The sequence below is a fragment of the Micromonospora sp. NPDC049645 genome, assembly GCF_040675155.1.
Classification (GTDB): Bacteria; Actinomycetota; Actinomycetes; order Mycobacteriales; family Micromonosporaceae; genus Micromonospora.
In genome coordinates this window covers 343,794-400,158 of the sequence record NZ_JBFAOI010000005.1, presented here as the reverse complement: position 1 = coordinate 400,158, position 56,365 = coordinate 343,794, and the positions used below count along the sequence as shown (strand labels likewise).

The 56,365-nt window shown below is 72.7% G+C and carries 52 protein-coding genes and 1 riboswitch (2 of these 53 only partly in view); of the genes, 21 read left to right on the top strand and 31 right to left on the bottom strand.

Annotation, left to right across the window (positions count from 1 at the left end):
• From egtB to AB0J33_RS15435, 4 genes are all read right to left on the bottom strand, one after another.
• Nucleotides 1–937, bottom strand: partial view of an ergothioneine biosynthesis protein EgtB gene (egtB, locus tag AB0J33_RS15450; protein WP_363613939.1) — the 5' portion only. The gene continues 401 nt to the left of window position 1, outside the view; the window shows 937 of its 1,338 coding nt (coding positions 1–937); it begins with the start codon at nt 935–937; its stop codon lies off the left edge, out of view.
• A gap of 80 nt (nt 938–1,017) precedes the next feature.
• Complete coding sequence (gene egtA / locus AB0J33_RS15445) at nt 1,018–2,256, bottom strand: ergothioneine biosynthesis glutamate--cysteine ligase EgtA (protein ID WP_363613889.1); 1,239 nt, start codon at nt 2,254–2,256, stop codon at nt 1,018–1,020.
• Between the two features lie 172 nt (nt 2,257–2,428).
• Nucleotides 2,429–3,235 carry a hypothetical protein gene (locus AB0J33_RS15440; RefSeq protein WP_363613887.1) on the bottom strand — a complete coding sequence of 269 codons (807 nt, stop codon included), beginning with the start codon at nt 3,233–3,235 and terminating at the stop codon, nt 2,429–2,431.
• A 16-nt stretch (nt 3,236–3,251) separates the two neighbouring features.
• Nucleotides 3,252–3,884, bottom strand: a complete 633-nt coding sequence (locus tag AB0J33_RS15435) for an RNA polymerase sigma factor (protein WP_363613885.1) — start codon at nt 3,882–3,884, stop codon at nt 3,252–3,254.
• Nucleotides 3,885–4,410: 526 nt separating this feature from the next.
• Between AB0J33_RS15435 and AB0J33_RS15430 the strand changes: the two genes are divergently transcribed.
• Nucleotides 4,411–5,775 (top strand): protein kinase, encoded by a 1,365-nt coding sequence (locus AB0J33_RS15430; RefSeq protein ID WP_363613883.1) that lies wholly within the window; start codon nt 4,411–4,413, stop codon nt 5,773–5,775.
• A 125-nt stretch (nt 5,776–5,900) separates the two neighbouring features.
• On the top strand, nt 5,901–7,163 hold the full coding sequence (locus AB0J33_RS15425; RefSeq protein ID WP_363613880.1) for a nucleotide sugar dehydrogenase: 1,263 nt from the start codon (nt 5,901–5,903) through the stop codon (nt 7,161–7,163).
• A gap of 108 nt (nt 7,164–7,271) precedes the next feature.
• On the opposite strand, the gene AB0J33_RS15420 is transcribed toward AB0J33_RS15425, so the two are convergent.
• The 4 genes from AB0J33_RS15420 to AB0J33_RS15405 form a co-directional block, all read right to left on the bottom strand.
• On the bottom strand, nt 7,272–9,746 hold the full coding sequence (locus AB0J33_RS15420; protein WP_363613878.1) for an FtsX-like permease family protein: 2,475 nt from the start codon (nt 9,744–9,746) through the stop codon (nt 7,272–7,274).
• 147 nt (nt 9,747–9,893) lie between these two features.
• On the bottom strand, nt 9,894–10,559 hold the full coding sequence (locus tag AB0J33_RS15415) for a response regulator transcription factor (RefSeq protein ID WP_363613876.1): 666 nt from the start codon (nt 10,557–10,559) through the stop codon (nt 9,894–9,896).
• Nucleotides 10,556–11,776: a histidine kinase gene (locus AB0J33_RS15410; protein ID WP_363613874.1), complete on the bottom strand. Its 1,221-nt coding sequence runs from the start codon at nt 11,774–11,776 to the stop codon at nt 10,556–10,558. Before AB0J33_RS15410 ends, AB0J33_RS15415 begins: the two co-directional genes overlap by 4 nt.
• Before the next feature lie 46 nt (nt 11,777–11,822).
• Nucleotides 11,823–12,533: a DUF305 domain-containing protein gene (locus tag AB0J33_RS15405; RefSeq protein ID WP_363613872.1), complete on the bottom strand. Its 711-nt coding sequence runs from the start codon at nt 12,531–12,533 to the stop codon at nt 11,823–11,825.
• A gap of 139 nt (nt 12,534–12,672) precedes the next feature.
• Between AB0J33_RS15405 and AB0J33_RS15400 the strand changes: the two genes are divergently transcribed.
• Nucleotides 12,673–14,118 carry a hypothetical protein gene (locus AB0J33_RS15400; protein WP_363613870.1) on the top strand — a complete coding sequence of 482 codons (1,446 nt, stop codon included), beginning with the start codon at nt 12,673–12,675 and terminating at the stop codon, nt 14,116–14,118.
• A gap of 155 nt (nt 14,119–14,273) precedes the next feature.
• Complete coding sequence (locus tag AB0J33_RS15395) at nt 14,274–15,485, top strand: SLC13 family permease (RefSeq protein WP_363613868.1); 1,212 nt, start codon at nt 14,274–14,276, stop codon at nt 15,483–15,485.
• Between the two features lie 5 nt (nt 15,486–15,490).
• On the opposite strand, the gene AB0J33_RS15390 is transcribed toward AB0J33_RS15395, so the two are convergent.
• The 7 genes from AB0J33_RS15390 to AB0J33_RS15360 all read right to left on the bottom strand — a co-directional run bounded on the left by AB0J33_RS15390 (nt 15,491) and on the right by AB0J33_RS15360 (nt 22,013).
• Nucleotides 15,491–15,964, bottom strand: coding sequence for a DUF1203 domain-containing protein (locus tag AB0J33_RS15390; protein WP_363613866.1), 474 nt, complete (start codon nt 15,962–15,964; stop codon nt 15,491–15,493).
• 62 nt (nt 15,965–16,026) lie between these two features.
• Nucleotides 16,027–17,616, bottom strand: coding sequence for an asparagine synthase-related protein (locus AB0J33_RS15385; protein ID WP_363613864.1), 1,590 nt, complete (start codon nt 17,614–17,616; stop codon nt 16,027–16,029).
• 2 nt (nt 17,617–17,618) lie between these two features.
• A complete protein-coding gene (locus AB0J33_RS15380; protein ID WP_363613862.1) occupies nt 17,619–18,587 on the bottom strand; it encodes a DUF5715 family protein in 969 nt (322 codons plus the stop codon).
• A gap of 136 nt (nt 18,588–18,723) precedes the next feature.
• Nucleotides 18,724–19,590, bottom strand: coding sequence for an NAD(P)-binding domain-containing protein (locus AB0J33_RS15375; protein WP_363613860.1), 867 nt, complete (start codon nt 19,588–19,590; stop codon nt 18,724–18,726).
• A gap of 71 nt (nt 19,591–19,661) precedes the next feature.
• Nucleotides 19,662–20,174, bottom strand: a complete 513-nt coding sequence (locus AB0J33_RS15370; RefSeq protein WP_363613858.1) for a 2'-5' RNA ligase family protein — start codon at nt 20,172–20,174, stop codon at nt 19,662–19,664.
• 82 nt (nt 20,175–20,256) lie between these two features.
• Nucleotides 20,257–20,862 (bottom strand): response regulator transcription factor, encoded by a 606-nt coding sequence (locus tag AB0J33_RS15365; protein WP_363613856.1) that lies wholly within the window; start codon nt 20,860–20,862, stop codon nt 20,257–20,259.
• Complete coding sequence (locus tag AB0J33_RS15360; RefSeq protein ID WP_363613854.1) at nt 20,859–22,013, bottom strand: histidine kinase; 1,155 nt, start codon at nt 22,011–22,013, stop codon at nt 20,859–20,861. The genes AB0J33_RS15365 and AB0J33_RS15360 overlap by 4 nt, the downstream gene beginning before the upstream one ends.
• A 131-nt stretch (nt 22,014–22,144) precedes the next feature.
• Between AB0J33_RS15360 and AB0J33_RS15355 the strand changes: the two genes are divergently transcribed.
• Both AB0J33_RS15355 and AB0J33_RS15350 read left to right on the top strand, forming a co-directional pair.
• Entirely contained in the window at nt 22,145–23,011 is an 867-nt protein-coding gene (locus AB0J33_RS15355) for a hypothetical protein (RefSeq protein ID WP_363613852.1), read from the top strand.
• 104 nt (nt 23,012–23,115) lie between these two features.
• On the top strand, nt 23,116–24,849 hold the full coding sequence (locus AB0J33_RS15350; protein ID WP_363613850.1) for a DEAD/DEAH box helicase: 1,734 nt from the start codon (nt 23,116–23,118) through the stop codon (nt 24,847–24,849).
• Between the two features lie 119 nt (nt 24,850–24,968).
• Here the strand turns inward: AB0J33_RS15350 and AB0J33_RS15345 are convergent, their stop codons facing one another.
• The 5 genes from AB0J33_RS15345 to AB0J33_RS15325 form a co-directional block, all read right to left on the bottom strand.
• On the bottom strand, nt 24,969–26,105 hold the full coding sequence (locus AB0J33_RS15345) for a right-handed parallel beta-helix repeat-containing protein (RefSeq protein ID WP_363613848.1): 1,137 nt from the start codon (nt 26,103–26,105) through the stop codon (nt 24,969–24,971).
• Between the two features lie 228 nt (nt 26,106–26,333).
• Nucleotides 26,334–26,714 (bottom strand): DoxX family protein, encoded by a 381-nt coding sequence (locus AB0J33_RS15340; protein WP_363613846.1) that lies wholly within the window; start codon nt 26,712–26,714, stop codon nt 26,334–26,336.
• A complete protein-coding gene (gene lon / locus AB0J33_RS15335; RefSeq protein ID WP_363613844.1) occupies nt 26,689–29,019 on the bottom strand; it encodes an endopeptidase La in 2,331 nt (776 codons plus the stop codon). The genes AB0J33_RS15340 and lon overlap by 26 nt, the downstream gene beginning before the upstream one ends.
• A 166-nt stretch (nt 29,020–29,185) precedes the next feature.
• Nucleotides 29,186–30,028 (bottom strand): manganese catalase family protein, encoded by an 843-nt coding sequence (locus AB0J33_RS15330; RefSeq protein ID WP_363613842.1) that lies wholly within the window; start codon nt 30,026–30,028, stop codon nt 29,186–29,188.
• 86 nt (nt 30,029–30,114) lie between these two features.
• Entirely contained in the window at nt 30,115–30,846 is a 732-nt protein-coding gene (locus AB0J33_RS15325) for a HAMP domain-containing sensor histidine kinase (protein ID WP_363613840.1), read from the bottom strand.
• A 98-nt stretch (nt 30,847–30,944) separates the two neighbouring features.
• Between AB0J33_RS15325 and AB0J33_RS15320 the strand changes: the two genes are divergently transcribed.
• Both AB0J33_RS15320 and AB0J33_RS15315 read left to right on the top strand, forming a co-directional pair.
• The gene (locus tag AB0J33_RS15320) at nt 30,945–31,553 is read left to right on the top strand and encodes a response regulator transcription factor (RefSeq protein WP_363613838.1); all 609 of its coding nucleotides are present in this window, start codon (nt 30,945–30,947) and stop codon (nt 31,551–31,553) included.
• A 144-nt stretch (nt 31,554–31,697) separates the two neighbouring features.
• The gene (locus tag AB0J33_RS15315; protein WP_363613836.1) at nt 31,698–32,045 is read left to right on the top strand and encodes an Lsr2 family protein; all 348 of its coding nucleotides are present in this window, start codon (nt 31,698–31,700) and stop codon (nt 32,043–32,045) included.
• A 126-nt stretch (nt 32,046–32,171) separates the two neighbouring features.
• Here AB0J33_RS15315 and AB0J33_RS15310 read toward each other — a convergent pair whose 3' ends face one another.
• Nucleotides 32,172–33,437 (bottom strand): hypothetical protein, encoded by a 1,266-nt coding sequence (locus AB0J33_RS15310; protein WP_363613834.1) that lies wholly within the window; start codon nt 33,435–33,437, stop codon nt 32,172–32,174.
• Nucleotides 33,438–33,732: 295 nt separating this feature from the next.
• The gene (locus tag AB0J33_RS15305) at nt 33,733–34,614 is read right to left on the bottom strand and encodes a DUF2726 domain-containing protein (protein WP_363613832.1); all 882 of its coding nucleotides are present in this window, start codon (nt 34,612–34,614) and stop codon (nt 33,733–33,735) included.
• 164 nt (nt 34,615–34,778) lie between these two features.
• Between AB0J33_RS15305 and AB0J33_RS15300 the strand changes: the two genes are divergently transcribed.
• From AB0J33_RS15300 to AB0J33_RS15285, 4 genes are read left to right on the top strand one after another with little or no spacing between them, the layout of a single operon-like run.
• A complete protein-coding gene (locus AB0J33_RS15300; RefSeq protein WP_146754562.1) occupies nt 34,779–34,970 on the top strand; it encodes a hypothetical protein in 192 nt (63 codons plus the stop codon).
• Nucleotides 34,967–35,347, top strand: a complete 381-nt coding sequence (locus AB0J33_RS15295; protein ID WP_363613829.1) for an Asp23/Gls24 family envelope stress response protein — start codon at nt 34,967–34,969, stop codon at nt 35,345–35,347. Before AB0J33_RS15300 ends, AB0J33_RS15295 begins: the two co-directional genes overlap by 4 nt.
• Nucleotide 35,348: 1 nt before the next feature.
• On the top strand, nt 35,349–35,870 hold the full coding sequence (locus tag AB0J33_RS15290; RefSeq protein WP_363613827.1) for a DUF6286 domain-containing protein: 522 nt from the start codon (nt 35,349–35,351) through the stop codon (nt 35,868–35,870).
• Complete coding sequence (locus AB0J33_RS15285) at nt 35,867–36,427, top strand: hypothetical protein (RefSeq protein WP_363613825.1); 561 nt, start codon at nt 35,867–35,869, stop codon at nt 36,425–36,427. The genes AB0J33_RS15290 and AB0J33_RS15285 overlap by 4 nt, the downstream gene beginning before the upstream one ends.
• A 30-nt stretch (nt 36,428–36,457) precedes the next feature.
• On the opposite strand, the gene AB0J33_RS15280 is transcribed toward AB0J33_RS15285, so the two are convergent.
• Entirely contained in the window at nt 36,458–37,405 is a 948-nt protein-coding gene (locus tag AB0J33_RS15280; protein ID WP_363613822.1) for a TerC/Alx family metal homeostasis membrane protein, read from the bottom strand.
• A gap of 203 nt (nt 37,406–37,608) precedes the next feature.
• On the opposite strand from AB0J33_RS15280, the gene AB0J33_RS15275 reads away from it, so the two are divergent.
• The gene (locus tag AB0J33_RS15275) at nt 37,609–38,001 is read left to right on the top strand and encodes an FKBP-type peptidyl-prolyl cis-trans isomerase (RefSeq protein WP_363613820.1); all 393 of its coding nucleotides are present in this window, start codon (nt 37,609–37,611) and stop codon (nt 37,999–38,001) included.
• A 72-nt stretch (nt 38,002–38,073) separates the two neighbouring features.
• Here AB0J33_RS15275 and AB0J33_RS15270 read toward each other — a convergent pair whose 3' ends face one another.
• The gene (locus tag AB0J33_RS15270) at nt 38,074–38,460 is read right to left on the bottom strand and encodes an STAS domain-containing protein (protein WP_363613818.1); all 387 of its coding nucleotides are present in this window, start codon (nt 38,458–38,460) and stop codon (nt 38,074–38,076) included.
• A 262-nt stretch (nt 38,461–38,722) separates the two neighbouring features.
• Here AB0J33_RS15270 and AB0J33_RS15265 point away from each other — a divergent pair, with 262 nt between their 5' ends.
• On the top strand, nt 38,723–39,739 hold the full coding sequence (locus AB0J33_RS15265) for an SMP-30/gluconolactonase/LRE family protein (protein WP_363613816.1): 1,017 nt from the start codon (nt 38,723–38,725) through the stop codon (nt 39,737–39,739).
• Between the two features lie 191 nt (nt 39,740–39,930).
• Here the strand turns inward: AB0J33_RS15265 and AB0J33_RS15260 are convergent, their stop codons facing one another.
• Nucleotides 39,931–41,199, bottom strand: coding sequence for an Ig-like domain-containing protein (locus AB0J33_RS15260; protein WP_363613814.1), 1,269 nt, complete (start codon nt 41,197–41,199; stop codon nt 39,931–39,933).
• Nucleotides 41,200–42,013: 814 nt separating this feature from the next.
• On the opposite strand from AB0J33_RS15260, the gene AB0J33_RS15255 reads away from it, so the two are divergent.
• Both AB0J33_RS15255 and AB0J33_RS15250 read left to right on the top strand, forming a co-directional pair.
• The gene (locus AB0J33_RS15255; RefSeq protein WP_363613812.1) at nt 42,014–42,970 is read left to right on the top strand and encodes a sugar phosphate isomerase/epimerase; all 957 of its coding nucleotides are present in this window, start codon (nt 42,014–42,016) and stop codon (nt 42,968–42,970) included.
• A gap of 22 nt (nt 42,971–42,992) precedes the next feature.
• Complete coding sequence (locus tag AB0J33_RS15250; protein ID WP_363613810.1) at nt 42,993–45,092, top strand: PQQ-dependent sugar dehydrogenase; 2,100 nt, start codon at nt 42,993–42,995, stop codon at nt 45,090–45,092.
• Nucleotides 45,093–45,178: 86 nt separating this feature from the next.
• Here AB0J33_RS15250 and AB0J33_RS15245 read toward each other — a convergent pair whose 3' ends face one another.
• From AB0J33_RS15245 to pdhA, 4 genes are all read right to left on the bottom strand, one after another.
• Complete coding sequence (locus AB0J33_RS15245) at nt 45,179–46,858, bottom strand: right-handed parallel beta-helix repeat-containing protein (RefSeq protein ID WP_363613808.1); 1,680 nt, start codon at nt 46,856–46,858, stop codon at nt 45,179–45,181.
• 129 nt (nt 46,859–46,987) lie between these two features.
• The gene (locus tag AB0J33_RS15240; protein WP_363613937.1) at nt 46,988–48,361 is read right to left on the bottom strand and encodes a dihydrolipoamide acetyltransferase family protein; all 1,374 of its coding nucleotides are present in this window, start codon (nt 48,359–48,361) and stop codon (nt 46,988–46,990) included.
• The gene (locus AB0J33_RS15235) at nt 48,346–49,350 is read right to left on the bottom strand and encodes a transketolase C-terminal domain-containing protein (RefSeq protein WP_363613935.1); all 1,005 of its coding nucleotides are present in this window, start codon (nt 49,348–49,350) and stop codon (nt 48,346–48,348) included. The genes AB0J33_RS15240 and AB0J33_RS15235 overlap by 16 nt, the downstream gene beginning before the upstream one ends.
• The gene (pdhA, locus tag AB0J33_RS15230; protein ID WP_363613933.1) at nt 49,347–50,546 is read right to left on the bottom strand and encodes a pyruvate dehydrogenase (acetyl-transferring) E1 component subunit alpha; all 1,200 of its coding nucleotides are present in this window, start codon (nt 50,544–50,546) and stop codon (nt 49,347–49,349) included. The genes AB0J33_RS15235 and pdhA overlap by 4 nt, the downstream gene beginning before the upstream one ends.
• A 135-nt stretch (nt 50,547–50,681) precedes the next feature.
• Here pdhA and AB0J33_RS15225 point away from each other — a divergent pair, with 135 nt between their 5' ends.
• A complete protein-coding gene (locus AB0J33_RS15225) occupies nt 50,682–51,125 on the top strand; it encodes an Lrp/AsnC family transcriptional regulator (protein WP_247669675.1) in 444 nt (147 codons plus the stop codon).
• 10 nt (nt 51,126–51,135) lie between these two features.
• On the opposite strand, the gene AB0J33_RS15220 is transcribed toward AB0J33_RS15225, so the two are convergent.
• The gene (locus tag AB0J33_RS15220; protein WP_363613806.1) at nt 51,136–52,158 is read right to left on the bottom strand and encodes a DNA primase small subunit domain-containing protein; all 1,023 of its coding nucleotides are present in this window, start codon (nt 52,156–52,158) and stop codon (nt 51,136–51,138) included.
• 58 nt (nt 52,159–52,216) lie between these two features.
• Here AB0J33_RS15220 and AB0J33_RS15215 point away from each other — a divergent pair, with 58 nt between their 5' ends.
• The 3 genes from AB0J33_RS15215 (at nt 52,217) to AB0J33_RS15205 (ending at nt 54,381) form a co-directional block, all read left to right on the top strand.
• Entirely contained in the window at nt 52,217–52,948 is a 732-nt protein-coding gene (locus tag AB0J33_RS15215; RefSeq protein WP_363613804.1) for a histidine phosphatase family protein, read from the top strand.
• Complete coding sequence (locus AB0J33_RS15210) at nt 52,932–53,801, top strand: NAD(P)H-hydrate dehydratase (RefSeq protein WP_363613802.1); 870 nt, start codon at nt 52,932–52,934, stop codon at nt 53,799–53,801. Before AB0J33_RS15215 ends, AB0J33_RS15210 begins: the two co-directional genes overlap by 17 nt.
• 79 nt (nt 53,802–53,880) lie before the next feature.
• Entirely contained in the window at nt 53,881–54,381 is a 501-nt protein-coding gene (locus AB0J33_RS15205) for a hemerythrin domain-containing protein (protein ID WP_363613800.1), read from the top strand.
• A gap of 60 nt (nt 54,382–54,441) precedes the next feature.
• Here the strand turns inward: AB0J33_RS15205 and AB0J33_RS15200 are convergent, their stop codons facing one another.
• Nucleotides 54,442–55,248 carry an SDR family NAD(P)-dependent oxidoreductase gene (locus tag AB0J33_RS15200; protein ID WP_363613798.1) on the bottom strand — a complete coding sequence of 269 codons (807 nt, stop codon included), beginning with the start codon at nt 55,246–55,248 and terminating at the stop codon, nt 54,442–54,444.
• A 149-nt stretch (nt 55,249–55,397) separates the two neighbouring features.
• Nucleotides 55,398–55,487, top strand: a riboswitch (ZMP/ZTP riboswitch).
• A 19-nt stretch (nt 55,488–55,506) separates the two neighbouring features.
• Here AB0J33_RS15200 and AB0J33_RS15195 point away from each other — a divergent pair.
• On the top strand, nt 55,507–56,365 hold the 5' portion of the coding sequence (locus tag AB0J33_RS15195; RefSeq protein ID WP_363613796.1) for a glycine hydroxymethyltransferase. The gene runs 578 nt beyond the window's last position; the window shows 859 of its 1,437 coding nt (coding positions 1–859); the start codon lies at nt 55,507–55,509; its stop codon lies off the right edge, out of view.

Sequence of the window (56,365 nt, the reverse complement as noted above, 5' to 3'; positions counted from 1 at the left end):
GGGCCGCCTTCTCCCACTCCGCCTCGGTCGGCAGCCGCCTGCCAGCCCACGCCGCGTACGCCTGCGCCTCGTACCAGCACACATGCACCACCGGCTCGTCGGCGCGGACCCGATCCCACTGGCCGAAACGCCGATACGACCACCCGTCGCCGTCCCGACGCCAGTGCATCGGCGCGCTCAGCTGCTCCGCGATCCGGTGGGCCCAGCCAGCCGGACTCCACCACCGCTGCTCGGTGTAGCCGCCGTCGGCGATGAAGGCCGCGTACTGGCCGTTGGTCACCGGGGCGGCGTCGATGAAGTACGCCGGGAGGTCGACGCGGTGCGCGGGGCGTTCGTTGTCCAGCGCCCACGGGTCGGTGTCGGTGCCCATCGTGAACTCGCCGGCCGGCACCAGCACCTCCGCACCAACCCGCACCGACGGCTCCGGCGGCGCGGGGGTGTGCAGCACCGTCGGACCCGAACGCAGCTGGTGGGTGGCCAGCATGGTCTCGTCGTGCTGCTGCTCGTGCTGCACGATCATGCCGAACGCGAACCCGTCGGCGACCAACGGGCGCTCGGTGAACGCCACCGCATCGAGCAGATCGAACACCTTGTCCCGGACGGTACCCAGATAGGCGCGCGCCTCCGCCGGCGGTAACAGGGGCAGCGCCGGACGGTCCCGGCGTGGCTGCTTGAACGCGTCGTACAGCTCGTCGATGTCACACCGAACCGGCTCCCGGCCCCCGACGTCACGGACCAACCACAACTCCTCCTGGTTGCCCACATGGGCGAGATCCCAGACCAGCGGCGACATCAGTGGCGAGTGCTGGCGCATCAGGTCCGCGTCGTCGACCACCTCGGTCAGCAACGTCGTACGCGCCCGGGCCCGCGCCAACTCCACCGCGATGCGGTCGCGCAACTGCTCCCCGTCAACCCGACCCGACTGCGGGGCTCGCAACCCCGGCTCACTCCTCGCGCTCACCGAGCCCCCCGCCGCTCCCGACTGCGGGGCTCGCAACCCCGGCTCACTCCTCGCGCTCACCGGTCTCTCCTCTCCGTGGCGGCGGTCAACCGCCGCAGTACGCCCCGCTGGATGTCGTCGTGGACGCCGACCGGCAGATCCAGGCGGGGCAGGGTGGTCAGGGCCAGGTCGAGCAGGGACGCCGCGGCCGCGGCCAGCGCCGGATCGGCCAGGCCGTGTCGGGCGGCGGCCGACCACCGGTGCGCCTGCGGCGCGGCGATCGCGTACGCGTCGCGCACGGTGCCCGGATCGTCGAACAGGGCGGTCAGCACCGCCAGCGGCAACCGCCAGTCCCGACCCGGTTGGGTGTCCAGGTAACGCAACTCCAGGTAGCCGCGTGGCCGCACCGGTGGGAAGAGGGTGCTGACGTGGTAGTCGAGGTCGTCGGTGGTGGGTGGTTGGGGCAGCGCGCCGTCGAGCCAGTCGGCGAAGGTCACACCGGGTGGCGCGGCCCAGTCGGCGTTGTCCCGGCGCAGGCAGAGCAGCGGCGCGGCGAGCACGTAGCGGATCCAGGTGGTGGTCGGGTCGTCCTCGGCGTGGCCGGGCGACCAGACCGGGCGGGTGCGGGCCGGGTCGATGGCCAGCCAGGCCGCCATCCGGGCGGACGCCCAACCGGTGCGCCGCCCGGCGTGTCGGGCGGCGGTAGCGAACGCCGCGAGTAACGGGGGGCCGACCGCGTGGGCCGCCGCCCACCGGTCGGCGACCTGATCCGGCTCGCCGGCATCGAGGCAGACCTGCAGGCCGGCGGTGCTGTACATCATGGTGCGGCCGTCCGGGCCGCGCCGGTCGAAGGCTGCGCGCATCGCGCGGTAGCGGGGGGTCTCCACCACCGGGCCGGGCCGACGGTGGGGATCGATGCCGCTGCGGCCCAGGATCAGCCCGGCGGCGGCCAGCAGGTCGGTGACCTGGGCGATGTCTGCCTCGGTGGCGCGGATCAACGCGGCGACCGACAGGCGGGGCGGGGTGGATATCTCCAACTGGCCGCCCGGCTCCAGGGTGACCACGCCGCCGTGTCGTAGCGGCTCGGCCGGGCTGGTGGCATCCAGCGTGGCGGGGCTGTGCCGCCCCAGCGCCGCGCGCAGCCGACTCGCGTCGACCAGACGGGCGGGATCGGCGGCGTCGTGCACGGTCCATTCCAGTTCGACGCCGGTGTGCGTCGGTGGGCCGGTCTTGAAGCAGATCCGGGCGAGATGCCGGACTGCGGCTGCGGACTCGCGCAGGATCGCGCTGCGGTCCAGGTCGGGTGACGTCACCAAGGGTCGAGCCCCCTCTCCATGCGCCGACTCCGGCACACTGTGCCACCGTAAACCCACCCACCGACACCTTCGGGGGCGTGCACGGCGACACCAGTCTCTGTCTAACAGACGAATTTCCGGTGCAGGGGCGGAACAAACCGCTCCAGCCGCCGACCGTTCAGTCGCCGACCGCTCAGTCGCCGACCGTTTCGCCGTCGACGGGATGCCTCGCCGGCGGCGGCAACGGTGGGCCCTTCGCCGACGAGGACGGTTTGGCCTTCGCGGACTCGGAGGGCTTCACCTTCACGGACTCGGAGGGCTTCACCTCGGGCACCAGCCGCTGGCAGTACGCCTCCACCCCGGCGGGGCCTCCGGCGGCGGTCACCAGCCTCTGGAAGGCATCCGTACGCAACGCCTTCTCCCGCTGGTCGGGCTTCTTGGCCCGCCAGGCGCGGCACAGACCGTGCAGCTGCTCGGCGGGGGCGGGGCTGGCCGGCGGCGTGGCGGTGACGGGTGACGGCGCGCCAGGCGACAGAGCACCGGGGGGCGCCGCCCGGCTGGGTTCGAGCGATCGGGGTGCGCCCTGGTGGGGCGAGGGTGACGGGCGCGACGGCGCCGGCGCGACCGGATCCGGCGCCCGGTCCCGGGTGACCGCGGCGAAGGCGGCGCCCGCGGTGGCGGTGGCCGCCACCGCGCCGACCCAGGCCACCGCCCCGGTGGTCACCCGGCGACGGCGTGGCCGGTGCGGCACGGCCGGCGCCGGGTTGGCCCGGGCGGCCCGGAACGCGGCCAACGCGGCCTCCTCACCGGCCAACTCTCCGGGGCGGACCGGGCCGGCGGCTGCCGCGAGCAGCGCGGCCACCCGGTCGGTCGTGGGCTCGCTCGGGGCGGCCAGGTGCGCCTGCGGTGGCGTCGCGGGTCGGCCCTGGTCCACCGTGGTCCGGGCCGAGTCGAGCAGCCGGTCGGTGTCGGCGTGGTCGGGCCGCCGGAACGGGTTCATCGGAAGTCCCCTCACGTCAGCCATCCGCCGGTTCGGCGTGCGGCGCCCGCAGGGTTGGACCACTCTCCGTGCGCGGCTGCGGCACCGCCTCGGCCCCGACCGGCGTCCCGGCCGGGTTCTGTCGCTCCAGCAAAACCGCGAGCCGTCGTAGACCTCGGTGCGCGGCGGTGCGCACGGCGCCGGCACGGCGGCCCAGCACCCGGCCCGCGGCTCCCGCGTCCAGCCCGATCACTGCCCGCAGCAGGACCGCCTCGGCCTCCCGGGGCGGCAGGGTCGCGATCAGCGCGAGAGCAGCCTCGGTGCCGATCGTCTCGTTGGCCCGCTCGGCGGTGTCCGCGTCGCTGGCCAGCTCGACGAGCGCCTGCACCGGAACCGGGAGTGAGGGTCGGCGGCGCATCCGACGCAGGTGGTCCATGGCGCGGTTGCGGGCGATGGTGACCGTCCAGGCCCGGAACTCGCCCCCGGTGAAGGCGGGCAGGTCACGGGATATCTGAAGCCAGGTCTCCGAGGCGACGTCCTCGGCGTCGGCGCCGACGAGGGCGGTCAGATAGCGCAACAGCCCTGGCTGGAGGCTGCGGTAGAGGAAGCGGAACGCGTCCTCGTTCCCGGCCTGCGCGGCGCTGACCAACTCCGACAGGTCGGCGTTCATCCGCGGCCCACGCGTCGTCCGGGGCGTCCCGGCCCGATCCGCCGCGAGGCTGGCCACGCGAGACGAATCGTCCGCCCGATGAGCACCCGCACCGCCCCTCCGCCAATCTGATTGTGCCGCGACAACGATTGTCGGGGCGACGGGTCCGCGGGGCAAACGGCGGGGGCGCTCGGGCGCTACCACCGCAGTGGCGGGACGGGCCCGAGCCGGGCTAACGCTAGAAGGTGGCTCAGGACGCGACAAGTCGGCGTCGTGTCACGGAAGAGTGACAATTATCAACCCTGCCGGACGGCGCGTCGCCGTAACGGTCGGTGACCAGGAGACGCCAACCGTGTCTAACGGCGGTTTCTTGCCGCCACGGAGGATCCGTACGACGAAAATTGTCGCTTTTCGTGACACCACGCTTTCGCAGTGTCACCGAAGCGGAACGTCCACACAGGTCAGGCCGGATCAGCCGGTCTGAACCAGCCGCCCGGCGGCCCTGCCGCGGCGCGCCGCCCCGCGGCACTCTAGGTACGGTAATGCGGTGCTGTCATCGGAGGTCGTACTCAGCGGTCGCTACCGCTTGGACGAACGTGTCGCCACCGGCGGCATGGGCGACGTCTGGCGTGCCTCCGACCTGATCCTCGGCCGGCAGGTCGCGGTCAAGGTGCTGCTGCCGGCGCTGGTCTCCGATCCCGACTTCATCGCCCGGTTCCGCGCCGAGGCCCGGATCATGGCGGCGCTGCGGCACCCCGGCATCGTGCAGGTCTTCGACTGCGGCGCGGACGACCTCCCCGACGGCGCCCGGGCGGACTACCTCGTCATGGAGTTCGTCGCTGGCGAGCCGTTGTCCAAGCGGATCGAGGCGGCCGGACGGCTCGACGTGGCCGAGACGATGTCGATCGTGGCCCAGGCGGCCGCGGCGCTCAACGCGGCGCATCGCGGTGGCATCGTGCACCGCGACGTCAAGCCCAGCAATCTGCTGGTGCAGGAGGACGGCACCGTCGTCCTGGTCGACTTCGGCGTGGCCCGCTCCACCGACATCACCAGCATCACCAGCACCAACGCGGTGCCCGGCACCGCCCTCTACATGGCTCCGGAGCAGGCCGCCGGCCGGCCGGTCAGTGGCGCCACCGACATCTACGCCCTGGGCGCGGTCACCTACTGCTGCCTCACCGGCAGTCCGCCGTTCACCGGTGACAACCCGCTCCAGGTCGCCGTCCGGCACCTGGACGACGAGCCGCCGGAGTTGCCGCACGACATTCCGGAGGCGGTCCGTGCCCTGGTGTCGCGGGCGTTGGCCAAGGATCCGCTGGAGCGCTTCAGCACCGGGGCGGCGATGGCCGAGGCCGCCCGGACCGCGGTCACCGGCGGCGAGCCGCCGACGGCGATGGCGTCGCCGGTCGCGCTGCGCGACGCCGGGCCGGACACCCGCACGGACGTACCGGCCGGCGCGGCGGTGGCGGACGGGCGTCCGCGACGGCGGGGGCCGCTGGTCGGCGCGGCGGCGGCGGTGCTGGTCGCGCTGGTCGGGCTCGGTGCGGCGCTGGGCGCGGCACGCAACGCCGGCGACGACCCGGCGGTCCAGCTGCCGACCAACTCGCCGACGGTGGCACCGACCGGTCCGCAGGACCTGCCGGCGGCGAACGAGCAGGTCACCAGCGTCGACCCGGGTAGGACCAACCGGCCGCACGCCCCCGGCAACTCGCCGTCGGCCTCCCTCTCCTCGACGCCCAGCACGCAGCCGAGCCAGTCGGCGAACTCGCCGACGCCGACCACGGCCGTCACCACGGGGCCACCGACCGGCGCGCCGACGACCGGCGCGCCGACGAGTGATCCTCCGCCGACCAGTGATCCCACCCCCACCACGGGCGCTCCGGTCGATCCCGAGGTGCCGGCGGGCGGCTGAGCCGGCCGTCCACGGTGTGCCCCGGCAGTCCCACCAGCACCGATATCCTCAAAACGGACTTACGTCGCCGAAGACGCCTCTAGGCTCTCAGCAGGCCATTTACACCATCTGCTGCGGGAGCCTGGGTGAGCGCTGAAAAGCTGGTCGTCATCGGTCAGGGGTACGTCGGACTGCCGCTGGCCATGCGGGCCGTCGAGGCGGGGCTCGACGTGGTCGGCCTCGACGTCGACGCCGACCGGGTGAAGCGTCTCGCCTCCGGCGAGTCGTTCGTCGAGGACATCCCGACCGACCGGCTGGGCCGGGCGCTGGGCAGCGGCCGCTATCACCCCAGCACGGAGTACGCCGATGCCGACGGGTTCGACATCTGCGTCATCACCGTGCCGACCCCGCTGCGCGACGGCACCCCGGACCTGAGCTTCGTCGAGCAGGCCGGCATCGGCATCGGCCCGTACGTCCGCGCGGGTTGCACGGTGATCCTGGAATCGACCACGTACCCCGGCACCACCGAGGAGCTGCTGCGCCCGCTGTTGGAGTCGGCCAGTGGGCTGACCAGTCCCGGTGACTTCCACCTCGGATACAGCCCGGAGCGGATCGACCCGGGTAACCCGACCTGGCGACTGGAGAACACCCCGAAGGTGGTCTCCGGCGTGGACCCGGCGTCGCTGGCCCGGGTGGACGAGTTCTACCAGCGTCTGGTGGAACGCACCGTGCCGGTGGACTCCACCCGCGTCGCCGAGCTGACCAAGCTGATCGAGAACACCTTCCGCCAGGTCAACATCGCGCTGATCAACGAGCTGACCATGCTCTCGCACCACCTCGACATCGACGTCTGGCAGGCGATCGACGCCGCCTCGACCAAACCGTTCGGCTTCCTGCCGTTCCGGCCCGGGCCCGGCGTTGGCGGGCACTGCCTGCCGATCGACCCGTGCTACCTGTCGTGGCAGGTCAAGCGCCGCCTCGGCCGGCAGTTCCGGTTCATCGAGTTGGCCAACGACGTCAACCACGAGATGCCCGAACACGTCGCGCAACGGATCATGGCGGGGTTGAACCGGGACGGCCGGGCCGTCAGTGGCGCCCGACTGCTGCTGCTCGGTCTGGCGTACAAGAAGAACACCGGCGACATGCGGGACTCCCCCGCGGTCGACGTGGCGCGCCGGTTGCAGGCGCTCGGCGCCGAGGTGCACGCGGTCGAGCCGTACGCGGAGGCGCATCAGATCCCCGCCGGGGTCACCGTGGTGGGGCTCACCGAGCGGGAGGTGCGCGCGGCCGACGCGGTGGTGGTGGTCACCGACCACGACACCTTCGACTACGACCTGGTGGTCCGGCACGCCCGCTACGTCTTCGACACCCGGAACCGGTGCGCCGGCCCGATGGTCGAGCGCCTGTAGACCCGGCACCGCTGGCCGGTCCCGCCGCCGGGGAAGATGGCGGGACCGGCCGGCGGATGTCCGTCCGGTCGCCGGGTGAAGACCCGGCCGCCCCGGACCGGGACCGGGTCACTGGTCGGCGAGCGCCTCGACGACCGGCCGGGACAGCGCCCGGCGGGCCGGCAGCACCGAGGCGAGCAGGGCGGCCAGCACCGCGACGCCGAGGATCAGCCCGAGTTGGCCGAGCGGCAGCACCACGTGGAAGTCGCCGCCGAGGCGGTCCAGCAGGGCCATCGCGGACGCGCTGACACCGGCGCCCAGCCCCACCCCCAGCACCGCGCCGACGAGCGCCATCAGCACCGCCTCGACGGCGAGTACCGCCCGCAGCCGGGCCCGGGTGAGCCCGACCGCCCGCAGCACGGCGTTCTCCCTGGTCCGCTCGACCACCGACAGGCTCAGCGTGTTCGCCACGCCGACCAGCGCGATCACCACCGCGAGGCCGAGCAACGCCGTGACGAAGGCGAGCAGCATGTCCACCGTGCCGGTGAGCATCTTCTTGTACGCGCCCTGGTCCATCAGGTTCACCGTCGGGTAGCCGCCCAGCACCGTCACGATCGCGTCGCGGGCCCGCTCGGGGCTCACCCCGGCGGCCGGGTCGATCTCGGCCAGGTAGCCCCGCGCAGCGGGGAAGAGCGCGGCGAAGTCCTGGTCGGACAGGTCGATGACGTGACCGGTCGGCGCCGCACCGCCGGTGGTGTCGTCGGTGACCACGGCGGCCACCCGGAACGGGCGCCCGCCGACGGTCACCGGAGAGCCGACCTGCCAGCCGCGTGCGCGGGCCAACTCGCGGTGTACCAGTACCTGCCCCGGCCCCAGCCGATCGACGTCGCCGGCGAGCACGCCGCTCAGCGTCCGCCCGACCAGCGCCGGGTGGGCCGCGCGGATCTCGACGTCGGCGACGACGGTGCTGCGCTGCTCGTGCACGACACCCAGTTCGGGGCGGGCGGCAAGCGCTCCGACGAGGGTGGCCGGCAGGTCCTGACCGATTCCGATGACCACGAAGTCGGTCCCGATCTGGTCGTCCACGCTGCGTTCGATGCCGTCCTTGGTGCTGCGCGCGCCGACCATGAACGCGGACACGAGTCCGATCCCGATCACCAGGGCGGTGGCGGTCGAAGCGACCCGCCGCGGGTTGCGCACCGTGTTGGCGACCGCCAGGTCGCCGGTCGCACCGAGCACGCGACGCACCGGCCAGCCGAAAAACCGGGCCAGCGCCGGAACGAGCACCGGCCCGAACAGCACGATCCCGAAGAAGGCGAGCACACCGCCGATCGCCACCAGCAGCACCTGCCCGGCGCCGGCCGCGCCGGCCAGCGCGGCCACACCGACGGCCAGGACCACCGCGCCGATACTCAGCCGCACCCGGCCGGCACCTCGACCGGGCTGCACCGCGGCGTCGGTCAGCGCGGCCACCGGGGCGACCCGGGTCCCCCGCCAGGCCGGCAGCAGCGCGGCGCACAGGGTGAGGCCGGTGCCCAGCAGCAGCCCGGTCAGCACGGTCGGACCGGTCACGGTCAGCGCGCCGGTGACCGGCACGTCCAGTCGGGGCATCAGCAGCCGCAGCCCGCCGGCGAGGGCCACCCCGAGCAGCACCCCGAGCGCCGAGGCGGCCAGCCCCAGCACCGCCGCCTCCAGCAGGGCGGACCGGAAGACCTGCCCCCGGGTGGCGCCGATCAGGCGCAGCAGCGCGGTCCGTCGGGTGCGCTGCGCCAACACGATCGCGAAGGTGTTGGCGATCACGAAGCCGGCCACCACGATCGCCACACCCACGAAGATCAACAGCAGCATCCGGAACTGGTCCACGTTGCGCACCGCCTCCTCGACGGCCTCGTCGAGGATCTGCTGGCGACTCTTCACGGTGGCCTCGGCGCCGGCCACGGCCCGTACCCGTGCGGTCAGCGCCGCGACGTCGGCGCCCGGTCGGGCCGCCACCAGGATCCGGCCGTAGCCCCGCTCGCCGGTGAGGGACAACGCGTCCGGCCCGACCAGGCCGACGAACGGGCCACCGACGTCGCGGGCGGTGCCGGCCACGTCGACCGTGCCGACCAGGGTGTACGGGCGGGCCGCCCCGCCGGTGGCGCCGACGCGTACCGCCGCGCCGAGGGCGAAGCCCTCCTCGGCCGCCGTCGGCGCGTCGAGCACCACCTCCCCGGCCCGGTCGGGCAACCGTCCGGCCACCACGTCGTACGAGCGCAGCGCGTCCTCGGTGGGGATGGCGACGAGCATGGTGAAGCCGAGCACCGGTCGACCGTCGGCACCGACGATCCCGGCGGTGTTGGTCAGCTCACCGGCTGCGGCGGCCACCCCGTCGACCGCCCGCACCCGGTCGATCAGGGCCGGCGGCAGCGCCTCGTGGCCGGCCGGGTAGACACCCAGGTCGGTGTGACGGTCGAAGCTGCCGGCCCGCTCGTACGCGCCGGACCGCATCCCGTCGACGAAGATCATGGTGCCGGCGACGAACGCGACGCCGAGCACGACAGCGAGCGCGGAGAGCAGCAGGCGCAGCGCCTCGGCGCGCAACGAGCGCAGGGTCAGGCGGATCAAGCGGGGCTCCCGGTGCAGGCGGCGGATCGGACCCCTCCGACGCTATGGCCGGCACCGGTCTGTCGATCTCCACCTGCGCGCTCGACCTGTCTGCGTCCCGGGTCGCGGTGCGCCCGTCGAGGGCTACGACCCAGGTCGTACCCGCTGTCATCCGCCCGGCCTGACCAGCCCGCTCTCGTACGCCAGGACCACCGCCTGGACCCGGTCGCGCAGCTGGAGCTTCGCCAGGATCCGCCCGACGTGGGTCTTGACCGTCGCCTCGGCCACGTGCACCCGGGCGGCGATCTCCGCGTTGGACAGCCCCTGGGCGACCAGCAGCAACACCTCCCGTTCCCGTTCGGTGAGCTGCGCGAGCCGGGGGTCGGCGCTCGGGGCGGCGCCGAGCTGCCCGGCGAACCGCTCCAGCAGGCGCCGGGTGATCGACGGGGCCACCACCGAGTCGCCCTGGGCCACCACCCGGATCGCGGCCAGCAGCTCCTCCGGGGGGACGTTCTTGAGGAGGAACCCGCTCGCCCCGGCCTGGAGGGCCGCGAACGCGTCCGCCTCGGTGTCGAAGGTGGTCAGCACGAGCACCCGGGGGCGACCCGCGGGCCGGTCGGCGCAGAGCCGCCGGGTCGCCTCCACCCCGTCCATGGTGGGCATCCGGATGTCCATCACCACGACGTCGGCCTCGGTGCGGGCGAGCACCCGCAGGGCGTCCGCACCGTCGATCGCCTCTCCGACGACCTCCAGGTCGGGCTGGGAGCCCAACACCATCCGGAACCCGGCGCGGACCAGCGCCTGGTCGTCCACGATCACCACCCGGACCGTCATGCCGCGATCACCTCCGTTGCCGGCTCCGACGGTAGCGGCAGCCGGACCTCGACCTGCCAGCCCCCGGTCGGTCGGGGACCGGCGGTGAGGCTGCCGTCGTACACCGTCACCCGCTCCCGCATGCCGAGCAGGCCGTGGCCTCCGGACGGCGTCGGGCTGACCAGCGGGCGGCCCCGACCGTCGTCGACCACCCGGACCACGACGGCCGCGGCGTCGTACGCCAGCACGACCTCGACGCCGGCACCGACGCCGGCGTGCTTGAGCGCGTTGGTCAGCGCCTCCTGCACCACCCGGTAGACGGTCAGTTCCAGGCCCGGCGGCAGGGCCGGTGGCTCGCCGGTGACGGCGCTGCGGACGCGCAGTCCGGCGTCGTCGAACCGGGCCAGCAGCTCCGGCAACTCGGCCAGGGCCAGCCGCCGGTGCTCGGGGTCCGCGGCCACCGTCAGCCCGTCGGGCCCGTCCGCGCCGGCCGGGCCGGCGTCGCGCAGGACGCCGACCAGCCGGCGCATCTCCTCAAGCGCCTGCCGGCCGGTGTCGGCGACCACCTTCACCGCGGTACGTGCCTGAGCGGGGTCACGGTCGAGCATGAACCGCGCGCCGTCCGCCTGAACGATCATGACGGCCATGCTGTGCGCGACCACGTCGTGCAGCTCACGGGCGATGCGGGTGCGTTCCTCGGCGACCGCCGCCCGGGACTCGGCCTCCCGTTCGCGTTCCAGGGTGGTGGCCCGCTCCTCCAGGCTGAGCACGTAGAGCCGGCGGGTCCGCACGTTCAGCGCGACCAGCCACACCGCGCCGGTGACCAGCGCATACCACAGCGCGGTCGCCCACCACTGGATGACGTTGGGGGTCTGCGCGGCGGCCAGCAGCACGCCGACGGCCGCGACCACGCCGGCCAGCACGCCGTCGCGCAGCCGCCGGCCGTACTTCACGATGCTGTAGAGCGCGATCAGGACGGCCACGTCGTAGATGAGTGGACCCCACCGGGCGACCACCTGGATCAGGGCGAGCGCCGCGACAGCCACGGTCACCGCGCCCGGGTGGGTACGGCGGAACAACAGCGCCACCGCCATTGCCACCCCGACCGCCGTCGCCGCCCAACCGCCCGGCTGGTTCACCGCCGCGGCCAAAGAGACGAGCACCACGACAGCGGCGACGGCCACGTCGAAGGCGACGCCACGCAGCGGACGACCGAACAGGGTGCGTGTCACGGTCACCCAGCGTACGTGCCGGGACGCTCGACCCTCCCGCCCGCGGCCGGGCTCAGCGGCCGAGGGCCTCGCGCATGCGGTCGATCTCGACGGTCTGCTCGGTGGCGACGGAGGTGGCGAACTCGTTGAGCGTCAGGTCGGAGCCGACCGTGAGCAGGTTGGTGGCCATCTCGATGGCGCCCTGGTGGTGCTCGGTCATCATCCGGACGAAGAGCTGGTCGAAGTCCGCGCCACGGGTCGCGGCGAGCTGCCGCATCGCCTCGGGCGACTGCATGCCCCGCATGGTGCCGTGGTCGTGCCCCGGCACCTCCGCCGGCAGACCACGGGTCTGTAGCCAGCCGCGCATCATGCCCATCTCCGGCCCCTGGGAGGCGCGGATGCGCTCGGCGATGGCCCGGACGTCGGGGTCGGCGGCCCGGTCGGGGGCGAGCTCCGCCATCGCCAGGGCCTGCGCGTGGTGCGGGATCATCATCCGGACGAACCAGACGTCCAGCGAGTTGTGTGGGGCGGGGCCGGCGTCGCGCACCTCGTGGGCCGCGCGGGTGGCCGCCGTCTCGCCTGGGCGGCCGGGCGCGATGACGGTCAGGTCGGTGGGGACCGGGCTGGCCGTCGGCGTGGCGGGCGCGGAGGTGGCGGGCGCGGAGGCCGGCTGCGCGGCGCCGGTGCCGGCGTCGTCACCGAGGCGGATCATGAGGAACGCCACCAGCGGCACCACGAGGGCCGCTGTGACGATCGCCAGGGTTCGTGCGCGCCGGTTGGTCATGGGCCACTCCCTGGAGTCGAGGTCACCGCGATGCTATCCATTGAAGAAGCCACCGTGATGTGAACCAGCTCACATCGACGTTCTTCGCGGAACTGTAACGTGTCAACCATCGTCTCCCCCTTGCGAAGGGCCCCCGCCGATGATCAGACTCCACAAGCCACGGTTACGACAACTGCGTGTCGTGGCTCTCGCCACGACCGGCCTCCTCGTCGCCAGCGTACTCATCTCCCCGGCGAGCAACGCCCAGGCGCTGCCGCAGGCGGCGCCTGCTCCCGCGCTCACCAACGAGATCCCCGGCGTCGACGAGATCGTGAGCAGCCCCAACCTGCGTCAGATCGCCAACGTGCCGAAGGTCGCCCCACTGGACGCGACCAACAGCGACATCGCCTTCCAGGGCAAGTACGCGTTCGCCGGCAACTACAACGGCTTCGTCATCTACGACATCTCGCGGCCCAGCGCGCCGACGGTCAAGGCCCGGGTGCTCTGCCCGGGGTCGCAGAACGACATCTCCGTCCACGGTGACCTGCTCTTCCTCTCCACCGACTCGTCGCGCAGCGACGACTCCTGCAACAGCACCGCGCAGGGAGCGGACGTGAAGGGCTCGTGGGAGGGCATCAAGGTCTTCGACATCAAGGACAAGGCCAACCCGCGCTACATCAAGTCCGTCGAGACCGCGTGCGGGTCACACACCCACACCCTGGTGCCGGGCAAGGACCGCAAGGCCGTCTACCTGTACGTCTCGTCGTACAGCCCGCGGGCCGAATTCCCGGACTGCCAGCCGCCGCACGACTCCATCTCCATCATCAAGGTCCCGGTGAAGAAGCCGACCGACGCGGCCGTGGTCGCGACGCCGAACCTCTTCCCGGACGGCGGCTTCCCCGGCAGCGGCACCGGCTCGGCGACCACCGGTTGCCACGACATCACCGCCTACCCGTCGAAGGACCTGGCCGCCGGCGCCTGCATGGGTGACGGCATCCTGCTCGACATCAAGAACCGGGAGGCGCCCCGGGTCATCAACCGAGTCCGGGACGAGGTCAACTTCGCGTTCTGGCACTCGGCCACCTTCAACAACTCCGGCACCAAGGTGATCTTCACCGACGAGCTGGGTGGTGGCGGGGCGGCGACCTGCAACGAGGCCATCGGCCCGAACCGGGGCGCGGATGCCATCTACGACGTCACCGGCCGCGGCGACGCCCGGAAGATGACCTTCCGCAGCTACTACAAGATTCCCCGGGCGAACGCCGACACCGAGAACTGCGTGGCCCACAACGGCTCGCTGATCCCGGTGCTCGGTCGGGACATCATGGTCCAGGCGTGGTACCAGGGCGGCATCTCGGTCTGGGACTTCACCGACTCGGCCAACCCGAAGGAGATCGCCTTCTGGGAGCGCGGGCCGCTCTCGGCCGACACGTTCGTCGGCGGTGGCACCTGGTCCGCGTACTACTACAACGGCCACATCTACTCCAACGACATGGTGAAGGGCCTGGACGTCCTGGAGCTGAACGACTGGCGCACCTGGACGGCCAAGCTGACCCACTACCAGGAGCTCAACGTGCAGACCCAGCCCAGCTACCTCGGCTGGTAGGCACCGCGCAGCACACCGGGCCCGACCCCCGATCTCTCGGGGTCGGGCCCGGCCCGTGTCCGGCGGCAGGCCCGCGCCCGAGCAAACCGTGGGGCCCGTCACCGGGGCGGGGGTTGCGAACCGGCTGGCCAGGGGCTGTGCCAACGTGAGCAGATGTGACAGTTGCCGCCCCACCCGAACCGACCACGCGCTGGCGGCCCCACCCGCTGGACGTGGTGGCGGCCGTCCTCGCCGTGGTGGGCGCGGCCTGCGCGCTGACCGGACTGCTCCCCCGGGCGGAGACCACCGCCACCCTGCACCGGATCCTGCCGCTGCTGCTGTTCCTCGGCACCGTGATCGTGCTCGCCGAACTGACCGCCGTGGCCGGTGTCTTCGACGTGCTGGCCAGTCGACTGGCCAGGGCCTCCCGCGGTAGTTGGGCCGCGTTGTTCCTGCTCTGCGGCGGCCTCGCCACGCTGACCACCCTGGTGCTCAACCTCGACACCACCGCCGTACTGCTCACTCCGGTGCTGCTCGCGCTGGCCCGGAACCTGCGGATCCCCGCCGCCCCGCTCGCCGTCACCACGGTCTGGCTGGCGAACACCGCGAGCCTGTTGCTGCCGGTGTCCAACCTGACCAACCTGCTCGCCGCCGGCCGGGTCGGGTTGGCGCCCCTGGCCTACGCGGCCCGGATGGCGCTGCCCCAGATCGCCGCCGTGGCGGTCACCATGGCCGTGCTCTGGATCGGGTGGTGGCGACGGGACCGGCCCGCCGGTGGGCGTTTCGTCCCGCCGGCCCGGCACGTACCGGCCGACCCGGTCCTGCACCGGACGGCGCTCGTCGGGTGCCTGATCTTCGTCGCCGGGATCCTCGCCGGCGTGGAGATCGGTCTCGCCTCCACCGTCGCGGTCGCGCTGGTGCTGGTCGGGTTCCTCGTCCGCTCCCCCGCCACGCTGCGCCCCGGGCTGGTCCCGGTGCGCCTGCTGTTCTTCGTCACCGGTTTGTTCCTGGTGGTGCAGACCCTCGGCCGGCACGGGCTCGACGAAGTGGTCGGCAACCTGCTCGGCACCGGCGGCGGCGCGCTGGGCGCCCTGCGCGCCGGTGGCACCGGAGCGCTGCTCGCCAACGCCGTGAACAACCTGCCCGCCTACCTGGCCGGCGAGTCGGTGCTGCCGACCGCCGACCACACCCGCCTGCTGGCCCTGCTGATCGGCACCAACGTCGGCCCGTTGGCCGCACCCTGGGCGTCCCTGGCCACCCTGCTGTGGTTCGAGCGCTGCCGGGCGGCCGGGGTGGCCGTGCCGGTGACCCGGTTCGTGCTGACCAGCACCCTGCTCGCGGTCACCGCGACGCTCGCCGCGGTCGGCGCGCTGCTGCTGGTGACCTGACCGCCTTACCCGGCGACCCGCCGCACGGCGAACATGAAGCAGCCGTACACCACGTTGCGGCTGTGCAACTGCCACACCGACGCGTCGGCGAACAACTCGGCGATCACCGTCTCCGGATCGGCGCCGTCGTGCAGGCGACCCCCGCAGATCCGGCCCTCCCGGTCGTACGCCCGCAGAACCTGGGGCCGCCCCCGCCACGCCGCAGGGTGACCGCCCGCCCCGTCCGGGCCCGAGCAGGCGGCGGCATGCGCGAAGACCGGGCCGATCTCCCGGTACGGGCCGGCGGTGCCCGGCGGCGCGTATCCGAAGAGCGCCAGTTCCTCCCCCTCCTCGGCGTCCCGGAGGCAGCAGCGCAGGGGTTCTCCGCCGCCGGCCACGACCGATTCGACGGCCTGGTCGGCGGCGTCGCGGCCGGTACGTCGGATCTCGTCGAGCGTCGCGGCCGCAACGGCGTGGACGCGGAAGCTGGTGTTCGTCATCCGTCCAGCCTGGCCGGCCGGCGGCGCGGGTGCTGGCGGCGATCGGACCTGACGCTGATCGGTCAGGGCCGGGCCGGGCGCGGGCCGACCAGCCGGCGGACCATCGGAGCGGCGTTCCACCTGGCCGCGCCGACCAGGTCGCGGGCGTGCTCCAGGACCGTGTAGTCGGGTCGGGTCAGCCCGTCCGCGATGGCCCGGTCCAGATCGTTGCCGCAGCGACTCAGCACGCTGTCGAAGTCCCGGCGGACCGGCTCCTGCAGGTCGTAGCCGAACGAGCGGTGCAGCCGGGCGAAGAGCGGCTTGTACAGCCGGACCCGCTCGTGCAACCCGGACGAGTACGACATCGGGTTCTTCGGCCGACGCACCACATAGTCGGGCAGCACGTCGGCGAACGCCCGCCGGACGATCCACTTCTCCTGCCCGTCGCGCAGCTTCAGATCCACCGGCAGTCGCATCGCCAGCTCCACCACGCTGAGGTCGAGGAACGGCACCCGGGCCTCCACGCCGTGGCCCATGGCGGCCCGGTCGACCCGCTGCAACTCGGTGCGGCACAGGTTGCGGATCCGGTGCAGGAACAGCCGGCGGGCCGCCACCGGCCCCACCTGGTGATACATCGGGTACCCGCCGAACAGCTCGTCGGAGCCGTCCCCGGTCAGCACCACCTTGATGCCCAGGTCACGCAGCCGCCGGAAGATCGGCACCGAGACGACGGCGTTGATGATGTCGCCGTACTCGGTCAGCTCGGAGATCCGGATGGCTTCCCGGACGTCGGCGAGCCGGATGTCGCGCGGACGCAGCTCGACCACCACGTGCGGCACGTCGAGATCGTTGGCGAGCCGCCGGGCGTACGCCACGTCGGGGCTGTCCGCCACGCCGACCGTCACCGCGACGCAGTCCGGATGGATGTCGCGCACCTGCCGCAGGGTCAGCGAGCTGTCCAGGCCGCCGGAGAGCACCACCCCGACGGTCAGGTCGGTCTCCACCCGCATCCGGATCGCGTCGCTGAGCGCGGCACGGACCAGCAGCGCGGCCTCGTCCGGGTCGTCGATGACCGGCAGGCCGTCGCCGATGGTGAAGAGGTCGACGTACGGGCTCAGGCGCACGTGCCCGTCCGCCTCGGCCCAGCCGTGGTGCCCGGGCGGCACCTCGGCGATCGGTTCGCCGTGCCCGACGAGCGCCTTGACCTCGGAGGCGAGATACAGGCAGCCGGGCCGGCGGGACCAGTACAGCGGCTTCACGCCGAGCGGATCGCGGGCCAGGTACGTCCGGCCGGTGGCCCGCTCGACGACCGCGAAGGCGTACTCACCGCGCAGCCGGGTCACCGCCGCCTCACCCCACTGCTGGAACGCGGCGAGCAGCACCTCGGTGTCGCTCTCGGTACGGAAGACCTGTCCGAGCCGGGTCAGTTGGGCCCGCAACTCCCGGTAGTTGAAGACCTCGCCGTTGAAGCAGAGCAGCCAACGCTCGTCGGTCGACGTCCACGGCTGCACCGCCCGGTCCCGGTCGACCACCCGCAGCCGGCGGGTGCCGGCGAGCAGCCCGCTCTCGGACCGGGTTTCGGTGACCTCGCCCCGGGGGGCGAGGGCGGCGAGCATCCGCCGGAAGGTCGCCGGGTCGGCCTCAGGGCCGATGCTCAACGCGATGCCGCACACCCTCAGACCCCCATCTCGGCCTCGTACGCCCGACGTAGTCGACGCCGGGCGGTGGGCGCGAGGCACAGGTGCCACGCCTGCCCCTCGTCGATCACGTTCAGCTCGCCGGCCTCCTGCCGGCTCAGCAGCAGCTCGGCCAGGGCGTCCCGCGCGCCGAAACGCTCGAACCAGGCCAGCTCGACGTCGACGGAGTAGCCGAGACAGTGCCCGCTGGGCAGCATCGCGGCGTAGCCCAGGCGACGCAGCCGGTACTGGTGCTCCGCGCTGCGGACCAGGCTGGTCACCCACAGCGGCGGGGTGTCCGGCGGGGCGAGGGCGGTGAACTCCCGCCCGATGTCGTTGAGCAGCGCCACCACCTCGCGGCGGGCGCGGCGGAAGAGGAGCCCGGCGGTACGCGGGGTGGCGTCGGGTCGCAGCCGGCGACGCAGTCCGCGCGCGGCCCGGCCCAGCATGGTGGCCGGCTGCTCCTGGTAGCAGAAGCGCAGCAGGTCACGGCGGCGCAGCCACTCCAGGTCGACCAGTTCCGGGCTGCCGTTGACCTGGTCGTCGGTGACGAACGTCGGGGCGTCCTGCCACCAGAGCACGTCGATGCGGGAGAGCAGGAAGATCCGGACCAGCGCGTTGAGGTCACTCGCCGAGGTGCGCTCGTTCGGCTGGTAGCGGGCCATCTCCAGCAGCAGCGTCTCGCGCGCGCCGATCAGCCCCTGCGGGGTGGCGTCGAGGACGGCGGCGAGCGCCGGCTCCCGCAACCGTTCGTCGATGAGCACCTGTCGGGCCCGGGTGCTCGCGGCGTCGGCCAGGGCGCCGACCTCGACCAGGAGTTCGGCGACGGCGGCCCGGTACGCGGCCAGGTCGGGCGCGGGCGCGGACGGGCGGCGAGGGGTGGCGCCGGTGGGCCGTCGGCGGGCCGGAGCGGTGGGTGACGGGGGCGAACCGGGTTGCTGTCCCGGGCTACGGCTGGGCACTCGCATGACGGGGTCCCTTCTCCGGTCACGACATCAGGTGGTTCGCCCTGTAACACACCGTAATCGCCGGGACCGGAGCGGACCGAACAATCCTCCTATCTACTCCGAAGGGAGCGAAGCGTCCGATTGGTGCGGCAGGGCGTCATCCGATCGTCGCGGTCAGGCCCTCCCCGTGCCGCCCGGCGGCGATGAGCGCCTCGATGCGGGCGACCACCTCGGGCAGACCCCCGTCGCCCAGCCGTAGCCCGGCCCGAAGCTCCAGGATCTGGCGGAGAACCGTGTGGTGCTCGACGAGGTTGGCGGGACCCGGCGGGTAGGTCGCGCCGCGCAGTTCGGAGACGGTGGCGGGGACACCGGCGACGACATGGCCGAGCTGGCTCGTCGCCGTGTCGGAGAACTCGACGACGTCGATGCCGGCCTCCCGTACGACGTCGAGGGCCCGCAGCAGGCCCAGTTGGGCGTCGTACCAGACACCGAACAGGGCGAGATCCCACACCGCGGCCGCGTCCGGTGTCTCCCCGACGAAGCGGGCCGCGCCCACCAGCCCGAGGGTGGCCCGGTGCTGCTCGAACGCCGTGGGAGAGCCGCTGTACAGGATGGTTGCCGCGCCCGCGCCGATCATGTCGGGCGAGGCCTGGAGGCCGGCGTCGAGGTACTGTCCGCCCAGGCCGGCGACCCGCGTCGCGGTCGACCGCGCATCGCCCGGCGTACCGGTGCACATCGCGACGACGGTCCGACCGGACAGGTCCTCGCCGACGGAGTCCAGGCACTGCCGCACCGCCGCGTGGTCGGTGACGGTGAGCAGGATCAGGGCGCTGGCCGAGGTCGCCTCGCCGAGGGACGCCGCCGGCACCGCGCCCAGCTCCACCATTTCGGCGGTACGGCTCGACCTGCGGTTCCACACCGTCACGTCGCGTCCAGCGGCACGCAGCCGGCGTACCACCGCACCCCCGATGGCCCCCGTACCGATCACCGCGACCCGGTCTGCTGATTCTTCGATGTCCACCATGGGGTCATCGTCGACAATCAACCCCACTTGAGGTCAAGCCGAAACTCGACCGGGTCACCGGGTCAGTGCGGTCACCGGGTCAGTGCGGTCACCGTGCGGTCCGTGCCGTCGTAGCTGCGGGCGGCGTCGAACGCACCCGTCGGGCGTTGCCCGCCGGCGACCGCTCGGGCCAGGCGCAGGTCCGCGTCGCGGAACCGCAGGGCCAGGCTCAGGTGTGGCACCCACACGTCCGGCGCGTGCCACGGGCGGTGTCCGTCGGCCCGCGCGAGGACGTCCCAGACGGCGGCGTGCAGCGCGGTCAGCGCGGGATCGGGTCGCACGAGCCACACCAACGGGGCGCTGCCGTCGAGGACGACGACGCGGTCGAGCGTCACCGGTAGCGGCAACGCGGCGTCGAACAGCTCGGTCAGGCGGCGTTCGACCCCGGCCGGGAAGTCGTCGACGGCGGCGAGGGTGAGATGCGGCCGGTTGGTCGGGTGGATGTTGCGGGCCAGACTGGGCAACCCGGCGGCCACCAGACGACCCCAGACCGCGCGGACCGCGACCTCCAGGCCGGGCGAGCAGAGCAGTTCCACCGTACGCACCCGCCTACGCTAGCGGTGGCGACCGGAGCCGCGCCCCGACGTGCCGTGGGATTCACCGCGCCCGCGGTCCGGGCACGGTGGGTCAGAGCCAGCCGTTGTCCCGGGCGGTGCGGACCGCCTCCGCGCGGTCGGCCGCGCCGAGCTTCTGCACGGCCGCGGAGAGGTGGTTGCGGACGGTGCCGGCCGACAGGTGCACGCGCCGGGCGATCACCGCGACCGGGGCGCCGACCTCGGCCAGTCGCAACGTCTCCAGCTCCCGAGGAGTCAGTGGGCACGGGGGCAGGGTCAGCGCGTCGGCGGCCAACGACGGGTCGACGTAGCGGCCCCCGGCGTGCACCCGGCGGATCACGTCGGCCAGCGCGCCACCTGGCGAACCCTTGGGCAGGAACCCTCGGGCGCCAGCGGTCAGCGCCTGGCGCAGATGCCCGGGACGGCCGTGCCCGGTCAGCACGACCACCGCGCACTCGGGTCGGGCCCGGGTCAGCTCGGCGGCCACCGCGATGCCGTCCAGGCCGGGCATCTCCAGGTCCACCACGGCCACGTCCGGGCGGTGCGCGAGGGTCGCGGTGACCGCCGCCGGCCCGTCCGCGGCCTGTGCCACCACCTTTAGGTCCGGCTCCAGGGCGAGCAGCGCGGCGACCGCGACCCGGATCAGGTCCTCGTCGTCGGCGAGCAGGACGCGGATCACGACGACACCGGGACGGTGACCTCGAGGGTGAACACGGCGTCCCGGCGGTGGACGTGCAATCCGCCCCCGGCGGCGGCGAGTCGGTCGGCCAACCCGCGCAGGCCGTGGCTGTGCGCGTCCGGGCCACGGCCGTCGGCGCCGTCGTTGGCGATCGTCATCCTGGCCATGTCCTTCTCCCGGTCGATGCGAATCCGGCACCAGTCGGCCCGGCTGTGCCGCAGCACGTTGGTGCCCGCCTCACGCAGCACCGCGGCCAGCTCGCTGGCGACGGCCGGCGGCAGGTCCGTCGGCGGCGGCAGGACCGTGCACCGCACCCCGCAGGAGCGCAGCACCCCCACCACCGCCGACAGCTGGTCGTCGAGGTCGACGGCGCGGTAGCCGTGCACGGTCTCCCGCACCTCGGTCAGCGCCGACGCGGCCAGTCGCTGCACCTCGGCGGCCTCCCGCCCGGCGCGTTCCGGGTCGACCGGGGCGAGCCGGGCGGCGAGTTCGGCCTTCAGGGCGATCACCGTGAGGCTGTGCCCCAACACGTCGTGCACGTCCCGGGCGAAGCGCAGCCGCTCCTCGGCGGCGGCCAGCCGGGCCTGGTCGGCCTGCCCCTGCCGCGCCTCGACGAGCAGACCCCAGAACCAGATCTGGAGCCCGTTGACCGCGGCGACGGCCGCGCCGATCCCACCGGTCACGGCGAGGTGACGCGCCACGGAACCATTGGTCCACCAGGCGACCGCCACCGCCACCAGCAGGACGCCGGCCGCCAACGCCAGCGCGGCCCGCCACCGCAGCAGCAGCGGCGTCATGCCGATCAGCGCCGCGCCGAGCCAGGCCCAGGTCGGCCACCGACCGGCCGCGACCGGCCCCACCAGTGGCACGGTCAGCACCGCCACCACGGCGAGACCTCCCTCGGCGCGACGCCGCCAGCGCGGGTGCAGCCAGGGTGTCACCGCCGCGTACAGCACGACGGTCTGCGCGACCACGAAGGCGAGGATGCCGACCGCGCCGAGCGCCAGTCGGCCCGGGTCGGGCTCGTGGGTCAGGCCGACCGCTGGTAGCAGGACGCTGGCCCACACTCCGGTGGCCAGCGACAACAGGGTCGCCTGCCGGGCGCGGTGGAGCCGGCGGTCCGCCCGGGGAGTCACCGCCTCGCTCGCCACACACCGATCCTAGGGCCGCCGCGCGCGGGGTCCACCCGTGCCGACTGTCACGGATGGACCGTGCGACCCGCACGGTTTTCCGGTGCGGAACGGTTCTGCCGTCCGCGCCCGGACGCCGGCAGGGTCGAGGCATGGAGAAGACACGGATGTACGCGGACAGCGCCACCGCCGTGCCGTCGACCGTGTCGCCGGCTACCGGCGGCACGCGACGGCTGCTGTGGCACCTCGGCGAGATGGCACTGGCGATGGTCGCCGGGATGCTCCTGCTCGCACCGCTGTGGGACGTGGCCGGCGACGCGTCGGGCCTCACCGGGGCGCTGGGCCGCCCGGAGGTCGCCGCGCTGGTGATGGCCACCAACATGACGGTCGGCATGACGGTGTGGATGCGCTACCGGGCGCACCAGTGGCGTGGGGTCGGCGAGATGGCCGCCGCGATGTACGTCCCGTTCCTGCTGCTGCTCGTACCGTACCGGGCTGGCCTGCTCGACGGTGACGGCCTCCTGCTCGGCGGTCACCTGCTGATGGTTCCGGCGATGGTGCTGGTGTCGGTGCGGCACCGGCACCAGACGCCGGCGGTGCCACACCGACACCCGGCCGTGGTGGCGCTCGCCCGCCGCTGGCCCACCGGGCTGGCGCTGCTGATGACCGTGGACATGTGGGCCGATCCGCGCGTGCTCAGCCCGTGGACGATGCTGGTGCTGCCCGGCGGCTACCTGCTGATCGGCGTGGCCCGCCGGACCCTGCGCGGGCCGGGCGTGCTCGCCGCCCAGCTCGCCGGCCTGGTCGCCTGGGTCGCCCTGACGGTGGTCGCGGTCGTGGTGGGTGGGCGGGCCGCCGCCTGGCTGGTGGCGTTCGGGTGGCTGGCGCACGCCGGTTGGGACCTGGCGCACCACCGCGGCGCCCGGGTGGTGCCGCGTGGTTACGCCGAGTGGTGCGGGGTGCTCGACCTGGCCCTCGCCGCGGTGATGGTGCTGGCCATCCTGAGCGCCGACGCCTGATCGAGGGCGGCACGGGGAGCGGGAACGGACGCGGCACGGGCTCGGGGACGGCTCTTGTGGCGGTCGGCGCAACGGCCCGGTCGGCGTGATGAAAGGCTTGGCACATGAGTTCCGCACCTGCACAGCACGACGCACCGATTGACGCCACCCCCACCGGCACCGACGAGGTGAGCGCCTTCACCGAGCTGGGGCTGCGCGCCGAGCTGCTGGGCGCGCTCGCCGCCCTCGGGTACGAGGAGCCGACCCCCATCCAGCGGGAGGCTATCCCACCGCTGCTGGAGGGTCGGGACCTGCTGGGTCAGGCGGCCACCGGCACCGGCAAGACGGCGGCGTTCGCGCTCCCCCTGCTGAACCTGATGACGGCACACCGGCAGGGCGGCGACCCGGTGGCGCTGGTGCTGGTGCCGACCCGGGAACTGGCGGTGCAGGTCTCCGAGGCCTTCCACCGCTACGGCAAGGACCTGGGCGCGCGGGTGCTGCCGATCTACGGTGGGCAGCCGATCGGACGGCAGCTGCGGGCACTGGACAGCGGCGTCGACGTGGTGGTGGCCACCCCGGGGCGGGCCCTCGATCACATCGCCCGGGGCACCCTGCGGCTCGGTGGGCTGGCCACGGTGGTGCTCGACGAGGCCGACGAGATGCTCGACATGGGCTTCGCCGAGGACATCGAGGCGATCCTGGAGCACGCTCCGGCGCAACGTCAGACGGTGCTCTTCTCCGCCACCATGCCGTCGCGGATCGACGGGATGGCCCGCCAGCATCTGCGGGAACCGGTCCGCATCGAGATCGGCCGGGAGCAGACCGTCGCGGGTGAGGCGCCCCGGGTGCGGCAGAGCGCGTACATCGTGACCCGGGCACACAAGCCGGCCGCGCTGGGCCGGGTGCTGGACGTGGAGTCCCCGACCGCGGCGATCGTGTTCTGCCGCAGCCGGGAGGAGGTCGACCGGCTGACCGAGACGATGAACGGCCGGGGCTACCGGTCCGAGGCGCTGCACGGTGGCATGAGCCAGGAGCAACGTGACCGGGTCATGGGCCGACTGCGGGCGGGCACCGCCGACCTGCTGGTGGCCACCGACGTGGCGGCCCGCGGGTTGGATGTCGAGCAGCTGACCCACGTCGTCAACTACGACGTGCCGTCGGCACCGGAGTCGTACGTGCACCGGATCGGTCGGGTGGGTCGGGCCGGTCGCGAGGGTGTGGCGATCACCCTCGCCGAGCCGCGTGAGCACCGGATGCTCAAGACCATCGAGCGGGTGACCGGCCAGCGGATCACCATCGACAAGATCCCCACCGTGGCCGACATGCGGACCCGCCGGCTGGAGATGACCCAGGCGGCCCTGCGCGAGAGCCTGCTGGAGGACGACCTCGACCCGTACCGGGTGATCGTGGAGACGCTGACCGACGAGTTCGACCTGATGGAGGTCGCTCTCGCCGCCGTGAAGCTGGCCCACGAGGTGACGTCGCCGGGCTCCGACGACGAGGAGGAGATCCCGCAGGTCCCGGTACGCGGCCCGCGTGAGGGTCGACCGGAGGGCGGCGGCCGGGGCGGCGATCGGCGCGGCGGGGGCCGGCCCCGTTCCGGCGGTGGCAACACCGTGCAGGTCTTCGTCGGCCTGGGCCGGCGCGCCGGGGTGCGCCCGCAGGATCTGGTCGGCGCGATCACCGGGGAGACCGGCATCCGCGGTCGGGACATCGGCTCGATCGAGATCGCCGACCGGTTCTCGCTGGTGGAGGTGCCGCAGGGGGTGGCCGACCAGGTCATCTCCGGGTTGCGGTCCAGCACCATCAAGGGCCGCAAGGCGACCGTGCGCCGGGACCGCGGGGGCGACGAGCGCTGAGCACGCCGCCGGCGGCCGGACGACGGTCGCCGGCGGCATCGCTCCGCGAGGCGGCCGGCTTCGTCGTGGCCGTGCTGCTTAGCCAGTCGGCGACGGAACGCTGGCGTCGCGCGCCGGGGCTAGCCGATGTTTCCGCTGACCACGTTGTTGGCGCCGGTCAGCGACGTGCCGCCGGAGCGGTGGTCGAAGGCCCGCATCACGTTGTTGCTGACGATCCAGTTGTCGCTGCTACCCACCGTCGCGATCGGCCGATCCTGACGGCGGGGCGTCCCGTCGTCGTAGAACTGGTTGCCGATCACCTGGCACATGGCGGAGTCACGGCCGAGGATCCCGTTTCCGCCGTTGTCGTGAATGTCGAGCCCCATGATCCGGGTACGTCCGGACGACGAGACCTCGATGCCGTTGGAGGCGTTGCGCCACAGCCGGCCGCCGATGAACTGCGTCCCCACGACCTGCCGCAGGTCCGCTCCGCTGCCGGTGCCACTCGTGCCGTTGGACTCCAGGTAGACGTTCTGGAAGATGTTGCGGTGGGCGGGTTCACGCAGCTCGACACCGTTGCCGCGACACCCCCAGACGTGCAGGTTGTCGAAGAAGCAGGCGCTGTCCAGCAGTCGTATCCCGGTCTGGCACTCACCGACCCAGACGTTGAGGAACTCGTTGTCGTACGCCACCTTGTTCACCAGGATGCCGACGCCGAGACAGTCCTCGATGTTGATGTCCGTGATCTTGTTGGCGTGCGCGCTGTTCTCCGCGTCGGTGCCGAGGAACTCGACGGCGTGGGCGCCCGAGTTGCCGAAGTGCAGGTGGTGGAAGGTCGACCGGGGGCCCCGGATGGTCAACAGCACGTTCGAGGTGCGCATGCCGAAGAAGTTCACGTTGGAGATCTGGTTGTACTTGCCGCTGGAGACGAGCCGACCGGTGTAGCCCGGGGCGGGCTGGATCATCGCCGCGCCGATGTTCTCACCGGTCCAGGTCACACCCGTCGGGAACCGGACCTCCGCTCCGAGGCCGAGGGCGCCCACCGGTTGGAAGATCTCCCCGCCGCCGGCCGGCAGCATGGACAGCGCGGTGGTGACCTTGCCCGACTCGTCCCTGCCGTCGAGCAGGCAGCCGACCCGGGGGTCCCGCAGGCTGAGCGGGGCTTCCCGCACGGTCGCGACGGGCGGCGCACCCGCCTGTTCCGCACCGGCCAGGGTGGCCACCGTGGTCGCCACCGCGGCGCCCGCGCCGCCGGCGAAGAGCACTCGCCGGCCCAACCGCCGCCCCGCTGGGTCTGACCGTGGTGGCGCTGCCGGCGGTACCGCACCAGGTGCGCTCACGATCGGTTCCATGCCTTCCCCCCGTTGGTGCCACGTCGAGCAGCGGCCAGACTCTACAGTGCGCCGTCGTCCGCCGGCGACGCCCGTGGACCGGCCCGATCCGAGCGCCGGAGCGGGCGGCGGCCCCCGCCGACGACCGGCGGGAAGGACGGTCGCTGAGGCCGATCAGAGCGCGTACGGGCCGAAGCGACCCCACGCCACCACGGCGGCGAGGACGAGCAGCATCGCGCAGACGATCGCTCCCTGGATCTCGGTACGACGCCCGTCCGGGGTGGCTTGCTGCGTGCGCGCGCGCAAGTGCACCAGGATGCCGCCGACCATGACGGTGACCACGCCGACGGCGGCGAGCGGGGTGAGCACGGTGGCGATGCCGGTGAGGCCGGGCAGCACGAGCCCGACGGCGGCCAGCGCCTCGACCGCGCCGAGCGCCTTGACCTGCGACGGCGGGACCGGGTCCTGCCCGCTGTACCGAAAGGGCCCCCGCCGTCGGAGAGACGGCGGGGGCCCGATGGTCGCGGTGTCAGGCCGCGAAGAGCGCCGGACCATCCAGCGTCTTCACGTCGGCCGGGCGCAGCGCCAGGGCGAGCACGTCGGCCACGTCGGCCAGGGTGTGCACGGTCAGCGCCTCGCGCACCTCGGTCGGCAGGTCGTCCAGGTCGGGCTCGTTGCGGGCCGGGATGATCACCTCGGTGAGGCCGGCCCGGTGCGCGGCGAGCAGCTTCTGCTTCACCCCTCCGATCGGCAGCACCCGACCGGAGAGCGTCACCTCACCGGTCATCCCGAACTCGGGGCGGACCGGGCGACCGGTGACCAGCGACGCCAGGGCCGTGACCATGGTGATGCCGGCGCTCGGGCCGTCCTTGGGCACCGCGCCCGCCGGGAAGTGGACGTGGATCCGGCGACCCGCGAGGGCGTTCGGGTCGATGCCGAACCGCCGCCCGTTGGAGCGCAGGTAGGAGAGCGCGATCTGCGCCGACTCCTTCATCACGTCACCGAGCTGACCGGTCAGGGTCAGCCCCGGCTCGCCCTCCATGCTGGTCGCCTCGATGAAGAGCACGTCCCCGCCGGCGCCCGTGACGGCCAGGCCGGTGGCCACGCCGGGCACGGCGGTGCGCTCGGCCGACTCCGGGGTGAACTTCGGCCGGCCCAGGTAGCCGGCGAGGTTGTCGGTGCCGACGCGCACCGGCGTCGGGTCCGTCGCCAGCGTCACCGCCACCTTGCGCAGGATCTTGGCCAGGGCACGCTCGAGCTGCCGAACACCGGCCTCCCGGGTGTACTCCCCCGCGATCAGCGCGAGCGCCTCGTCGGCGACGCCGACCTCGTCGACGGTCAGCCCGGCCCTCTCCCGCTGCCGGGGCAGCAGGTGGTCGCGGGCGATGGCGACCTTCTCGTCCTCGGTGTACCCGTCCAGGGTGACCAGCTCCATCCGGTCCAGCAGCGGGCCGGGGATGGACTCCACCACGTTGGCGGTGGCCAGGAAGAGCACGTCGGAGAGGTCGAGGTCGACCTCCAGGTAGTGATCCCGGAAGGTGTGGTTCTGCGCCGGGTCGAGTACCTCCAGCAGGGCGGCGGCCGGGTCACCGGCGTAGCCGGCGGCCAGCTTGTCCACCTCGTCGAGGAGCACGACCGGGTTCATCGAGCCGGCCTCGCGCAGCGCGCGGACGATCCGACCGGGCAGCGCGCCGACGTAGGTGCGCCGGTGCCCGCGGATCTCCGCCTCGTCGCGGACACCGCCGAGCGAGACCCGGACGAAGTTACGCCCGAGCGCCCGTGCCACGGACTCCCCGAGGCTGGTCTTGCCCACCCCGGGAGGACCGGCGAGGGCGAGCACCGCGCCGGAGCCGCGACCGCCGACCACACCGAGGTTGCGCTCGGCGCGCCGGTTGCGCACGGCCAGGTACTCCAGGATCCGGTCCTTCACGTCGGCCAGGCCGGCGTGGTCGGCGTCGAGCACCGCCCGGGCCGCGGCCAGGTCGGTGTTGTCCTCGGTACGCGTGCCCCACGGCATTTCGAGCACGGTGTCCAGCCAGGTGCGGATCCAACCCGCCTCCGGGGAGGCGTCACTGGCCCGCTCCAGCTTGCCGACCTCGCGCATGGCCGCCTCGCGGACCTTCTCCGGCAGCTCGGCGGACTCGACACGGGACCGGTAGTCGGCGGAGCCGTCCGGCTCGTCCTCGCCCAACTCCTTGCGGATCGCGGCGAGCTGCTGACGCAGCAGGAACTCGCGCTGGGACTTCTCCAGCCCTTCGCGGACGTCACTGTTGATCTGCTCGGTGACCTCCTGCTCGGCCAGGTAGTCCTTCACCCAGCCGACCAGCAGCTCCAGCCGGGCGGTGACGTCCGGCGCGGCGAGCAGCTCGTTCTTCTGCTCCAGGGTCAGCCAGGGCGCGTAACCGGCCGAGTCGGCCAGCTCGGAGAGGTCGGTCATCCGCTCCACCGCGTCGATGACCTGCCAGGCGCCCCGCTGTTGCAGCACGGAGGTCACCAGGGCGCGGTACTCGCGGGCGAGTTCCCGGGCCCGACCGGCGTGGGCGGGTTCGTCGAGTTCGGTCGCCTCGACCCAGAGCGCGGCGCCGGGGCCGGGCACGCCGGAGCCGATCCGGGCCCGGGAGAGGCCACGGATGACGGCGGCGGGCTCACCCTCGGGCAGCCGGCCGACCTTCTCGATGGTGGCGACCACGCCGACCGGTCCGTACTCGCCGTCGATGCGTGGCACGGCCAGCAGCTTGCGGTCGCCGGTCGCGCGAGCCGCGTCGATCGCGGCCTGGGTGGTGGGGTCGAGGGTCACCGGGATAACCATGCCGGGCAGCAGCACGGTGTCGGTCAGGGGAAGTACCGGAAGAGTTGCCATCGAACACCTGCCATCACGTTGACTTGAGCGTGTCTGACTCAAGTAACAAAGCGTTCCCCTTGTTCCGACCTGTGACCCAGACCACTCTGCCGGCCGGTCCGTCGGGTCGCCCAGACCGGCGGACGACCCGACGAGACACCTCAGGGGAGCCTGCTCCGCACCGTGTTCAGGACGAACCCGCCACCCCCGGGTTGGTGCCGTACAGACGCGGGTCACCCGGGGGCAGCACCGGCTCCGGGGCGCTCGCCCGCGGGTTGTCGTCGTACCGGAACTCCCCCTTGCCGTCCAACGAGGGCCCGGACGCCCAACGCCCCTCGGCGGCGTCGGTGCCCGAGGAGAAGCCCAGGTAGGTGTAGCCGTACTCCGCGGTGAGCTCGTCGGAGTCCGGAAACGCCTCCGGCACCGGCATCTCCTCCAGCCCGTCCTCCTTGAGCTGCTCGATCGCCGCCAGCCACATGTTCTGGTGCATGGTGTCGCGGGCCAGCAGGAAGCGCAGCATCTGCTTGACGCCCGCGTCGTCGGTCATGTGGAACAACCGGGCGACCTGGAGGCGGCCCTGCGCCTCGGCCGTGACGTTGAGGTGGAAATCGGCCAACAGGTTGCCGCTGGCGGTGATGAACGCGCCGTTCCAGGGCACGCCGTTGGAGTCGGCGGGTAGGGCGCCACCACCACCGTGGATGAAGTGCGCCGGGTTCTCGCCGGCGTAGGTCGCGGCGCCCCCGGGGTCCTCCGCGACGCCCTCGGTCAGCGACAGCGGCGCGCTGTCCAACAGCCGGGTGATCATGGTGACGATCATCTCGACGTGGCCCATCTCCTCGGTGCCGACGTCGAGCAACAGATCCTTGTACTTGCCGGGCAGCCGGCAGTTCCAACCCTGGAACAGATACTGGTTGGCGACGGTCATCTCGCCCCACTTGCCGCCCAGCACCTCCTGCAACCGGCGGGCGAACGCCGCGTCCGGGCCGTCCGGCTTGGCCTCGAACTGCAGGTCCTTGACGTGGCTGAACATCCGACCTCCTCGGTACCGGAGAAATTAGGTAACGAGGCCGTTCCCGCCCCGCTGGCCCGGACGGGCCAACCGGTGTCCCGTCCGGGTCAGCGCAGCGGACGAGCCATCGGCAGCAGCACCTCCAGCGCCACCCCGCGGGGCCGCAGCCGGTGCGCCCGCAACGCTCCCCCGTCCGCCGTGACGAGCTGCCGCGCGATCCACAGGCCCAGGCCGGACATCCCGACGGCCGGCGTCGAACGCCGCAGCGCGACCAGCAGCGCGTCGTCGACCCGCCCCTCGTCGGTGACCAGGATGCTCAGGTCGACGCCGCGCAGGGTGGCGTAGAGCCCGACCTGCCCGTCCGGCGGCCCGTGCCGCAACGCGTTCTCCACCAGGTTGACCAGCACCTGTCGAGTCCGGCCGGCCGGCACCGGCCAGGAGGCCGCCCGCCGGGTGGCCCGCGCCCGCCGACGGCCGACCGGCACCAGCGCGGCGGCCTCCCGCAGGATGCCCGCCAGCGCAATGGTCGGCTCCGGCCGCGCGGCCGGCGTCAGCACGCCCGTGCCGGCGGTCGCGTCGCGCAGCAGGCCCTGCAGGTGGACGGCCTGGTCGCGGGCCAGCTCGATGATCGCCCGCCGGTCGACGCTGGTCAGCTCGCGACGCTCGTCGGCCAACGCACGGGTCAGCGAGGTCAGGGTGCTGATCGGCGTACGGAACTCGTGGCACAGCACCCGCAGCAGCAACTCCGAATCGGCCTCCGCAGGTCGCCGCTCCCCGGGTGCCGGCTCGACGTGGCGCAACCCTCGCAACAAGTCCCGCAGACCGCGCCGTACGCGCATCCACCCGACTCCCCTCGTTCGGTGCGAACCCGCATGATCGGTACCCGCTGGGGAACGGCGCAGACATGCCGGGAGCCTCCACCTTGCGACTCGTCGTCGTGGACGATCACCCCCTCTTCGTCCGCGGCCTGGAGCTGCTGCTCCCGATCACCACCGGTGGCCGAGTCGAGGTGGTCGCCTCGACCGGTGACGCCGCCGCCGCGGCGGCACTGGTCAGCCGCTGCCGCCCCGATCTGGCCCTGGTCGACCTGCACATGCCGCCACCGGGCGGCGTCCGGGCGGTGGCCGCGATCCGGCGGACCACCCCTCGGGTACGGGTGGTCGCGATGTCCGGTTCGGTCGCCCCCGAGCCGGCGGTGGAGGCGCTGCGGGCCGGCGCCGAGGGATTCCTGCCCAAGACGAGCGAACCGGAGGAGTTGCTGCCCCCGCTGCTGGCCATCCTCGACGGCTGGGCGGTGCTGCCGGCGCAATTGCTGCGCGCCATCCTGCGCCCCGCCCGCGCCGTACCCGTCGACCTCGACGAAGAGGAACGCCGGCTGCTGCGGGCGATCGCCGTCGGTCGCAACACCGTCGACATCGCCGAAGAACTGCACGTCTCCGAACGAACGGTGAAACGGATGACCGCCGCGTTGCTGCGCAAGTTGCGGGTCTCCAACCGGGCCGAGGCGGCCGCCATCGCCGGTCACAGCGGCATCGTCGGGGAATGAGCCCCGGGCATCGTGCCGATTCACGGTTTTGCTCGGTAACGGAATCGCGACGCGCCGACGGAATGGAAGGCATATTGTTGCGGATTACCGGGGTGATAGGTCAGACTTTGAACACATCCCGCCGCACACAGGGAGTAATCGGCAATGGCGAGAAAAGTAATCACGGTCCTGACCGACGACCTCGACGGTGGGAAGGCCGACCGGACGGTCGAGTTCAGTCTCGACGGCGTGGCCTACACGATCGATGTCTCCGACGAGAATGCCGGCGTCCTGCGCAAGGCGCTCGATCCGTACATCAATGCGGGTCGGCGGATCGGGCGCGGTCCGGTGGAGAGCACCCGCTCAGTCCGGCGTCCGGGGCGACCCGCCGGCGCGGGAATGGATCGGGAGCAGAACCGGGCCATCCGGGAATGGGCCGTCAAGAACGGCTACAAGATTTCCGAGCGGGGCCGGATCCCGGTTGAGGTCGTCGAGGCGTACAAGAACCGCTGACCGACTCGACGACGGGGCCCCGCCGGGAACGGCGGGGCCCCGTCGTCGTCCGGGCACCCGGACAGCGCGGCGGCCGGCACCCCGGGGTCGTCGCCCCGGGTGGCCGGCCGCCGTTGCCACGTCGGCTCAGTTGACGTCGATGCGCACCGAGTCGAAGGCGGGGGTCTGGTTGGCCCGCTCCATCATCGGCAGTCGGTGCGAGCCGTCACCGGCCCAGACGGAGCACTGGGCGGTACCCGACTCCGGCAGGCCCGGAATCTGGATGGTCACCTCGTCGGGCTGGGCGCCACCACGGCCGTCCTCGGTCGCCACGAAGAACGCGGGCACCTCCTGCGGCTCCGGCGGAGCGGTCAGGCTGTCCAGCATCCGGCAGGCGGTGTGGAAGTGACCACGGACCAGGCCCTGGTCGTTGAGCAGCGAGCTCTCCACGTAGTAGCCACCCTGGCCGGCGGCCAGGAAGCGGTCCCGGACCAGGTTGCGGGTGCTGACCCGCAGGGTGAAGGGCTGGTTCTGGCCGACCTGCTCGGGGAACTGCGTGATCAACAGCGACGGGTTGTTGGCGGCGGCGCCGACCTCACCGAACTCGGTGCTCACGCAGCGGTTGCCGTTCTGGAAGCCGTCGTGCGGCTGGAGCCGGCTCTCGTCGCAGTCGTTGGCGAGCACGCCGAGCCCGGCGCCGGGCTCGGTGCCACCGCCGTTGTTGCCACCGTTGTTCCCGCCGTTGTTGCCACCGGGGCTGCTGGTGGGAGTGCTGCCGCCACCGTTGTTGCCGCCCGTGTTGCCGGTCGGCTGCACCTGGCACTCGGCGAGCTGCGCGAGGCCCTGCGGCCGGGGTCCGACCCGGTCGATGGCCGTGGTGATCCGGTCCAGCACGGCGCGCCGCTTACCGGCCAGCGGCTGGAGGATCGCACTGCGGATGAACGCCTCACCCTTGTTGCCCTCGGCGGCCAGGCGGCGGTCCGCCTCGGCGATCTGGGTCTGCAACTGGGCGAGGTTGCGGTCCACCTCGGCCCGCGCCCGGTCGGGCACCTGCGGCAGTTTGCTCGCCACATCCGGACAGGCAACGGCCGTGCCGGTGCCCACCGTGCCGTCCTTACCGTCCTCGCACTCGGGGACCGACTGCTGTCCGTCACCCCAGTGATTACGCACCCATCGACCGTTCTGCCAGGTCCGGCTGGTCGAGCCACCGCCGGTCGGCGCGGTCGCGCCGGGGCTCGGCTCCACGCACTGCCCCGCAGCCGGACGTGGCTTATTTGTCCGCCGGTCCTGGGCCGACGAAATCTGAGTCACGGCGACAACTCCGCCGAAGACCGCGAGCGTGCCGACAACTGCCAGCAGACGCTTGCTCCGCGCGTTGCCGGAAGGCCGGCGCGCCCGAGTGGACCTGCGCATCGAATTGCTCTCCTTCTCGATCCGGTAGTGGATTTCTGCCCTCGGCGGACCGACGGATGTGAGATGGCGTGCCACGGCGGCGACCCTCCGTGACGTACCCGGTAATGCGTCGATGGCCGACGATGCCCTTTCCGCACCGTCTCCCGCGCCCGGTGGACGCGGATGGGGAGATCCTGTTCATTCGCGCAGGAGTACGGGCCGGCGCCCGGGAAGGTTCAACCGACTTACAGGAAATTGCCGCGACCCGACACGGAGCCGGGGCGCGGCACGGATCAGCAGGAGAAACGGGCGCCGATCAGTCGGCGCAGAGGTGGTCGAAGGCGAACCCGCCGACCAGTTCGTGGCGGCGTTGACTCAACGCGACGATCTGCGCGGTCAACTCGGCGCGCGGCAGCAGGTCCGCTGGAATCTTCTCGCGCAGTCGCTCGCCCACGGCGACGGTGGCCAGATCCTCGGCCAGCCGGGCCGCGTCGATGCCGCAGGAGAAGCGGTGTTCGGTCACCGAGACCCGCTCGACGAGGCACGCGTCGGGGCGTACCTGCACCCAACTCCACCCCGTTGCGGGGCCGTCCGCCCAGCGCACGTGCAGCCCGCGCACGATCGGGTCGGCCACCTGCCCGGCCACGTACGCCTCGACCGCCGCCGCGCGGGTCAACGCGCCGAGGTCGTTGACCGGCCCGGTCCGGCCGTCCGGCAGCCGCCCCAGGATGTCCCGGAAGCCCACCGGCGCCGACTCGTGCTCGGCGGCGGTCGCCCCGGCACCGCCGGCGGCGTAGGCGCGCGCGTCGATCACGTACTCCACCAGGCGGCGGCCGTGCTCGGCGGCCCGCAACGTCGGCGATCCGATGCGCAGCACGGGAAGACCGACGGCCGCGCTCACCGCGTCCTTGAGGCGCTCCACACGCTGTTCCGGCGAACCGGCGGACGGCACCGGGCCGATCTCCACGGCGACGACCGGACGGCCGGTGTCGGCGGCGCAGATCACGAGGTCGAAGCTGGCGCGGCTCGCCGAGGTCCACTGGCTGCCGGTGACGCCCGGCGGCCGGCCCTGGACCAGGTCACTGAGCCGGCGCGCCGCGAAGACCCGGTGACCGGCGCGGCTGAGCAGCGCGTCGCGCCCCGCCTCGGCGGGCACCGCCCGCAGCCAGCCGCGGTCGTCGCTCCCGATGCTCGTCATCTGCCTGATCCATCCGCCGGTCGGTCGAGCCGGGCCGAGTCTAGGTGGTCGATCATGGCTCACCGACTTCTGATGTGATCCAGATCACAGCAGCGCCGACGTTCCAGGGATGGCCGGCGGGTGTATCCAGCCACCGCTGGTACCGGACCGGCCCGGAGGTGACCATGTCGCGACAGCAGTTCGGCTTCCTCGCCGGGTTCCTCGCCGTGGCGGTCTGGGCACTCGCCGGCGTCGGCGTGGCCGCCCTCGCCGTGCTCGCCGGCCTGCTCGGCTGGCTGGTCGTCCGGGTGCTCGACGGCGACCTCGCGGTGACCGGCCTCGGCGACCGTCGCGCCGACGCTCGGCGACGCCGATGACCACCCGACCGTCCACGGGGACGAACCCCGACGCCGGCCTGACCACCGCGACGACCGGGGCGCAACGCCGCCCGGTCGACGCGGCGGACGTCGCACGGATCGCCGTCCGGGCGGCCAGCCTCGTGCCGGGTGTGTCCGTCGTCCGCCCGGCGGCGGTCCGGCTGGACGACCGGTCCGTCGGCCTCGACCTGCATTTGATCACCTGGTACGGGCACAGCGTGCCGACGATCGCCGAGACCGTCCGCGCGGTGGTGGCCGAGCGGGTGACCGCGCAGACCGGGCTCCGCGTCGCGGGGGTGACCGTCACCGTGGACGACCTGCTCGTCCCCGGCGTCGACGGGTCCGGAGTCCTCGCCGTCGCACCGGAGGACGACTGAGATGCGCAGCGCCAACCGCGTCGCCACGCTGCTGCTGGCCACCGCCCTGCTCGTCGGCGGCGCGGTGGCGGCCGTCCAGGCACTGCTGCTCACCCTGCACCGTCGGACGCCCCTGGACACCACCGGCTGGTTCGACACGGTGAGCGGCACCCGGTGGCGCGATCCGACGGTCCGCGCGGTGTCCGCCGGGGCGCTGCTGCTGGGCCTGGCCATCCTCGTCGCCCAGCTGCGCCGCTGGACACCGGTCCGGTTGCGCACCGACGAGCGCGACGGCTGGTACCTGCACCGACGCTGTGTGGAGCGGCGCCTCGCTGACGCCGCCAACACGGTGCCGGGCATCCGCCACGCCCGGGTCCGGGTTCGGCGGCGCGGCGGCCAGTGGCGGCCCCGGGTCCGCGCGACCGGCGACCCGGCCGCCCGAGCGGAGATCGAGTTCGCCGTGCACCAGGAGCTGCGACACCTCGCCGCACCCCGCCCCGGGCAGATCGACGTCCGGCTGCTGCCCCGCCGGCGGCCGGCGTGACCAACGCCGGGCACCGACTGCTGTGGACCATCATCGCGCTGCTGCTGGTGGCCGGCGGCGCGGCGGCGTTGGCGGCCAGTCTCGGCGAACTGCCCGGCGTCGACCCGGCGGCGATGCTGCTCAGCGCCGACCTGATGGACCGCTGGCGGATGGCCGCGCCGTGGAGCACCCTGGCGGCGGCGGTCGCCGGGGCGCTGGTCGCCCTGGCCGGGCAGCGCCTGCTGGCCCGGGAGCTACGCGGCCCCGGCGGCATGCTGCGCGGCACCCTCAGCCGATCCGGGCGCCGGCCGGGCCGGACCCGGGTCGCCACCGACGTCCTCGCCGACGCGCTCGTGCGCGACCTGACCGGCGACCCCGGCGTACGCCGGGCCCGGGTGGTGCTCACCGGCACGCCACCCCACCCCGACCTGTGGATCCGGGTGGACCTGACCGCCGACGCGCCGACCGCCGGCGTACGCGAGCACGTGCGCGCCGCCGTCCGCCGGTTCGCGGCGACGACCGACTGCCAGCCCGCCCACCTCGACGTGACCGCCCGCATCGAGCCCGGCCACCCCTGACCCCGACCGCTGGTCCCGGAGCCTGACGGCTCACCCGGCGGTGCGACGGCGGTGCCGGGCGGTCAGGATGCTGGCACCGATGGAGACCGCCAGGGTCAGCAGCACCACGGCGAGGGTCAACCAGACCGGCAGTTTGCCCACCGGCGTCTCGGCGAGGATCAGCTTCAACCCGGCGAAGGCCAGCAGCAGCGCGAGCCCGTACCGCAGGTAGCCGAAGTGTCGCAGCAGGCCGGCGAGGCAGAAGTAGAGGCTGCGCAGCCCCAGCACGGCGAACGCGGTAGCCGTCCAGACCAGGAAGGTGTTGGTGGTGATGGCGAGGATCGCCGCCACCGAGTCGATGGCGAAGACCACGTCGGTGGCCTCGATGGCGACGAGCGCCACCAGCAGCACCGTCGCCATCCGCCGGCCGGCCACCCGGGCGGTGAACCGGTCGCCGTGGTAGCGGACGTCGGTGGGCACCAGTCGTCGGAACAGCCGGACCACGACGTTGCGTTCCGGGTCGACGTCCGGCTTCCCGCGTACGGCCAGCCGCCAGCCGGTCCAGATCAGGAACGCGCCGAGCACGAAACCGGCCCAGGTGAGCCGGTCCAGCAGCTCGGCGCCGGCGAAGATGAACAACAGCCGGAAGACGAGCGCCCCCACCACACCCCAGAACAGCACCTTGTGCTGGTAGCCCGGCGGCACCTGGAAGTAACCGAAGAGCAGCGCGAAGACGAACACGTTGTCCACCGAGAGCGCCTTCTCCAACAGGTAGCCGGAGAAGTAGGCGATGGCCGAGTCCCCGCCGAGGCCCCACCAGACGACCAGCCCGAACAGCAGGCCCGCGCCGATCCAGACGGCGCTCCACAGCAGCGCCTCGCGGAGCCCGATGACGTGGTTGTCCCGGTGCAGCAGCACGTCCACGGCGAGCATCACGGCGATCACCGCGCCGACCGCCGCCCAGGCCCACAGCGGGACCGCGACCGTCGCCTGAGCCACCGACGCCCTCCGCATCGATCACGGTGCACCGCCCGTCACCAGGCCGGCCGTTTCGAGCCTAGGTGAACGGCCGACGCGACATCGGGCGGTCCGACGAAGTCGGGTCGGCGCAGGTGGCGGGTCCGCCGGACATCGGTGCGGGGTGATCCGGCAGGATCGACGGTGACCGGACACATCACCCAACAACGGCAGGAGATCCCCGCATGAACCAGGCAGCAGGCGCCCGACCGGGCAAGCCCGAGGTTGGTCCGATCGAGGGTGCACCGCCGGCCGACCTCGTGGTCGAGGACATCACCGTGGGCGACGGCCCGCAGGCCGAGCCGGGCCAGCTGGTCAGCGTGCACTACGTCGGCGTGTCGCACTCGACCGGCGCCGAGTTCGACTCGTCCTGGAACCGGGGCGAGGCGTTCGAGTTTCCGCTCGGTGGCGGTCAGGTCATCGCCGGCTGGGACCAGGGCGTCGCCGGCATGCGCGTCGGCGGCCGTCGCCGTCTGACCATCCCGCCGCACCTGGGGTACGGCGACCGCGGCGCCGCCGGCGTCATCAAGCCGGGCGAGACGCTGGTCTTCGTCGTCGACCTGCTCGGCGTGCGCTGATCGAACGTCGGGGGTCGCCGGCCCACGCCGGCGGCCCCGCGCCTCGTGCGGGGCCCGTCTCGTCGACCGGGGTCAGGCGGCCAGTTGCAGGTCGGTGGCCGCGGCCACCGGGCGACGGGCGGCCTCGATCACCACGGTCGGCTCCAGGATCGTCATCACGCGGTGCAGCCCACTGACGCGCAGCACCCGTGCCACCACCGGGCTCGGGTCGACCAGGACCAACTCGCCACCGCGGGCCCGCACCCGCAGATGCGCGGCGAGCAGCGCCCGAACGCCGGCGGCGGAGAGCAGCCGCAGCTCGGACAGGTCCAGCTGGAGCACCGGGCGGGCCGGCGCGGACCACAGCGCGGACCGGAACCCGGCCACCGTGGCGATGTCGACCTCGCCGGCCACCCGCATGAGGACCATCCGGTCACCCACGCTGACCTGCACGTCGAGCCGGTCGCTGTGCTCTTCCATGACCAGAAATCTAGTCCCCACCCCCGACACTTTCGCCCCTCCCGGGAGTGATTCCGGGTACGGCCAGGGGCTTACCCCGAGCTGTCCCCCCTCCCACTCGGGGTGGAGTCGGGGTCCCGGCCGGCCAGCGAGTCCGAGCGTGTTCTCCCGCCCGGCTCGCCGGGACCGCCGACACCGCCGACCCGGTAGCGGGCACGGACGCCGGCACGCCACGCGGGCGAGGATTCGGAGTCGGGCGTCATGGCCGGTGGAGAATAGGCCGATGCTGATCCCCCGGCCCCGGCCGCCCCGGCTGATCCGTCCCGTCCGCGAGCCGGCGACCAGTCCGCCCGCGCTGGCCGGGCCGTGGGCGCCCACCGACCGGCGGCTCGACGAGGCCGAGTTGCTGCCCCTCCCCCGGGGAGCGGCCGGCCCGGAGGACGTGCTGGTCGACGGTGCCGGCCGGGTGGTCAGCGGCGACGAGGACGGTCGGCTGTGGTGGTGGCCGGTCGACGCGCCGGCCGGCACTCGGCCCCAACTGCTGGCCGAGACCGGTGGCCGTCCACTCGGGATCGAGCTGGACCCGTCCGGCGAGGCCCTGGTGGTCTGCGACGCGTACCGCGGGTTGCTACGGGTCACCCCCGACGGCGCGGTACGCGAACTGACCGGGACGGCGCCGCCGGTGCACCTGGCCAACAACGCGACGGTGGGCCGCGACGGCACCATCTACTTCACCGACAGCTCCGACCGCTTCCCGGTCTCGCACTGGAAGCGGGACCTGCTGGAGCACCGCCCCAACGGCCGGGTGCTGGCCCACCATCCGGGCAGCGGCCGGACCGAGGTCGTGGCCGACGGGCTGTACTTTCCCAACGGGATCGCCCTGACCCCGGACGAGTCGGCGTTGATGCTCGTGGAGACCAGCACCCACCGCCTGCTGCGCGTCGAGTTGGGCGGCGGAGTGCGGGTCCTCGCCGACCTGCCCGCGTACCCGGACAATCTCGCCTCGGTGGGCGACGGAACGTACTGGATCGCGCTGCCCAGCCCACGCGTGCCGATCGCCGAGCGGTTGCTGCCCCATCCGCGGCTGCGCCAGATCGCCGCCCTACTGCCCGATGCCATGCAGCCGCAACCACGCCGCTACGGGCTGGTCGCGCTGGTCGACGGCACGGGCGCGGTCCGCCGGACGCTGCACGGCCCGAACGGGCACTACTCGATGATCACCGGGGTACGTCAGCACGGCGACCAGCTCTGGCTGGGCAGCCTGACCGGGCCCGGAGTGGCCCGGGTACCCCTGGGGTGACGGCCGGAAGACCACCGCCCGCCTACGCGCCGACCCTTGGCGCTCGACGGCCTCCCTGGCTGCGCCCGCCGCCGCGGGTCGCACCTGCGCGGGCGAGCGACCGGCGGCGACCGGACCGGTCCCCGTCGTGACGGGCCGGCCCGGTCGTGTCGCATGCGCTGTGTCAGCGGCCGCTGACCAAAGGCGCGGTGTCAGCGGCCGCTGACCGAAGGCGCCGGGGCGGGCGATCCGCCGGCCACCGCGCCCGGATGTGCCGGGGCGACCGGGGCGGGCTTCAGCCCGGGCGGTACCGGCAGGGCGCTGCCCCGAACGAACTCGTCCCAGCTCACGTTCCACGCGGTCCACCCGTTGCCCGGTTGCAGCTCCACCTCGGTGCCCTTGACGGTCACCAGGTCACCGACCTGCGTCACCCCCATCAACCAGTCGGCCGCGGTGGCGGACACGTTCGCGCAACCGTGCGAGACGTTCGTGTTGCCCTGGTCCCCCTCCGACCAGGGGGCGGAGTGGATGAACTCGCCACCCCAGGTGTAGCGCTGGGCGTCGTCGACGTCGACCACGTAGCCACCGTCCGGCTCACCCCGGGTGTCGAAGGTGACCCGCTCGTGCTTCTCCATGATCACCATCTTGCCGCTGGAACTCGGCGTGCTCGGCTTACCGAGGCTGACCGGGATCCGGCGGACCTGCTTGCCGTCGCGCAGCACGGTCATCTGCTTGGTGGCGTTGTCGATCTCCAGCGAGACCTGTCGTCCGATCTTGGAGGTCGCGGTGCGCTCGGCGTCGCCGACCCGGTCCTTGCCGATCGGCAGACCCTCCAGACCGGCCCGAACGCTGATCGTGGTTCCCGGCTTCCAGAAATCGGGCGCCCGGTAATAGACCTGACTACCGTCCTCCAGCCACGACCAGGTGCCCGGCTGCGGTGGATTCGTCTTTACGAACAACCGCCGTTGCACATCCGCTCTGGCCTCTTTCGGAATTCCCGGGTCGAACGCGACCGTAACCGGCATGGCCGTGCCGTACGTCCGATTGCCGACGAAATAGAGCGTGCTGGTGATCTGCGGTTTGGTCGACTTGGCCATCGTCGTGAACGTGGTGGTACGGGTGGTGCTGGCACCGGAGTCACCGGTCGCGGTCACCTCGGCGGTGTAGGTCCGTCGTGGTTGCAGCGGCGCGCTCGGCACCCACCCCGAGCCGTCCTCGCGCGGCTCGGCCTTGACCTGCTTGCCCTTGTCGTCGGTGAGGCGTACGCCAGTGACCCGCCCACCCTTGACCACGGTGCCCACCTCGGCGCTGACCGGGACGTCGCGGGCCTTGTCCCCCGGTGTCACGGCGAGTTCCGGCGCGGCGGCGTGCTTCTTGGCCGAGCCGGTTGCCGACTCCCGGTCGAAAGTGCACCCACCCAGGACGAGTGGTGCGGCTGCGATGGTTACCGCCAACAGCGTCAATCGCCGCCTAGACGTCATGTTTCAGTCCCCCCGTTTTCGGCTTCCCTCCGCCACATTCTTGCCCGCCTGCGGCTGCCATTCGCGGCATTCGGCAATAATCGGTGGCCCATTTATTGCCGCATTTTCCGGCAATGTTCCCATTGGCGGAACAGGGGTTCAACCGACCCGTGTCGTGCGCTTCGCTCCGCATGAGCGACGCGACGTCGACTGTCCGGATGCCGGGCCGGCATCCGGGCCGGCATCCGGGCCGGTAGCCGGGACCTGACGGTCGGCCGCGGCGGGGACCAAGGTCGACCGGCGCGTGATCCACTCGGGTTTCTTGAAGTCGCGGTATCAGGACGCCCCGGATGCCGCGACTTCCGTGAAACCGAGTGGATCACGCGCCGGGGCCCGAGGCGGCCCGACCGAGGCGGCGCCGGGGCCGAGGCGGCCCGACCGGGCGGCCCGACCGAGGCGGCGTCGGGGCCGAGGCGGCCCGACCGAGGCGGCCCGGCCAGCTCCGGAAGTAGAAGGTCAGGCCGGGTGGCGCACGTCGTGGGCGGACTTTTGTCAGCTGGAGCGAAACTTCTGCCGAACGCGACGAAGCTTTGCCTTCGTCAGGGGGCGAGGGTAGGGTCTCGATCTAGATAGAGGGTTGCCCATTCGTCGATCAACTTGCCGCCACCTCTGCCGGGTCGCCGCGTACCGCTCCCGATGGGTCCGGGCCGCACCCGCGCGCCGTCCCTCACCGTCCAGCCGGAGCCCGCCTCCGGCCGGTTCGGCGCGCCCGGCAGACGGCAGTCAGGTCGACCGCCGCCGACGGCGTACCCGCCGTCAGGAAGGGACCACCACCATGGATCAACAACTCAACCGACCGGGGCCGACACCGGCGTCCGAGCCGGTCAGCCGGCGTGGCGTGCTGCGCGCCGCGACCGTCTCCGCCGCCGCCGTCGGCGCCGCCGGTCTGCTCGCCGGCCCGGCCACCGCCGCACCCTCGGGACAGCCCCAGGGCCGCCGCCGGGTGCCGGTGGACCGGATCAGCATCCAGCTCTACACGCTGCGCGATCAGCTCGCCGCCGACCTGCCCGGCACCCTGGACGCGCTGCGCCGGATCGGCTACCGGCGGGTGGAGCACGCCGGTTTCGTCGGACGCACCGCCGCGCAGTTCCGGGCCGCGCTCAACGAGGCCGGGCTGCGTGCCACCTCCGGGCACACCGGCATTCCGCAGCCCTTCGACGACGCCGCCTGGGAACGATCCCTCGCCGACGCCAACGTGGTGGACTGCAAGAAGATCGTCCACCCGTACTTCGGTCGGGACGCGAGCGGTCAGCCGATCCGGGACCCGGCCGTCTACCGGGCCCTGGCCCGGGACCTGAACCGCGCCGGTCGGCTCGCCGAACGGGCCGGGCTCGAGTTCGGCTACCACAACCACCAGCTCGAGTTCGTGCCGCTGACCGGCGGTTCGACCGGGTTCGACATCCTCACCTCGCAGACCGACCCCCGGTTGGTCCACTTCGAGCTGGACCTCTACTGGACCTGGCGGGGCGCCCACGACCCGGTCGACGTGATCCGGGCCAACCGTGGCCGGATCCGCCAGGTGCACGTCAAGGACCTCGACGCCGAGGCTGGTTTCGCCGACCTCGGTGACGGCGTCATCGATTTCGGCCGCATCTTCGCCCACGAGCGGGAGGCCGGCATCGAGGAGTACATCGTGGAGCGTGACGACGCGGGCACCGCGCCGCGCTCCCCCGCCGACGCCCTCGACACCGCTCGCGTCGGCTTCGACTATCTCGCTTCACTTCGGTACTGAAAACACCCGGGGGACACACCTGATGAGAAGGACCGCATTCGCGTCCGCCCTGCTGCTGGTGACGGCCGGTCTGGCCGTACCACCGGCGGCAGCGGCCGCAGCGCCGGCCGCGCCGCCGGACAGCAGCTTCCAGAAAGTGACACTGAACGACTTCCCGGGCGAGCCGATGAGCCTCGCCGTCCTGCCCGACCTGCGGGTGCTGCACACCTCCCGTACCGGTGAGGTCCGCATCCACGACCCGCGCACCGGGCTGAACACCCTCGCCGCCGACATCCCGGTGTACGAGCACGACGAGGAGGGGTTGCAGGGGGTCGCCATCGACCCGAACTTCGCCCAGAACAAGTGGGTGTACCTCTACTACTCGCCGCCGCTGGACACGCCGGTGGACGACCCGGCGACCCCCGGCGTCAACGAGGGGGACGCGCCGGAGACCGGCACCGCGGCGGACTGGCAGCGGTTCAAGGGCGCGCTGCGGTTGTCCCGGTTCAAGCTGGACGGGACGAAGCTGAACCTCGCCAGCGAGCAGCAGATCATCGACGTGCCGACCGACCGGGGCATCTGCTGCCACGTCGGCGGCCAGATCGACTTCGACAGCAAGGGCAACCTGTACCTGTCGACGGGTGACGACACCAACCCGTTCGCCTCCGACGGCTACGTCCCGATCGACGAGCGGGCCGACCGCAACCCGGCCTTCGACGCCCAGCGCACCGCGGCCAACACCAACGACCTGCGCGGCAAGCTGCTGCGCATCAAGGTGAAGAACGGTGGCGGTTACACGGTGCCGGCCGGCAACCTGTTCAAGCCGGGCACGGCGCAAACCCGTCCGGAGATCTACGCGATGGGGCTGCGCAACGCGTTCCGGTTCGCCGTCGACAGGCGTACCGACAACGTGTACGTGGGCGACTACTCGCCGGACGCCTCCAACCCGAACCCGGAGCGCGGCCCGGCCGGGCACGGCCGATGGATGCTCGTCGACAAGCCGGCGAACTACGGCTGGCCGTACTGCGTGACGCCGACGATCGCCTACCGCGACTACGACTTCGCCACCGGCGAGTCCGGTGCCAAGTTCAACTGCAAGCGCCCGGTCAACGACTCACCGCACAACACCGGCAAGCGCGTGCTGCCGCCGGTCGAGCAGCCGGAGGTCTGGTACGCGGCCGCCGCCTCGGCCGAGTTCCCGCAGCTGGGCACCGGCGGCATCGCTCCGATGGGCGGCCCGGCGTACGAGTACGACGGCACCAGCACGTCTCGCACCCGCTGGCCGGCCTACTACGACGGGGTGCCGCTGTTCTACGAGTGGACCCGCGACTACATCAAGGAGTTCCGCCTCGACTCCGACGGCGACGTGACGGACATCCGTCCGGTGGCACCGTCGCTGGTGGTGGACAACCCGATGGACATGGAGTTCGGCCCGGACGGCGCGCTCTACGTCCTGGAGTACGGCGACGGCTACTTCGCCGAGAACCCGGACGCGCAGTTGTCCCGGATCGACTTCGTGCGCGGCAACCGGACGCCGATCCCGAAGATCAGCGGCACCCCCACCGTCGGGCAGGCCCCGCTGACCGTCGCGTTCTCCAGCGCCGGCACCACCGACCCGGACGGTGACAAGCTGAGCTACGCGTGGGACTTCAACGCGGACGGCTCGGTGGACAGCACCGACCCGAACGCGAGCTGGACGTTCCCGGAGAACGGCTCGTACACGCCGACGTTGAAGGTGACCGACCGCACCGGACGGTCCGCCTCGGCGTCCCTGCCGCTGGTGGTCGGGCCGACCGCGCCGGTCATCGAGTTCGTCACTCCGGAGGCCGGGCAGCCGTTCCAGTTCGGGCAGACGGTCGCGTACGAGGTGAAGGTCACCGACGACCTGCCGGTGGACTGCTCCCGGGTGAAGGTCACCTACGTGCTCGGGCACGATGAGCACGGGCACCCGCTCTCCACCTCGACGGGTTGCTCCGGCTCCATCCCCACCTTCGTGGACGGTGGACACAGCGGCGCGGACAACCTGACCGCGGTGTTCGTCGCGGAGTACACCGACGCGCCGACCGAGCCGGGCGTACCGCCGCAGTCCGCCTCGGCGACGGTGGTGCTGGACCCGACCCCGGTGGCCGGCCTGGCCGGCTGACCAGCTCAACCATGACAGCGGCGGTGGCCGGATCACTCCGGCCGCCGCCGCACGTCGTTGCGCTGACGCGCGCTGGGGGCGGGCGGTCAGCTCCAGTCGTTGTCCAGGTGGTTGTCCCGCCACCGGCCGCCGACCGGCGGGGTGTCCAGTCGCATCCCCTCGACGGCGTTGCCGGCCAGGTCGTTGTCCTCGACCCGGCAGTCCACGCAGCTGCCGCGCCCGGTGATCCACAGCCCGTGCGTCTGGGTCTGGTCGTCGTGGTTGTCCCAGATCCGGTTACCCCGGATGGTGGCCGAGTCGAACGGCGCGTCGATGGTGATCCCGGCCCGCCACCGGGGTGCGGCGGCCAACTCGTACGCGCAGCCCGGCGGCGGCACGTCACCGCTCCACGCGCTGATCGCGTCCGGGCGGACCGGGGCGAGGGTGAGTTCGTCGCCGGTGTTGGAGGCCACCATGGCCACGGCTCGACCGACCCGTAGGACCTTGCCCCGGTGCCCGTCGTGCGGCCAGTCGGCCGTCCGGTCCACCAGGCACCGCTCGCTGTAGCGGACGGCCTCACCCGAGCCGCCGGTGCCCTCGCCGTACTGCCGCCCGTTGTTGCGGATCCGGTTGTTGAGCAGCACCGCGTCGGTCATCTGGTGGTCGATCCGGACCGCGTCCAGCCCGTTGCCCCAGAACTCGTTGCTCTCGACCACCACGTCCCGGATCGTGCCCCGGTAGCCGCGGCCGAGGTCGTGCGCGTGGTAGCCGTGCCGGCCGTTGCCGCTGATCCGGTTGCCCCGCACGGTGTACGGGCCGGGGCTGTTGCCGATGCTGACCCCGTCGTACATGTTGCCGTCGATGACGCAGTCGGTGAGCAGACCACCTCGACCGGCCACGGACGAGGTGCCCTGCGCGGACACGTCGAAGCCGGTCTCCAGGTTGCCGGTGATCGTGCAGGCAGAGACGATCAGTCCGTCGGCGCCCCAGTCGGAGATGCCGAACCGGTTGCCCTGGCTGTGACAGCCGACGATGCGGTAGCCGCGCGGTGGCGGCCAGTAGTCCTTCTGCAGTTCCAGGAAGATCCCGTTGGTGCCGTTGGCCAGGGCGGTGCAGTTGGCGATCGTCAGCCGCTCCACCACTCCCCAGCCGCCGATGCCGATCCCGATGCCGGCGCCGCCCATCTGCTCGCCGTTGTCCAGTCGGCCACAGCCGACCACCATCACGCCGTCGATCAGCGAGTCCTGGAGGAAGTCGCAGCCCAGCCCGGTGGCCGCGGTGTGGTGGATGTAGAGGTTGCGGAAGACGCCCCGCACGACGTACTGGAGGCCGAGGCCCTTGGCCAGGTAGTTGTACTCGGCCATCGCGACCCCGGAGCCGTCGATCTGGAAGTCGGCGAAGGTGCAGTCGGCGATGTGCCGGTCCCGGTCGGCGCCGTGCTGCACGGTGGTCCAGAAGGCCAACGGTGTCGGGTCGGCCCGGTTGCCCTCGTTGCTGAGCATGAACCGGGTCGCCGCCGGGCCGGCCCCGATCAGCGACACGCCGCTGCGCCACACCGTGCCCGCGTCCCGAATCGAGTAGATGCCCGGCGGGCAGTAGATCACCCGGGCTCGTCCGTCGGAGGCGTACCCGGCGCCGAGGCGGTCCACGAGGTCGGCCAGCGCCGGCTGGTCGTTGGTCGAGCCGTCCCCGGTCAGCCCGTAATCCAGGGCGTTGCAGTAGAGCGGCGCGCCGGCTGAGGCGGGCCGGCGTACCCGGATCGAGTTGAGTAGCAGCTCGTTCGCCACGGGCCGGCTCCCTTCGACGCGTTCGGTTCGCTCCGGCGGGGCCGACTTCCCGATGACGCCGCCGGGAAACCCCGGACGTGCGTCGGCCCCGGCGCCGTGGGGGCAGCGCCGGGGCCGAGGGGGTACGGGTCAGACGGCGGCGATCAGCAACGCCGGGCGCTCCACGCAGTCGGCGACGTGCCGCAGGAAGCCACCGGCCACCCCGCCGTCGCAGACCCGGTGGTCGAAGGTGAGGCTGAGCTGGGTCACCTTGCGGACAGCGAGCTGACCGTCGAGCACCCACGGCTTGTCCACGATCCGACCGATCCCGAGCAGGGCCGCCTCGGGGTGGTTGATGATCGGCGTGGAGCCATCGACGCCGAACACGCCGTAGTTGTTCAGCGTGAAGGTGCCGCCGGTGAGCCGTGCCGGCGGCAGGCTGCCGGCGCGCGCGGCGGCGGTGGTCGCCGCCAGCTCGGCGGCCAGCTCGGCGGTGGTGAGCCGCTGGGCGTCGCGTAGCACCGGCACCAGCAGACCCCGGTCGGTCTGCGCGGCGATGCCCAGGTGCACCCCGGCGGACTGGACGATCCGCTGCGCCTCGGTGTCGACCCGGGCGTTGAGCTGCGGGAACCGGCGCAGCCCGCTGAGGCAGATCCGGGCCAGCAGGGCCAGGATGCTCACCGGCGCGTCGGGCGTCGCCGCGTTGATCGCGGCCCGGGTCTCCAGTAGCCCGGTGGCGTCCACGTCGACCCAGATGGTCACCTCCGGGATCTCCCGCCGGCTGCGGGAGAGCTTGTCGGCGATCACCTTGCGGACACCGGTGAGCGGGACGATGACGTCGCCGTCCCCGACCGGGCTCGGCGTGGCCCGCGGGTCCGGCACGGCCGTGAGCCGCGCGGCGGGCACGGTCAGCGCGGCCTGCACGTCGGCACGGCGGATCACGCCGCCGGGCCCGGTGCCCCGCACCGTGCCCAGGTCCACGCCGTGCTCGCGGGCCAGCCGCCGCACGATCGGCGAGATGACCAGGGCGCTCGTCGAGGCCGCGTCTCCGGCCGGGGCGCCGGACACTGTCTCGGCGGTACCGCCGGTCGCGTCGGCGCGGGCGGCATCGGCCGGCTCGGGGGCCAGGGCCAGGCGCGGTCGGCGCCGACGGCGGGTCGCCCCGCCGTGCCCGGTGCCGTAGCCGATCAGCACGTTGCCGGAGCCGGCCCGCTCCTCCTCGCGGTAGGTGGCGTGCCCGGCGGGTTCGTCGCCCCCGTCCAGCGGCGCGATGGTGATCAACGGCTGGCCGACCGGGCGTACCTCACCGACCGCGCCGTGCAGGGTGACCACCCGCCCGGCGTACGGGCAGGGCACGTCGACGACGGCCTTGGCGGTCTCCACCTCGACCACGCTCTGGTCGACCGTGACCACGTCACCCACGGCGACCCGCCACTCGACGATCTCGGCCTCGCTCAGCCCCTCGCCCAGGTCGGGCAGGAGGAAGACCTGCGTCCGTTCGGCGATGGTCATGCCGCCGCCCAACGCGCGTCCGGCTGGTCGTCCCACTGTAGGCGGGCCACCGCGTCGAGCACCCGGTCCACGCCGGGCAGGTGGGTGTGCTCCAGCATCGGCGCCGGGTACGGGATGTCCAGCCCGGCGACCCGCAGGACGGGGGCGTGCAGCGCGTGGAAGCAGCGCTCCTGCACCCGGGCGGCGATCTCGGCGCCGACTCCGGCGAAGCCGGGGGCCTCCTGGATCACCACGCACCGGCCGGTACGTCGGACCGAGGCGGTGATGGTGGCGTCGTCGAACGGCACGATCGTGCGGACGTCGACGACCTCCAGGTCCCACCCCTCCTCGCGGGCGGCCTCGGCGGCCTCCAGCGCGACCGGCACCGCCGGTCCGTACGCCACCAGGGTCGCGTCCCGCCCCGGACGGCGCACGACGGCCCGGCCGAACGGCTCGGTGCGGGCCGGCAGCGACGCGTCGGCGCTGGCGAAGTAGAGCTTCTTGGGCTCCATGAAGACCACCGGGTCGGGGTCGTCGATCGCCTCGCGCAACAGTGAGTACGCGTCGTCGACGGTCGCCGGGGTGACCACCTTCAACCCGGGGGTGTGCGCGTAGTACGCCTCGGACGAGTCGCAGTGGTGCTCGACCCCGCCGATCCCGCCCGCGTAGGGCACCCGGATGACGATCGGCACGCTCAGCGCGCCCCGGGTGCGGTTGCGCAGCTTCGCCACGTGCGAGGCGATCTGCTCGAACGCCGGGTACGCGAACGCGTCGAACTGCATCTCGACCACCGGGCGCAGGCCGGACATGGCCAGGCCGACGGCGAAGCCGACGATGCCGGCCTCGGCGAGGGGGGTGTCGAAGCAGCGCTTGTCGCCGAAGCGGGCCTGCAGGCCGTCGGTGATCCGGAAGACGCCGCCGAGCGCGCCGACATCCTCGCCGAAGACGACGACGCGGTCGTCGGCGGCGAGCGCGTCGGCCAGCGCGGCGTTGAGCGCCTTCGCCATGGTGGTGGCCATCAGGCGTCCCCCTCCTCGTCGCGGGCGGCGGCCAGTTCGGCGCGGACCTGCTCGCGCTGTTCGATCAGCTGCGGGGTGGGTTCGGCGTAGACGTGGTCGAAGAGGCTCAGCGGGTCGACCGCCGGCTGCTCGTGCATCCGGGTCCGCAGGTCCGCCGCGTACGCCTCGGCCTGCGCGGCGATCTCGGCGACCGCCGCGTCGTCGAGCACCCCACGGGCCCGCAGGTAGGTCTCCAGCCGGGCGACCGGGTCCCGGTCCCGCCAGGCGTCGACCTCGGCGCCGTCGCGGTAGCGACTGGCGTCGTCGGCGTTGGTGTGCGGCTCCATCCGGTAGGTGTGCGCCTCGACCAGGAACGGCCCCCTGCCGGCGCGGGCGTGCGCGACCGCCCGGGTGAGCACGGCGAGCACCGCGACCGGGTCGTTGCCGTCGACCTGCTCGCTCGGGACGCCGTAGCCGACGCCCTTGTAGGCAAGCGACGGCGCGGCGGTCTGCCGCGACAGCGGGACGCTGATGGCGTACCTGTTGTTCTGCACGAAGTAGACCACCGGCGCCTTGAACACGGCGGCGAAGTTGACCCCCTCGTGGAAGTCGCCCTCGCTGGTGGCGCCGTCGCCGATGAAGGCCAGCGCCACCGTGTCGCGACCCTGGTACGCCTCGCCGTGCGCCAGCCCGGCGGCGTGCACGCACTGGGTGGCGAGCGGGGTGCACTGCGGTGCGGTGTGCGCAGCGGTCGGGTCGTACCCGCAGTGCCAGTCGCCGCGCAGCAGGGTGAGCACCTCGACCGGATCGATGCCCCGGGCAACCAGCGCCATCGATTCGCGGTAGGTGGGAAAGACCCAGTCGGTGTCACGGACCGCGAGCACCGCGCCGACCTGGCATGCCTCCTGGCCCCGCGAGGACGGGTAGACGGCGAGGCGGCCCTGCTTGGTCAGGGCGGTGGCCTGGGTGTCGAAGCGGCGACCGAGCACCATCCGGCGGTACAGCTCGCGCAGCACCTCGACGGGTGGCTCGGGGTAGTCGGTGCGGGCGGGCAGCGGCGTGCCGTTCTCGGCGAGCAGGCGGACCGGCTCGGCGTCCGGCAGCAACGAGCGCGCCGGGTCGGGCGGGGTGACCGCCCGACGGGTGCGCGGGGATGCCCTGCGGACCGCCTGGGGAGTGGTCGTCACGGCGGAACCTCCTGGGACGTGTGGTGAGCCTATGCTTCCGCTTGTGGATGATTGACTCAAGATCGACACAGAAGGCGGGACGGTTGGCATGCGGAGGGCACACCGGTGAGCCAGGAGACCGCCGACGAAGCGAACCGGGGCGCGGGATCGGGACGATCGGCACGAGCGTTGGACGAGGTCGACCGGCGGATCCTCGACGAGCTGGTCCGCGACGGTCGGACGTCGGTGCGTACCCTCGCCGAACGGATCCACATCTCCCGCACCAACGCGTACGCCCGGGTGGAGCGGTTGCTGCGCGACGGGGTGATCACCGGGTTCCGGGCCCAGGTGGCGCCCGAGGCGGCCGGGCTGGGCACCTCGGCGTACATCGCCCTGACCATCGAGCAGAACACCTGGCGGGAGGTGTCGGCCGAACTGGCCCGGGTGCGCTACATCGAGCACGCCGCGCTGCTCGGTGGTGACCACGACGTGCTCGCGCTGGTCCGCGCGCCGGACAACGCCGCGCTGCGCGACGTGGTGTTGGGGCGGGTGCAGAGCATTCCCGGGGTGCTGTCCACCCGCACCTGGCTGGTCTTCGAGGAGTTCGACGGGGCCGGCAGCCCCTGGGCGTGACCGCCGGGGCTCAGCGCTCCGGCGGGGCCTCCAACCCGTCCCGGTCGGCCAGTTCCAGCAGCGGTTCCAGCGAGTGCCGGTCACCGTCCAGGCCGGCGTGCGGGTCGCCCCGCTCGGCGAACCGGGCCGGCATGCTGAGCACGTCGAAGTCCTCCGGGCGGACCTGGTCCAACTCCGACCAGTCCAGCGGCGCGGAGACCAGCGCGGCCGGCGTCGGTCGGATCGAGTACGCCGACGTCACCGTGTGGTCCCGGGCCATCTGGTTGTAGTCGACGAAGACGGGCCGGTCGCGCTGCTCACGCCACCAGGTCGTGGTGACCAGTTCCGGCAGCCGGCGCTGCATCTCCCGGCCCAGCGCGAGCACCGCCCGACGGCACTCACCGAAGCTCCACCGCGGCTCGATCGACAGGTAGACGTGCAGGCCCCGACCGCCGGTGGTCTTCGGGTAACCGGTCATGCCCAGCTCGGCCAGGAACGCCCGCACCCCGTGCGCCACCGGCACCACCTGCTCGAAACCGACGCCGGGCATCGGGTCCAGGTCGATGCGCAACTGGTCGGGGCGTTCCACGTCGGCGGCGGTGACCGGCCACGGGTGGAACCGCAGGGTGCCCAAGTTGGCCGCCCAGATGACCACGGCCAACTCGCTCGGCGCGATCTCGTCGGCGGTGCGCCCGCTGGGGAAGGTGATGTGCGCGGTCCGCACCCAGTCGGGCGCACCGGCCGGCAGCCGTTTCTGGTAGAACGCGTCACCCCGGTTGGTCTGCCGGGTGGCGATCGTCGCGCCCTCGAAGACACCGCGCGGCCAGCGTTCCAGCATGGTCGGCCGGTCCCGCAGAGCGCGCAGGATGCCGTCACCCACCGCCAGGAAGTAGCGGACCACGTCCAGCTTGGTCAGCCCCCGCTCCGGGAAGTACGGCTTGTCGGGGCTGGAGACGCGGACCAGCCGCTCCCCCACCTGGATCTCCTGCGCCGCCGTCGCCACGTCACCGAGGGTACGACCTGCGCGGACAACGGACGCCCACTGAACGGACATCGGCAGGGCGGATGGCCGGACACGGTTACCGGTGACGGCACCCGGGTAGGGGGGCCGCATGGCGGAACTGGCAACCCTCTGGATCGTCCGGCACGGCGAGAGCACCGCGAACGTCGCGGCGACGCACGCCGAGGCGTCGGGCGCGGAGCTGATCGACCTCACCCACCGCGACGCCGACGTGCCGCTCTCCGCGACCGGCGAGGACCAGGCTCGGGCGACCGGCCGCTGGCTGGCCGAGCTTCCGGACGCGAAGCGCCCGGACGTCGCGGTGGTGTCGCCGTACCTGCGCGCGGTGCAGACCTCCCGGTTGGCGCTGGCCGGCACCGGCATCCCCGTCCACCGCGACGAGCGGCTGCGCGACCGGGAACTGGGCATCCTGGACGGGCTGACCGGGCACGGGGTGCGGCGACGCTACCCGGACGAGGCCGATCGTCGGGCCCGGCTGGGCAAGTTCTACTACCGGCCGCCGGGCGGGGAGTCCTGGACCGACGTGGCACTACGACTGCGGACGCTGCTGGGCGACCTGCGCCGCGACCACGAGGGATGCCGGGTGCTGCTCTTCGGCCACGACGCGCTGGTCTTCCTGCTTCGCTACCTGGTGGAGGGGTTGACCGAGGACGAGCTGATGGCGCTCACCAAGCAGGAGGTGATCGCGAACTGTTCGATCACCGAGTGGTCGGCGGACGCCGAGGACCGCCTGGCGCTCACCGCCTTCAACCACGTCGAGCACCTGCGTCAGCAGGGCGCCCAGCCGACCAGGGAGGACGAGATCCATGCCGAACCGGTCTGAGGTGAAGGTGATCACGCCGAGGCTGCTGCGGGACTGGGCGCTGCCGGTGCCGGCCGGTGGAAAGGAGAGCCGGGGCACCGTGTTGGTGGTCGGCGGCTCCCGCTTCACCCCGGGCGCGGTCCTGCTCGCCGGGGTGGCCGCGCTGCGCGCCGGCGCCGGGGTGCTCCAGCTCGCCGCCGCCGAGTCCACCGCCGCCGCGCTGAGCATCCAGGTGCCGGAGGCACTGGTGGTCGGTCTGCCGGAGACCGCCGACGGCGCGGTGGCCGCCGACCGGGACGGTCAGCTCGGCGACCTGGTCGCGCAGGCAGACGTGGTGGCGATCGGCCCCGGCCTGAAGGCCATCGACGAGACCAACCGGCTGTTGGGCCTGGTCCTGGAGGCGGCCCGCCCGGACACGTCGCTGGTGCTCGACGCGTACGCCCTCGGTGCGCTCAGCCACGCGCCGGACCTGCTGATCGGCTCGGGTCGGCCCGTGGTGCTCACGCCCAACGTCACCGAGGCCGAGCACCTGCTCGGGCGGGACCCGGGCGACGACCTGGACGCCGAGGCGGCCGAGTTGGCCGTCCGGTACGAGGCGGTCGTGTCGCTGTACGGGCACGTGGCGGCCCCGGACGGGCGGGGTTGGCGGGAGGAGAGCGGCGATGCCGGGCTGGGCACGTCCGGCAGCGGGGACGTGCTGGCCGGGCTGCTGGCGGGGCTGCTGTCCCGGGGCGCCGACCCGGCTCAGGCCGCCTGTTGGGGCTCGTTCGCGCACTCGGTGAGCGGCCAGCGGCTGATTCCCCGCTACGGCCGGATCGGTTTTCTGGCTCGGGAGTTGCTCGACGAGATCCCCCGCACCCTGGCCATGGTCTGAGGCGTTTTCAGCTTGTTTCCGCATTCGACGTCGGGGTACCGGAGCCACACCAGCCACGATTTTCAGGGAGGTCATGCCGGTGTCGACCGATGCCATCGTCCTGCTCAAAGAGGACCACAAGGAAATGCGCCGCCTGTTCAAGGCCTTCCAGGACGCCGAGGAGGGTCCGGCGAGCCAGCGGCAGAAGCTGGTGGACCAGATCCTGGAGGCGCTGACGGTGCACACCTATCTGGAGAACGAGGTGATGTACCCGGAGGTCCGCCGGCTGCTGCCCGACCTGGAGGACGACATCCTCGAGTCGTACGAGGAACACCACGTCGCCGACGTGCTCTGCGCCGAGCTGGCCGGCATGGACGCCGCCGACGAGCGGTTCAACGCCAAGACGACGGTGCTGATCGAAAACGTCACACACCACGTCGAGGAGGAAGAGCAGGAGTGGTTCCCCAAGGTCCGCGACGCGCTGGGCCGCAAGCAGCTCCAGGAGATCGGCGAGAAGATGATCGCGCTGCGCGCGGACGCGCCGCGTACCCCCACCGAGCCGAAGGCGATCAAGAAGGCGATGGACGCGGTGACGGCCTGAGGCCGCCGCTCACCACGAAGGGCCCGGCAGTACGCCGGGCCCTTCGTCGTGCACCACAGGTCAGCTCCCCGATCCCGGCTCGGCCATCCGGCGGTGCTGCTCGGACTTGAGCCGGTCCGGGATGATCTTGCCGGCTGCGGTCTGCACCTTGTTCAGCAGCGAGCCGGCGGTAATCGTCTGATCACCCCTCATCATCGCCTCGAAGCCCTGCTCGGCGACCTTCGCCGGGTCGTCCTTGCGGCCCGAGCCCACCCGGGTGTCCTCCATCTCGGCCCGGTCGAAGAACTCCGTGTCGGTCGGCCCGGGCATCAGCGAGGTCACCGTGACGCCGGTGTCCTTCAACTCGTTGCGCAGCGCCTCGGCGAAGGACTGCACGAACGACTTCGACGCGTTGTAGACCGCCTGGAACGGCCCGGGCATGGTGGAGGCGATCGACGAGGTGAAGAGGACCCGGCCGGCGCCCCGCTCGACCATCCCGGGCAGCAGCCGCTTCGCCAGGTGCACCGTCGAGCGCACGTTGAGGTCGACGATCTCCAGCTCGTCGGCGAGGTCGGTGCCGCCGACGAAGGCGCCGCCGGCACCGCGACCGGCGTTGAGCGCCAGCGCGTCCAGCGGCCGTCCGGTCGCGGTCACGGCGGCCACCAGCTCCGTCACGCCCTGCTCGCGGGCCAGGTCGACGCGGACCGACCAGATCTGCGGGCCGCCGTCGCGGTGCAGCTTCTGTGCCGCCAGTTCGATGCCCTCGTCCTCGGCCGCGATCACCACGTCGAAGCCGTGCTCGACGAACTGCGCCGCCAGCTCGTACCCGATGCCGCTGGAGGCCCCGGTCACCAGGGCGAGCGGCCGGTCGGAGGTGGGTGTGGTCATGTTCTCGACTCCTTCTGTGCGAACCCTGGCCGCACCCGTGACGGTGCGGTGGTCCCCTACCGTGTGCCCCGCGACGCAACGCCCAATCACGTCGGCGGGGTCGCCTCCCGGAGGGCGGCCCGAACGGCCGGTTCCGGCCCGGTAGGATCGGCCCGGGCCGTTACTGGCGCGTGGGGATGGAGAACCATCGGGGAGCGGCCTCGTCACGTGGACGTTTGCCGAGCGCCTGGGCCTTCCCGCTTGTCTGTTGGAGGTCGCATGTCCCGCAACGCCGAGTCCACCGCATTCCGGAGTGCCCTCGAGGTGATCCGGGCTGTCGAGCCGCGGGTCGCCGACGCCATCGGCGCCGAGCTGACCGACCAGCGGGAGTCGCTCAAGCTGATCGCCAGCGAGAACTACGCCTCCCCGGCGACCCTGCTGGCCATGGGCAACTGGTTCAGCGACAAGTACGCCGAGGGCACCGTCGGCCGCCGCTTCTACGCCGGCTGCCAGAACGTCGACACCGTCGAGGCGCTCGCCGCCGAGCACGCCCGGGAGCTGTTCGGCGCGGCGCACGCGTACGTGCAACCGCACTCGGGCATCGACGCCAACCTGGTCGCGTTCTGGGCGGTGCTGGCCGACCGGGTGGAGTCCCCCGCCCTGAAGAAGGCCCAGGTCCGTCAGGTCAACGACCTCACCGAGGCCGACTGGTTCGCGCTGCGTCGCGAGCTGGGCAACCAGCGGATGCTCGGCATGTCGCTGGACGCCGGTGGCCACCTCACCCACGGCTTCCGGCCGAACATCTCCGGCAAGATGTTCGACCAGCGCAGCTACGGCACCGACCCGGCGACCGGGCTCATCGACTACGACCGGGTGGCCGAGGCCGCCCGCGAGTTCAAGCCGCTGATCCTGGTGGGCGGCTACTCGGCGTACCCCCGGAAGGTGAACTTCCGGATCCTGCGCGAGATCGCCGACTCGGTCGGCGCGACCTTCATGGTCGACATGGCGCACTTCGCCGGCCTGGTGGCCGGCAAGGTGTTCACCGGCGACTTCGACCCGGTGCCGCACGCGCACATCGTCACCACCACCACGCACAAGTCGTTGCGCGGCCCGCGCGGCGGCATGGTGCTCTGCCAGC

Excerpts from the sequence above, each read along its gene's own strand:
- AB0J33_RS15325 (WP_363613840.1), bottom strand. The coding sequence starts at position 30,846 with ATGCGCGTACGGCGCGGTCTGCGGGACTTGTTGCGAGGGTTGCGCCAC.
- lon (WP_363613844.1), bottom strand. The coding sequence starts at position 29,019 with ATGGCAACTCTTCCGGTACTTCCCCTGACCGACACCGTGCTGCTGCCC.
- AB0J33_RS15310 (WP_363613834.1), bottom strand. The coding sequence starts at position 33,437 with ATGCGCAGGTCCACTCGGGCGCGCCGGCCTTCCGGCAACGCGCGGAGC.
- AB0J33_RS15315 (WP_363613836.1), top strand. The coding sequence starts at position 31,698 with ATGGCGAGAAAAGTAATCACGGTCCTGACCGACGACCTCGACGGTGGG.
- AB0J33_RS15210 (WP_363613802.1), top strand. The coding sequence starts at position 52,932 with ATGCCGAACCGGTCTGAGGTGAAGGTGATCACGCCGAGGCTGCTGCGG.
- AB0J33_RS15405 (WP_363613872.1), bottom strand. The coding sequence starts at position 12,533 with ATGACCAACCGGCGCGCACGAACCCTGGCGATCGTCACAGCGGCCCTC.
- AB0J33_RS15340 (WP_363613846.1), bottom strand. The coding sequence starts at position 26,714 with ATGGTCCGGCGCTCTTCGCGGCCTGACACCGCGACCATCGGGCCCCCG.
- AB0J33_RS15355 (WP_363613852.1), top strand. The coding sequence starts at position 22,145 with ATGGAGAAGACACGGATGTACGCGGACAGCGCCACCGCCGTGCCGTCG.
- AB0J33_RS15200 (WP_363613798.1), bottom strand. The coding sequence starts at position 55,248 with ATGACCACACCCACCTCCGACCGGCCGCTCGCCCTGGTGACCGGGGCC.
- AB0J33_RS15255 (WP_363613812.1), top strand. The coding sequence starts at position 42,014 with ATGGATCAACAACTCAACCGACCGGGGCCGACACCGGCGTCCGAGCCG.
- AB0J33_RS15400 (WP_363613870.1), top strand. The coding sequence starts at position 12,673 with ATGATCAGACTCCACAAGCCACGGTTACGACAACTGCGTGTCGTGGCT.
- AB0J33_RS15295 (WP_363613829.1), top strand. The coding sequence starts at position 34,967 with ATGACCACCCGACCGTCCACGGGGACGAACCCCGACGCCGGCCTGACC.
- AB0J33_RS15300 (WP_146754562.1), top strand. The coding sequence starts at position 34,779 with ATGTCGCGACAGCAGTTCGGCTTCCTCGCCGGGTTCCTCGCCGTGGCG.
- AB0J33_RS15350 (WP_363613850.1), top strand. The coding sequence starts at position 23,116 with ATGAGTTCCGCACCTGCACAGCACGACGCACCGATTGACGCCACCCCC.
- AB0J33_RS15275 (WP_363613820.1), top strand. The coding sequence starts at position 37,609 with ATGAACCAGGCAGCAGGCGCCCGACCGGGCAAGCCCGAGGTTGGTCCG.
- AB0J33_RS15215 (WP_363613804.1), top strand. The coding sequence starts at position 52,217 with ATGGCGGAACTGGCAACCCTCTGGATCGTCCGGCACGGCGAGAGCACC.
- AB0J33_RS15390 (WP_363613866.1), bottom strand. The coding sequence starts at position 15,964 with ATGACGAACACCAGCTTCCGCGTCCACGCCGTTGCGGCCGCGACGCTC.
- AB0J33_RS15435 (WP_363613885.1), bottom strand. The coding sequence starts at position 3,884 with ATGAACGCCGACCTGTCGGAGTTGGTCAGCGCCGCGCAGGCCGGGAAC.
- AB0J33_RS15330 (WP_363613842.1), bottom strand. The coding sequence starts at position 30,028 with ATGTTCAGCCACGTCAAGGACCTGCAGTTCGAGGCCAAGCCGGACGGC.
- AB0J33_RS15265 (WP_363613816.1), top strand. The coding sequence starts at position 38,723 with ATGCTGATCCCCCGGCCCCGGCCGCCCCGGCTGATCCGTCCCGTCCGC.
- AB0J33_RS15380 (WP_363613862.1), bottom strand. The coding sequence starts at position 18,587 with ATGCGAGTGCCCAGCCGTAGCCCGGGACAGCAACCCGGTTCGCCCCCG.
- AB0J33_RS15260 (WP_363613814.1), bottom strand. The coding sequence starts at position 41,199 with ATGACGTCTAGGCGGCGATTGACGCTGTTGGCGGTAACCATCGCAGCC.
- AB0J33_RS15270 (WP_363613818.1), bottom strand. The coding sequence starts at position 38,460 with ATGGAAGAGCACAGCGACCGGCTCGACGTGCAGGTCAGCGTGGGTGAC.
- AB0J33_RS15375 (WP_363613860.1), bottom strand. The coding sequence starts at position 19,590 with ATGGTGGACATCGAAGAATCAGCAGACCGGGTCGCGGTGATCGGTACG.
- AB0J33_RS15290 (WP_363613827.1), top strand. The coding sequence starts at position 35,349 with ATGCGCAGCGCCAACCGCGTCGCCACGCTGCTGCTGGCCACCGCCCTG.
- AB0J33_RS15250 (WP_363613810.1), top strand. The coding sequence starts at position 42,993 with ATGAGAAGGACCGCATTCGCGTCCGCCCTGCTGCTGGTGACGGCCGGT.
- AB0J33_RS15415 (WP_363613876.1), bottom strand. The coding sequence starts at position 10,559 with ATGACGGTCCGGGTGGTGATCGTGGACGACCAGGCGCTGGTCCGCGCC.
- AB0J33_RS15305 (WP_363613832.1), bottom strand. The coding sequence starts at position 34,614 with ATGACGAGCATCGGGAGCGACGACCGCGGCTGGCTGCGGGCGGTGCCC.
- AB0J33_RS15220 (WP_363613806.1), bottom strand. The coding sequence starts at position 52,158 with ATGTCCGTTCAGTGGGCGTCCGTTGTCCGCGCAGGTCGTACCCTCGGT.
- AB0J33_RS15440 (WP_363613887.1), bottom strand. The coding sequence starts at position 3,235 with ATGAACCCGTTCCGGCGGCCCGACCACGCCGACACCGACCGGCTGCTC.